The sequence below is a fragment of the Rahnella sp. BCC 1045 genome, from assembly GCF_019049615.1.
In the GTDB taxonomy this organism is placed as follows: domain Bacteria; phylum Pseudomonadota; class Gammaproteobacteria; order Enterobacterales; family Enterobacteriaceae; genus Rahnella; species Rahnella contaminans.
In genome coordinates, this window is record NZ_JAFMOZ010000112.1 from 1 (window position 1) to 55,766 (window position 55,766).

The 55,766-nt window shown below is 57.9% G+C and carries 59 protein-coding genes and 2 pseudogenes (1 of these 61 running past the window's edge); 7 read left to right on the forward strand and 54 right to left on the reverse strand.

Going from position 1 to position 55,766, the window contains the following annotated elements:
• The 3 genes and pseudogenes from J1782_RS06990 to J1782_RS07000 all read left to right on the forward strand — a co-directional run.
• Positions 1-478 (forward strand): annotated as a pseudogene (locus J1782_RS06990) (DUF2971 domain-containing protein); the annotation flags it as partial.
• Positions 479-518: 40 nt separating this feature from the next.
• Positions 519-1,859, forward strand: a complete 1,341-nt coding sequence (locus J1782_RS06995) for a hypothetical protein (protein WP_217152719.1) — start codon at positions 519-521, stop codon at positions 1,857-1,859.
• 520 nt (positions 1,860-2,379) lie between these two features.
• Positions 2,380-2,949 carry a type II toxin-antitoxin system RelB/DinJ family antitoxin gene (locus J1782_RS07000; protein ID WP_217152720.1) on the forward strand — a complete coding sequence of 190 codons (570 nt, stop codon included), beginning with the start codon at positions 2,380-2,382 and terminating at the stop codon, positions 2,947-2,949.
• Between the two features lie 203 nt (positions 2,950-3,152).
• Here the strand turns inward: J1782_RS07000 and J1782_RS07005 are convergent, their stop codons facing one another.
• The 6 genes from J1782_RS07005 to J1782_RS07030 all read right to left on the reverse strand — a co-directional run bounded on the left by J1782_RS07005 (position 3,153) and on the right by J1782_RS07030 (position 7,449).
• A complete protein-coding gene (locus J1782_RS07005; RefSeq protein ID WP_217152721.1) occupies positions 3,153-3,476 on the reverse strand; it encodes a hypothetical protein in 324 nt (107 codons plus the stop codon).
• A gap of 21 nt (positions 3,477-3,497) precedes the next feature.
• Positions 3,498-4,037, reverse strand: coding sequence for a hypothetical protein (locus J1782_RS07010; RefSeq protein ID WP_217152722.1), 540 nt, complete (start codon positions 4,035-4,037; stop codon positions 3,498-3,500).
• A gap of 196 nt (positions 4,038-4,233) precedes the next feature.
• Positions 4,234-4,635 (reverse strand): type II toxin-antitoxin system VapC family toxin, encoded by a 402-nt coding sequence (locus J1782_RS07015; protein ID WP_371819749.1) that lies wholly within the window; start codon positions 4,633-4,635, stop codon positions 4,234-4,236.
• A 23-nt stretch (positions 4,636-4,658) separates the two neighbouring features.
• Positions 4,659-4,889 (reverse strand): type II toxin-antitoxin system VapB family antitoxin, encoded by a 231-nt coding sequence (gene vapB, locus J1782_RS07020; protein ID WP_217152723.1) that lies wholly within the window; start codon positions 4,887-4,889, stop codon positions 4,659-4,661.
• A gap of 952 nt (positions 4,890-5,841) precedes the next feature.
• A complete protein-coding gene (locus J1782_RS07025) occupies positions 5,842-6,909 on the reverse strand; it encodes a Replication protein (protein ID WP_371819748.1) in 1,068 nt (355 codons plus the stop codon).
• Positions 6,910-7,191: 282 nt separating this feature from the next.
• Positions 7,192-7,449, reverse strand: a complete 258-nt coding sequence (locus J1782_RS07030; RefSeq protein ID WP_217152724.1) for a replication regulatory protein RepA — start codon at positions 7,447-7,449, stop codon at positions 7,192-7,194.
• A 216-nt stretch (positions 7,450-7,665) separates the two neighbouring features.
• Between J1782_RS07030 and J1782_RS07035 the strand changes: the two genes are divergently transcribed.
• Positions 7,666-7,980, forward strand: a complete 315-nt coding sequence (locus tag J1782_RS07035) for a type II toxin-antitoxin system RelE/ParE family toxin (protein ID WP_217152725.1) — start codon at positions 7,666-7,668, stop codon at positions 7,978-7,980.
• Positions 7,977-8,255 carry a helix-turn-helix transcriptional regulator gene (locus J1782_RS07040; RefSeq protein ID WP_217152726.1) on the forward strand — a complete coding sequence of 93 codons (279 nt, stop codon included), beginning with the start codon at positions 7,977-7,979 and terminating at the stop codon, positions 8,253-8,255. Before J1782_RS07035 ends, J1782_RS07040 begins: the two co-directional genes overlap by 4 nt.
• Positions 8,256-8,311: 56 nt before the next feature.
• On the opposite strand, the gene J1782_RS07045 is transcribed toward J1782_RS07040, so the two are convergent.
• The 11 genes from J1782_RS07045 to J1782_RS07095 all read right to left on the reverse strand — a co-directional run bounded on the left by J1782_RS07045 (position 8,312) and on the right by J1782_RS07095 (position 19,745).
• Positions 8,312-8,794: a phospholipase D family protein gene (locus J1782_RS07045; protein ID WP_254302966.1), complete on the reverse strand. Its 483-nt coding sequence runs from the start codon at positions 8,792-8,794 to the stop codon at positions 8,312-8,314.
• A gap of 103 nt (positions 8,795-8,897) precedes the next feature.
• Positions 8,898-9,596 carry a hypothetical protein gene (locus tag J1782_RS07050; protein WP_217152728.1) on the reverse strand — a complete coding sequence of 233 codons (699 nt, stop codon included), beginning with the start codon at positions 9,594-9,596 and terminating at the stop codon, positions 8,898-8,900.
• Positions 9,597-9,852: 256 nt separating this feature from the next.
• Positions 9,853-10,791, reverse strand: a complete 939-nt coding sequence (locus J1782_RS07055; protein WP_217152729.1) for a macro domain-containing protein — start codon at positions 10,789-10,791, stop codon at positions 9,853-9,855.
• A gap of 196 nt (positions 10,792-10,987) precedes the next feature.
• The gene (locus J1782_RS07060; protein ID WP_217152730.1) at positions 10,988-11,587 is read right to left on the reverse strand and encodes a DUF2913 family protein; all 600 of its coding nucleotides are present in this window, start codon (positions 11,585-11,587) and stop codon (positions 10,988-10,990) included.
• A 281-nt stretch (positions 11,588-11,868) separates the two neighbouring features.
• Positions 11,869-14,064 (reverse strand): F-type conjugative transfer protein TrbC, encoded by a 2,196-nt coding sequence (gene trbC / locus J1782_RS07065; protein ID WP_217152731.1) that lies wholly within the window; start codon positions 14,062-14,064, stop codon positions 11,869-11,871.
• A complete protein-coding gene (locus tag J1782_RS07070; RefSeq protein WP_217152732.1) occupies positions 14,051-15,070 on the reverse strand; it encodes a thioredoxin fold domain-containing protein in 1,020 nt (339 codons plus the stop codon). Before J1782_RS07070 ends, trbC begins: the two co-directional genes overlap by 14 nt.
• Positions 15,071-15,084: 14 nt before the next feature.
• Positions 15,085-16,296 (reverse strand): conjugal transfer protein, encoded by a 1,212-nt coding sequence (locus J1782_RS07075; protein WP_217152733.1) that lies wholly within the window; start codon positions 16,294-16,296, stop codon positions 15,085-15,087.
• Positions 16,297-16,406: 110 nt separating this feature from the next.
• Positions 16,407-17,069, reverse strand: a complete 663-nt coding sequence (gene excA, locus J1782_RS07080) for a plasmid IncI1-type surface exclusion protein ExcA (protein WP_217152734.1) — start codon at positions 17,067-17,069, stop codon at positions 16,407-16,409.
• 65 nt (positions 17,070-17,134) lie between these two features.
• Entirely contained in the window at positions 17,135-19,276 is a 2,142-nt protein-coding gene (locus J1782_RS07085) for a DotA/TraY family protein (protein ID WP_217152735.1), read from the reverse strand.
• A gap of 69 nt (positions 19,277-19,345) precedes the next feature.
• Positions 19,346-19,522, reverse strand: a complete 177-nt coding sequence (locus J1782_RS07090; RefSeq protein WP_217152736.1) for a hypothetical protein — start codon at positions 19,520-19,522, stop codon at positions 19,346-19,348.
• Positions 19,509-19,745, reverse strand: a complete 237-nt coding sequence (locus J1782_RS07095) for a hypothetical protein (RefSeq protein ID WP_217152737.1) — start codon at positions 19,743-19,745, stop codon at positions 19,509-19,511. The genes J1782_RS07090 and J1782_RS07095 overlap by 14 nt, the downstream gene beginning before the upstream one ends.
• 124 nt (positions 19,746-19,869) lie before the next feature.
• On the opposite strand from J1782_RS07095, the gene J1782_RS07100 reads away from it, so the two are divergent.
• Both J1782_RS07100 and J1782_RS07105 read left to right on the forward strand, forming a co-directional pair.
• Positions 19,870-20,109 (forward strand): type II toxin-antitoxin system CcdA family antitoxin, encoded by a 240-nt coding sequence (locus J1782_RS07100; RefSeq protein WP_217152738.1) that lies wholly within the window; start codon positions 19,870-19,872, stop codon positions 20,107-20,109.
• A gap of 2 nt (positions 20,110-20,111) precedes the next feature.
• Positions 20,112-20,420: a CcdB family protein gene (locus J1782_RS07105; RefSeq protein ID WP_217152739.1), complete on the forward strand. Its 309-nt coding sequence runs from the start codon at positions 20,112-20,114 to the stop codon at positions 20,418-20,420.
• Between the two features lie 22 nt (positions 20,421-20,442).
• Here J1782_RS07105 and J1782_RS07110 read toward each other — a convergent pair whose 3' ends face one another.
• The 37 genes and pseudogenes from J1782_RS07110 to traI form a co-directional block, all read right to left on the reverse strand.
• On the reverse strand, positions 20,443-20,646 hold the full coding sequence (locus tag J1782_RS07110) for an Hha/YmoA family nucleoid-associated regulatory protein (protein ID WP_217152740.1): 204 nt from the start codon (positions 20,644-20,646) through the stop codon (positions 20,443-20,445).
• 45 nt (positions 20,647-20,691) lie between these two features.
• Positions 20,692-21,276 carry a conjugal transfer protein TraX gene (gene traX / locus J1782_RS07115; RefSeq protein WP_217152741.1) on the reverse strand — a complete coding sequence of 195 codons (585 nt, stop codon included), beginning with the start codon at positions 21,274-21,276 and terminating at the stop codon, positions 20,692-20,694.
• Positions 21,273-22,019, reverse strand: a complete 747-nt coding sequence (locus tag J1782_RS07120; RefSeq protein WP_217152742.1) for a prepilin peptidase-dependent protein — start codon at positions 22,017-22,019, stop codon at positions 21,273-21,275. The genes traX and J1782_RS07120 overlap by 4 nt, the downstream gene beginning before the upstream one ends.
• 20 nt (positions 22,020-22,039) lie before the next feature.
• Positions 22,040-23,266 (reverse strand): conjugal transfer protein TraW, encoded by a 1,227-nt coding sequence (traW, locus tag J1782_RS07125; protein ID WP_217152743.1) that lies wholly within the window; start codon positions 23,264-23,266, stop codon positions 22,040-22,042.
• A gap of 26 nt (positions 23,267-23,292) precedes the next feature.
• Entirely contained in the window at positions 23,293-26,346 is a 3,054-nt protein-coding gene (locus tag J1782_RS07130; protein WP_217152744.1) for an ATP-binding protein, read from the reverse strand.
• Positions 26,318-26,944 (reverse strand): conjugal transfer protein, encoded by a 627-nt coding sequence (locus J1782_RS07135; RefSeq protein WP_217152745.1) that lies wholly within the window; start codon positions 26,942-26,944, stop codon positions 26,318-26,320. Before J1782_RS07135 ends, J1782_RS07130 begins: the two co-directional genes overlap by 29 nt.
• Before the next feature lie 98 nt (positions 26,945-27,042).
• A complete protein-coding gene (locus J1782_RS07140; protein ID WP_217152746.1) occupies positions 27,043-27,477 on the reverse strand; it encodes a hypothetical protein in 435 nt (144 codons plus the stop codon).
• Between the two features lie 52 nt (positions 27,478-27,529).
• A complete protein-coding gene (locus J1782_RS07145; RefSeq protein ID WP_217152747.1) occupies positions 27,530-28,090 on the reverse strand; it encodes a hypothetical protein in 561 nt (186 codons plus the stop codon).
• A gap of 92 nt (positions 28,091-28,182) precedes the next feature.
• A complete protein-coding gene (locus J1782_RS07150; protein WP_217152748.1) occupies positions 28,183-28,572 on the reverse strand; it encodes a DUF6750 family protein in 390 nt (129 codons plus the stop codon).
• 83 nt (positions 28,573-28,655) lie between these two features.
• On the reverse strand, positions 28,656-29,195 hold the full coding sequence (gene traQ / locus J1782_RS07155) for a conjugal transfer protein TraQ (protein WP_217152749.1): 540 nt from the start codon (positions 29,193-29,195) through the stop codon (positions 28,656-28,658).
• Positions 29,196-29,204: 9 nt separating this feature from the next.
• Positions 29,205-29,942, reverse strand: a complete 738-nt coding sequence (gene traP / locus J1782_RS07160; protein WP_254302960.1) for a conjugal transfer protein TraP — start codon at positions 29,940-29,942, stop codon at positions 29,205-29,207.
• Positions 29,935-31,251, reverse strand: coding sequence for a conjugal transfer protein TraO (gene traO, locus J1782_RS07165; protein WP_217152750.1), 1,317 nt, complete (start codon positions 31,249-31,251; stop codon positions 29,935-29,937). The genes traP and traO overlap by 8 nt, the downstream gene beginning before the upstream one ends.
• A gap of 4 nt (positions 31,252-31,255) precedes the next feature.
• Positions 31,256-32,191 (reverse strand): DotH/IcmK family type IV secretion protein, encoded by a 936-nt coding sequence (locus J1782_RS07170; RefSeq protein ID WP_217152751.1) that lies wholly within the window; start codon positions 32,189-32,191, stop codon positions 31,256-31,258.
• Positions 32,192-32,200: 9 nt separating this feature from the next.
• Positions 32,201-32,881, reverse strand: coding sequence for a DotI/IcmL/TraM family protein (locus tag J1782_RS07175; protein ID WP_217152752.1), 681 nt, complete (start codon positions 32,879-32,881; stop codon positions 32,201-32,203).
• A gap of 10 nt (positions 32,882-32,891) precedes the next feature.
• Positions 32,892-33,242 carry a conjugal transfer protein gene (locus J1782_RS07180; protein WP_217152753.1) on the reverse strand — a complete coding sequence of 117 codons (351 nt, stop codon included), beginning with the start codon at positions 33,240-33,242 and terminating at the stop codon, positions 32,892-32,894.
• 25 nt (positions 33,243-33,267) lie between these two features.
• Positions 33,268-36,876 (reverse strand): LPD7 domain-containing protein, encoded by a 3,609-nt coding sequence (locus J1782_RS07185; RefSeq protein ID WP_254302961.1) that lies wholly within the window; start codon positions 36,874-36,876, stop codon positions 33,268-33,270.
• Positions 36,877-36,981: 105 nt separating this feature from the next.
• Positions 36,982-37,152 (reverse strand): annotated as a pseudogene (locus J1782_RS26545) (hypothetical protein); the annotation flags it as partial.
• Positions 37,153-37,185: 33 nt separating this feature from the next.
• Positions 37,186-37,473, reverse strand: a complete 288-nt coding sequence (icmT, locus tag J1782_RS07190) for an IcmT/TraK family protein (protein WP_217152755.1) — start codon at positions 37,471-37,473, stop codon at positions 37,186-37,188.
• Positions 37,470-38,639, reverse strand: a complete 1,170-nt coding sequence (traJ, locus tag J1782_RS07195) for a plasmid transfer ATPase TraJ (protein ID WP_217152756.1) — start codon at positions 38,637-38,639, stop codon at positions 37,470-37,472. Before traJ ends, icmT begins: the two co-directional genes overlap by 4 nt.
• Positions 38,639-38,821, reverse strand: a complete 183-nt coding sequence (locus J1782_RS07200) for a type IV pilus twitching motility protein PilT (RefSeq protein ID WP_217152757.1) — start codon at positions 38,819-38,821, stop codon at positions 38,639-38,641. The genes traJ and J1782_RS07200 overlap by 1 nt, the downstream gene beginning before the upstream one ends.
• A complete protein-coding gene (locus J1782_RS07205; protein WP_217152758.1) occupies positions 38,821-39,645 on the reverse strand; it encodes a type IV secretory system conjugative DNA transfer family protein in 825 nt (274 codons plus the stop codon). Before J1782_RS07205 ends, J1782_RS07200 begins: the two co-directional genes overlap by 1 nt.
• Positions 39,642-40,115, reverse strand: coding sequence for a DotD/TraH family lipoprotein (locus tag J1782_RS07210; RefSeq protein WP_217152759.1), 474 nt, complete (start codon positions 40,113-40,115; stop codon positions 39,642-39,644). Before J1782_RS07210 ends, J1782_RS07205 begins: the two co-directional genes overlap by 4 nt.
• An 87-nt stretch (positions 40,116-40,202) precedes the next feature.
• Positions 40,203-41,567 carry a shufflon system plasmid conjugative transfer pilus tip adhesin PilV gene (gene pilV / locus J1782_RS07215; RefSeq protein WP_217152760.1) on the reverse strand — a complete coding sequence of 455 codons (1,365 nt, stop codon included), beginning with the start codon at positions 41,565-41,567 and terminating at the stop codon, positions 40,203-40,205.
• Positions 41,564-42,199, reverse strand: a complete 636-nt coding sequence (locus tag J1782_RS07220; RefSeq protein WP_217152761.1) for a prepilin peptidase — start codon at positions 42,197-42,199, stop codon at positions 41,564-41,566. The genes pilV and J1782_RS07220 overlap by 4 nt, the downstream gene beginning before the upstream one ends.
• Positions 42,200-42,216: 17 nt before the next feature.
• Positions 42,217-42,696, reverse strand: coding sequence for a lytic transglycosylase domain-containing protein (locus J1782_RS07225; RefSeq protein WP_217152762.1), 480 nt, complete (start codon positions 42,694-42,696; stop codon positions 42,217-42,219).
• A 72-nt stretch (positions 42,697-42,768) separates the two neighbouring features.
• Positions 42,769-43,359, reverse strand: a complete 591-nt coding sequence (locus J1782_RS07230) for a type 4 pilus major pilin (protein WP_217152763.1) — start codon at positions 43,357-43,359, stop codon at positions 42,769-42,771.
• Between the two features lie 33 nt (positions 43,360-43,392).
• The gene (locus J1782_RS07235) at positions 43,393-44,496 is read right to left on the reverse strand and encodes a type II secretion system F family protein (RefSeq protein ID WP_217152764.1); all 1,104 of its coding nucleotides are present in this window, start codon (positions 44,494-44,496) and stop codon (positions 43,393-43,395) included.
• Positions 44,489-46,024 carry a GspE/PulE family protein gene (locus J1782_RS07240; protein ID WP_217152765.1) on the reverse strand — a complete coding sequence of 512 codons (1,536 nt, stop codon included), beginning with the start codon at positions 46,022-46,024 and terminating at the stop codon, positions 44,489-44,491. The genes J1782_RS07235 and J1782_RS07240 overlap by 8 nt, the downstream gene beginning before the upstream one ends.
• 5 nt (positions 46,025-46,029) lie before the next feature.
• Positions 46,030-46,596, reverse strand: a complete 567-nt coding sequence (gene pilP / locus J1782_RS07245) for a type IV pilus biogenesis protein PilP (protein WP_217152766.1) — start codon at positions 46,594-46,596, stop codon at positions 46,030-46,032.
• Entirely contained in the window at positions 46,583-47,890 is a 1,308-nt protein-coding gene (pilO2, locus tag J1782_RS07250) for a type 4b pilus protein PilO2 (RefSeq protein WP_217152767.1), read from the reverse strand. The genes pilP and pilO2 overlap by 14 nt, the downstream gene beginning before the upstream one ends.
• 7 nt (positions 47,891-47,897) lie before the next feature.
• On the reverse strand, positions 47,898-49,532 hold the full coding sequence (locus J1782_RS07255; RefSeq protein ID WP_254302962.1) for a PilN family type IVB pilus formation outer membrane protein: 1,635 nt from the start codon (positions 49,530-49,532) through the stop codon (positions 47,898-47,900).
• Positions 49,533-49,602: 70 nt separating this feature from the next.
• Positions 49,603-50,040, reverse strand: coding sequence for a type IV pilus biogenesis protein PilM (pilM, locus tag J1782_RS07260; protein WP_217152768.1), 438 nt, complete (start codon positions 50,038-50,040; stop codon positions 49,603-49,605).
• Positions 50,040-51,074 carry a TcpQ domain-containing protein gene (locus tag J1782_RS07265; protein WP_217152769.1) on the reverse strand — a complete coding sequence of 345 codons (1,035 nt, stop codon included), beginning with the start codon at positions 51,072-51,074 and terminating at the stop codon, positions 50,040-50,042. The genes pilM and J1782_RS07265 overlap by 1 nt, the downstream gene beginning before the upstream one ends.
• A gap of 262 nt (positions 51,075-51,336) precedes the next feature.
• Positions 51,337-51,927 (reverse strand): hypothetical protein, encoded by a 591-nt coding sequence (locus tag J1782_RS07270; RefSeq protein WP_217152770.1) that lies wholly within the window; start codon positions 51,925-51,927, stop codon positions 51,337-51,339.
• A gap of 1,024 nt (positions 51,928-52,951) precedes the next feature.
• Complete coding sequence (locus tag J1782_RS07275) at positions 52,952-53,164, reverse strand: TraY domain-containing protein (protein WP_217152771.1); 213 nt, start codon at positions 53,162-53,164, stop codon at positions 52,952-52,954.
• 211 nt (positions 53,165-53,375) lie between these two features.
• The gene (locus tag J1782_RS07280; RefSeq protein ID WP_217152772.1) at positions 53,376-53,642 is read right to left on the reverse strand and encodes a TraJ protein; all 267 of its coding nucleotides are present in this window, start codon (positions 53,640-53,642) and stop codon (positions 53,376-53,378) included.
• 391 nt (positions 53,643-54,033) lie between these two features.
• Positions 54,034-55,766 carry the 3' portion of a TraI/MobA(P) family conjugative relaxase gene (traI, locus tag J1782_RS07285; protein ID WP_217152773.1) on the reverse strand. It continues 241 nt past the right edge of the window, so 1,733 of the gene's 1,974 nt are visible here — the last part of the coding sequence; its start codon lies off the right edge, out of view; it ends in the stop codon at positions 54,034-54,036.

Consider the following 55,766-nt stretch of genomic DNA (forward strand, 5'->3'; position numbering starts at 1 on the left):
AGTAAATATTGAATTTATTGAATGTCATTATATTATTGATAAAAACTCTGCTAAGGAGAAAGCTTTTGAACTAGTATTTTCAAAAGTAATTGAAGCAATGAGTGCTTGGTGGCAAAAAGATTCAACTCCAGAAAAAAACAAACATCTCTATTTTGATCTTAAAGAAATTATAAGTATGTTGGCCACGACATTTAAGCACTCCGCCTTTAGTGAGGAAGAGGAGATAAGATTAGTCATTAGCGATGAAATCGTCTCAAAGAAAATAAATTTCCGGGCTAAGAATAACGTCCTAATCCCATTTTATGAGTTAGAATTAGAACCCGATGTTTTTACGGGCGTAAAAATTGGTCCTGTAGATAATCAAAAGATCTCAGCACAGTCCCTGGACATTTATAACTCACATCGAACAGCTAAATTAGGTGATGATAAATTCCAGCTGGTGATAGAGACGTCAGAGGTCCCTTACAGGACGCTATAAAATTCGTTGTTAAAACGTTGTGCAGGAGCAGGAGAGAAACATGGCCATGAAACTCATCCAAAAAAAGGCTCCACGCGGGGCCTTAAAACGCTGGTTGTCTGAGGAAGAAGAAACCGCCGTCAGGAATGTCTTTGGCCGCAAGCAGGTGCGCAGTGCGCAGGAGCGCGCATTGGCCGAACACGTTATCCTCGAAATGCGCAAAAGTGAGCTCTGGCTGCAGTGCAGCTGCGTGGCCGGCGACACCCCCGCACTCAACAGTGCCAACCTGATGTCGGAAACCCAGACGCTGTTCCTGTCCGGGTTTGGCCACAGCCATGCTTCCGCCTGTCCGATGTTCCGGGTCTTTAAGGGCGACGAGGGGGCCACCCGCGCCGGAACCCGGAAGACCGCCGGTAGTAAGCGCCTCAATTACCGCGATTTTTTACCCGCCGACGAGTCGGATGCGACCATAAAGGCGCCGGGCAAGCCGGTCAGCGCAGGCGAGGACCGAACCCGCCGCAAACGCCGGCCGAGACTCGCGCGCCTGCTTATGACGCTCATTGAAGATGCGGGGCTGAACACCTTCAGCCCGATCACCCCGTTGCCGAGCCAGGCGGCCAGAACCTGGCTTGACACGCTTGCGGCCTCGGCGGGTGCGCAGGAGTTTATCCGCGGCCGCCGGCTTTCGGAAATCGTCCGCTTTCAGCCGGCGATGGGCGAAGCGGCCCAGGAAAGGCTGATGCAGGAGCTGGAACGTCCGGACGCCCACTGGCCCGCCGGAAAAGCCCGGGTTTTTTATCAAATATTCATGTCGGATCAGGTCACCCGTGAGCATGTGACCTTCGCCTGGAACGGGGGAGAACGCCGGTTTGTTCCGGAGCGGGGTGTTAGCATCAACGGGGAGTCGCAGGAAGGCCTGCGGCCGCCCTACTGGGTGATCCTGGCCTTTAAGCGCGGGACTGAAGGGGGGCTGATATGCAGCGAAGGGTATGCGCACGCCCTGTTCCGCCGGAACTGTCCGGTTCCGGTAGACAGCGGGCTGGAGCGGCAGACGCTGGAAGGGATCGCAGAGGTGGCCACCTGGCTTAAAGGCAAGGCGGGCGAGCTTACCCTGGTAAAACCCCTGTTTGATATTGAGGTGAATGTTGAGGGTGAGAAAGGTTTCGTGCTGCCGGATTTTATCATTCAGGCCAGAATGCCGGACGGTCGGGAACGTAGCGTGGTCATTGAGACCATGGGATACACCGACGACGAGTACTGCGAACGGAAAGCCGAGCAGCATAAGGGAATGCGGACGCTGGGACCGCTACAAACCGATCCGCCACGCTGGCCGCAGGAAGTAGACAAGCGCTTTACCAATCATTTGTACGGGGTCATGCTGAATGTGGGTCATGAATACTAATTACCAACACTGTAATACAGTCCTGATGGATATCAGAGACTCCGCTACCTGTAGTGTTTCTGTGCACCGCCTGAGCGGAGTCGGGGCAGGGTAGGTAGTCCTGGTGTAAAGCCCAATTCGTTGAAATCAGTATGATGTTGTCCCCTGGGCAATCCGACATAAACCTAATTGAGTAATGTTTCAGAAAGGCCAGCAGCCTGGAGAGATAGGCGAAGGTTGATCTGCGCCCACCGAACATCTAAAGCCGAAGTTTCAGCAGAGGCCGTATCATTATTCATTTTTGCCGTTCCGAACAATTTATTTGTATATAGTGAATAGTATTGCTATACATATGTATATCGTTATTCGGAGGGAAAGGTTTCATACGATGAAAAATCGAAGAGATAACTGTCCAGTTGGGCGAGAGGAATAATGCCAGCGGCAACTATTAACGCATGGTTTAATGATGTTATTAAAGCGCAGGCCTACGAATTACTTAAATTATCCTAACTCAATAAACTCATTACAAGGAAAATTAGCAATGGCAATGTCTCAAATTAACGTGCGTATTGATGAATTATTAAAAACAGAAACGGATAGTGTATTTCAAACGCTAGGTATTAGCCCTTCACAGGCAATTACCATGCTATATCATTACATCGCAACAAATAAAAAACTGCCTTTTTCTGAAATTAAGCAAGTAAAAACACCATCTGAAACAACAGCATACATAATAACGCGATTTAATACGGCATTAGAAACGCTTCTCTCTATAGGGCGAGACATGTTAGAGGAAAATGCACTGGACGGGAAAAAATTAATTATTCAGACCACGCAGTTGCGCGACATCCAGGGGGACGTGATATGCAACATTATTTCTGTAGATAAAAACGAACGTGATGCGCTCTATCAGGCCCTTACAGCGCTAAACGAGGCTACAAGCGCCTGTACGGGATTACTCAATTTCGGGTTCGGCATGGTGACGGTAAAGGTCAAGCCGGAAGAGGAAGAGCGTTTAGCGGCTACAATCGAGTCGTTTCACACTCAGCTTAGCGAGCTGGACATAGAGCCGGAGGTGTGTGCAGCGATAAGGAGAACGAGGTATGTCTGAATTGAGCTGCACCTTCATTCACTATCGCATTTGAGTCCCGTGACAATGAATTAAAGGGTCCGCTAGGAAAATGGAAAGAACTGGGCAAGCGTGGAGGTATATCCTGGCGTCGTTAATTGGGAAGCACCTTAAGATAGAAAAAAAGCCGACGTTCTAAGCACGTCGACTGGACAACCGCAGCTTCGGTCAGTATGGCTCTTTGATTATCCTAGGAATTCTGCCAGCGCTCTACCAAGCTTCTCAAGCTCGTTGAATAAGCTGAGTTCCTCTTCTTCAATCTCAAACGCAAATTCGTTGTAACGAAATTTATTACTATTACTGCACATTTGTTCGATCCGAGAGCGAGTCGCTTGGTTAGCCCCTGAATCTGCCATATATTGTCTGAACGCGTCGGGACCTCCCTGCATGGCCCTCGCCATGCTTTCTGGCGTCATGGTTTGTGGAAGCATGGTAATCCTAGCGTCATTTGCATAATTCATGACATAAGTATTGGCCGGAGGAATTCTTCTTAATAATATTGTTTGCATTATCGTCCCATTCAGTGTGCTTCAACACACTTTGTTAACATTTTGCGAATTGGTTATCAAGACCTCGATGCTCATATCTTGATGTCGTGCTGTTGGTGTCGCGGTGATCGAGATTCCGGCAAAGTTGGCCCATGTGTATTGTTCCGATGGATCCATTCCTGTTGTTTGCCACAACGGCTCACTATCCGGATTTGCTTCCGATGTCGTATCACTCATAACCAGATAATATGGTGCCGTTCCTACTGTGAAGACCTGAAGTGGCGCGTGTATCGAAATTCCGAATCTCTCTCCCGTTATTCTATTTCTCCAGACACATAATATGTCTTTATAACCGCCGTCCGCTATTAAGGACGTTAAATCGTTCGTTTCAACTGAGACGGATTGAGATCCAACTTCAGCCATCAGTACTTTATTTGGAGATTTGGTTGATGAAATTAGAAGATTTTTGCATTTAAAACTTTTTTCCGGGTTTTCTCGATCAACCCGATATAGACCATAGAGACTGCGATCAAAGCTTACGTCAGAATCGTTTGTAAAGTTTATGGTATAGGTTCCAGCCATGTTGACTCCCTATAAGGATTGTTTTGAAATCACTTCTCGTATGTTACCGGCAACTGCTCGCCCCAGACCCTCATACTACATTAGCTGTTAGTGGGGTTTGAGGTCCAATGGGGCGCAAACCCCTTAAAGACAAAATACACGGCGCGCTGAAATAGCCTGCCGGGAAATTTCAGAGATTATCTTTTAACTCATCGGCTTACTTCGCCCAGTCTTCCAGCTTCAGGCCCGGCACTCGCTCAAACTCCCGCGTATTATTCGTCACCAGTATCGCCCCCACCGATACTGCATGTCCGGCAATGGCGGTATCATTCGGTCCGATGGGTGTCCCTGCCTGACGCAGTGCCACCTTAATGTCGGTGGTCGCATCCACTGCAGCCCGGTCCCAGGGCAGAATGGCATCGAGGCGGGCGCAGAATGCGTCAACCAGCTGAATATGACGCGGTGAGGCTTTCGGCCCGCTGGCGCCAAAGCGCATTTCAGAGTAGGTGATGGCTGATACCACGATACGGTGATTGCGCAGCACCGCCTGTTCAAGGCGTCCCAGCACCGCTTCGGGCTGTTCGCGCATGATGAACGAGCAGATGCAGGTGTCGAGCATATAGATCATGTTTCTGGTTTTTCTCACAGGTTAAAGCGTCCTTCGTCGCTGACAACGTCCTCACGCTCCGCCATAAAGTCCGGATCGGCATTTTCAAGCCCGGCGAACGAGCCCCAGGTCGGCCGGACGGGGCGCAGAATGATGCTGTCCCCTTCACGGGCGATCTCGAGCTCGCTGACGCCGTCAAAATCCAGATCGCGGGGCAGACGGATGGCGCGGTTATTGCCGTTCTTGAATATCGATACGGTTCTCATGATGTTTCTCCTGGCCGATCGGCCTTTATGCTTTTACATATACCAAGTATAGGCCAACACTGTGAATGTGTATAGCTGTAGCATATGCAGATGCAACGCATATGTATACTGTTACTACAACGTAGCCATACTTCACCCCTACTTCAAGGTGGCTATATTTTTATGCGCATCGCGCATGAAGGCGACAACGTTAGCTGTTAATGTCGCAGGAGGTTAGCGTCGCCGTACGCCCGGCGTAGCCGGTCAGTGACCCGAATATCCCCCAGTCCGCCCCCCGCCCTGCCAGACCGTTTTTAAAAGAGGCTTGAGCGTGCGAAAGCCGATATTGCGGACTTTCCGCAACGAAGATGCTTAACGGTCGAATGACAAAAGAATCTCCCCGCAAAACTAGTTACAACATTCACTGTTCCTGATTCTTTTATCCGGCCGGGCCTGTTGCCCGACCGGGTAAAAGACGCACGGCCAGCGAAAACAGTCACTTTGTTTAGGCAGGACTTTGATACCTGCCCGAAACAAGGTGGAGGGTGCTACCTCTTCTTTTGCCTATTTCTGCGTTGCTTGCATGAGGATTGCCCTGAGCAAAGCGAAGGGAGCTACTCCAGATGCCAGGCCGAAGGCTGGCTCAGGAGTACTCTTTCTTTAGAAAGCATGTTTTGTTCAGAAGTAACGTTCGAAATTAATGAAGTAAAACAACCTTGTTCGAAGTTAATTGCATCTTGTATGTCCGTGCGTCGGCAATCTGCCTCATCCCTTCGAAGTTAATCTTCAATTTTTGAAACAGAACGACGGGATGCCGTCAAAAATGGGTGTTCTGGCGTCATAAAGGGTGTTGAAACCTGAATTGCGGGCACGGGAAATCCTGCCCGGCTCCCCGCAAGCGGAAAAGAGTCAGCATGTCGTGCGCGAAAATCGCGAAATGAGAAGTAGGGGGAAAGTAATAACGGGGCTCAGGCTATGACAGCGGGACGCCGGCGCGTTCGAGCAGCATCCGGTAGTATTTTTCGCTGTCCGTGGCCAGCAGCATCGGGAATTCGCTCTTAAGCGCGCCCTCGAGCTGCATCTGGGTAACCATCGTCAGCTGGCCACCCGCCGTATAACGACGCCAGGCATCTCTGTAACGGTTAGCGCGGACGTTATCCGGGCGTATACGCTTCACTTTTGGGGTATGCGCGGCCAGTGCGGTTTCGACATCCGACATCACGCGCTGCTTTTCAGAACGGAGTTCCGGACTGACGACCCAGCGTTTAATTTTCTTCAGGCGGTTTTTCAGAGAATGGTGGTTATCGAGACTAATGCCGAGGCGGGCCATCTTGAGCTGGTGACGCTCATAGCGTTCACGCATGGATTCAGCCACGCCCGCCGCAATCGCCCACTGGCGGTATTTGTGCAGCCCCTGGCGAACGTTTTCTAACGTGATACCGCGAGACGTAAAGTGTTTTTCCGTCAGGAAAATGCGCATCGGTTTGTACTGACCCGCATCCGCGTCTTTTTCACGGTGCACGACAACGTAATCCAGCTGTTCCATCACGCGCAGGGCTTTGAGCAGGACGTCATAAGATTTTCGACCGTTCTCATAGATATGCAATACGCCCATATGGCGCGCAATTTCTTCGACGGGAAGCAGGGTTTCAAACATATATTCACTGTCAGGGCTGTAATCGCTGTTCGCAGCCAGAACGAGTGAAAGGGCTGTCAATGCTTCACGGCTTTCAGAACGGGGGGTAGAACGCATCGGTTTGGGTTTAAAGGACGGATCGAACATGCGGGAGTAAGGCGTATAACCTATACGACGCAGCTCAAGCAAATCGTTATTGCGTTTCCAGTCATGCCCACGCAGGGCGCCAACCATTCTGGCCGCCATACCACGGGGTGTTTTTTCATTAAATGCAGGCTGGTGGTTACGATGTGTTTTGGATTGGCCTTTACGCAGACGATTAGCCTCGCCCCGACGTGAGGGACGATAAGCACCTGCGGGCGCATCAGAGACTAACGCTGAAAGCGGAATTGCATGTTCAGACACAGCTCCCAGCACTTATGTTGGGATGCAGGAGTTGACCTTTAAAAGGCATAAATCTATACTCCCTGCATAGAGCAACAAACTCTATACAGTTTTAGTGAGCCCCGTTAATCTTATCGACCCGCCAAAGTTGAACAAGATTATCGGGGTTTTTGCTTTTCTGGGTCTGGAAAACTTACCTCTCAGAACCCATTCCCTGCCACCTTGCGGCGTGGCTCACCAAAAATTATCTAACCGATCAGCAATCTAGCACTCAATAACGAAAGGATCAAGAAGGTAAGCCCACTAAGCTAAATTCCTGTCTCGCGCTTCACGCTCTATCAACTGTTCAAGTATTTCCGCCTGCGTTAAACCATCTTCTTCACACATGCTCATAAGCAGTTCTTTAAGCTGTGGTTCGATGAAAACTTTAACCTCTTTATGCGTTGCTCTTTTTCGGGCAGTTGCCATCCGCTGCTTTTCAGCATCGCTGAGAGCATTGCCTTTTCTATAGGGCCGCTTAGGTTTCGATGAGGAAGTAACTGCATTTTCGATATGTGACATTTCTGCCTCCCCAAGGATCAAAATAGGATCAATTGAGAAAGCCTACTACAGTTTCTGTAACTCAGCAGCATAAATAGCATTTTGGCATTCCCGTTGGCGCGGGATAGCTCGCAAAAATGCACAGAAGGATCAGTGACTGGGGTTCATAATCCTGTAGGGTTAGCCCTTGAGCTAATTTAGCTTTCAAGCTAATATTTCTGCTTAGGGGGAAACATCGTGTTCACTGTAATTTTTCATGACGAAGCCGAAACAGAGCTGTTGGCATTGCCTGTTCCAATTCGGGTTAAAATGACCCGACTGCTGCAGAAGTTAGAAGCAAACCCACGCCTGCTCAGAGAACCCGATACAAAACCGTTAGGAGACGGGTTATTTGAGGTCAGAACAATGGGAACTGACATAGCCCGTGGGCTATGGGTATATCAAAGCGGTGAACGCATTTTTCTACTGCGGATCTTCATTAAAAAGTCCGTGAAAACGCCCCGCAATGAGATAGAACTGGCCTTCCGCAGACTGGAGGAAATGAAGAAATGAAATATAAGACACTGGATCAAATCCATGCCGCATCGATGCAAGACCCGGAATACAGAGCGGTATATGACGCGGAAGTGGCATTAGAGCGCTTGCAGGAAACACTACAGTACTGGCGTGCTGAAGCGGGGCTAACTTCCGCTCAGGTAGCAGAACGGATGGGTGTAAAGCCGCCGACGGTCAGCAGGATGGAAAAAAACGCAACAAAAATGAGCTATGAGACGCTCTTAAGATACGCCCGCGCCTGCGGTGTTAGCTTCAGGCTGCAACAAATCTGAGCTTTCTTCCGAGGAGGTCGCTGATTTTATCGGTATGCCTCCCCGTTTTTTTTGAATTAATACGAGGATTTCCAGTCAGTGCCCGCATCCCAGCGGGACTGCCAGTGTGCGAGATAGGTTTGAGCCAGAGCCGGCAATCCGCTGACCACCAGGGCGTTCTCCGAATTCGCCTCCGCTGCACTTTTCGTATAGTTGAATGACCCCGTTTCCACCGTTTGTTCATCGACAACAATCACCTTGTCGTGGCTGATTTTGTACTTGCTGATGGTGCGTACAGGAATGTCAGCATTGACCAACAAATTCATTGCGGCAACACTGGCTTTTCCTTTGTTGCCCTTCTCATCCACCACCACCTTAACGTCCACGCCCCGTCGCTTCGCAGCGACCAGCTCTCGAGCTACCTCTGGTGAGGTGAAGGAATATCCCATCAACCTTAAGCTCTGCTGCGCATTATCTATTGTTCGCAAAACCAGCTGTAACGCGCTCCCCTCCGGAGAAAAACCGACATCTATGGAAGGGGTCGCCAGCGCTGTGCCCATAGGTAAAAAAAGTGCCGAGACTAAAGCACCTGCGAAGAGATATTTATTCAGCATTATTGCTCCAGAAAAAATGGCCGATATTGGCCCGAAGATAAGGTTCAGCTCACCCCGGCATGCAATTGCAGTTCGCCGGAAGCCTGTCGTAATTCCTACGTTCGTGGTGAGTGATAAGCACGGCGGCGAGGCAGATAATGATGAGGATCACGACTATCCATTTATCCTTTCTCGGTACGGGGGCATCCTCATCAGCTTTCTTAGCGTCGGCATGCCCGTGGTGTTCTGGCATATCTTTCGCATTCTTAGCGCAGGAACGTGACTCCGCTGAGCATTTCGACATTTCAAAGTCCGCAAGTGCGTAAACCTGGCAGAGCTGCCAGCGTTCGCGGCAGGTAGGACAGGTCACGGGTACGTATTCCAGTCTGCCCGTGACCGTGCTGCCCTGCTCGGCACCGCACAACGCATGCCACATCTCTGTCTCGATGTGCGTCATTATCTGGCCGTACTGCCTACCGTTATGTTGAATCCGTCCATCCACTTCCAGCACGTGGCGAATAGGGCGCTTCAGCCTGTATTCGCCCGGAGAAACTACGGAATCCAGTAATATAAAGCGCCCTTTCCCGATATCCGGCTCGAACTTAAACTCGACGAGCGTTGCGCAGCCAGGGATCTCACGTAACGACAGTTCCAGCCAGTCCGGATCGGTACCCGAGGGCGCGTCAAAAAGTACGGAGGAAAATTCCACCCCGTGGCGGGCATAATCGCCGTCATACGGCGGGTGCAGGGTGATGGTTACCTCAGACATAAACACGCCTCATGACTTTCCGACCATAAGATTATGCGTACCTCACCGCGATAAGAACTCATTCGAACCGCCGATGTCATGAGGGCGCTGCCCTCGGGTGAGAAACCGACGTCAATGGAAGGTGCCGCCTGTGCCTGAATAACGGGCAGGCAAAAGACCACGGCCGCAAAGGCCGCGCAGAGTACTTTTTTGTGCATGGTATGTTCCTGAATAATTGAGAGGGGCATAACACCGGAACGCGCCGGCATGAGGGTATTTAAAAAGAACGGACAAAAAACTCGTGCAAGGTAAAGGTGGCCATCACGCTCAGAATGAAAACCAGGGCCAGACACAGGGCCAGTCCCCCGAGGGCACCGGCATTTTCTTTGAAGGTTTGCCACCGGCTCCGGGTCGGTTCTGCTTCACGAACCGGGCCTGTAAACGCATCCGCGGGGACTGCGCCGGTCGAGCCTTCGTCGCACTCCCGCTGGACGATGATGACTTTCCCCTGAAACGCTGACGCCCGCGCCGCGCCGGTAATGGCCGCCAGGCTCAGCGCCGGGTCCAGCCCGCCGTTGCCACAGCCGATAAGAGGGAAGGCAACGGAGGAGAAGTTATGTTCCGCGGCCAGCCTGAGCGCCGCAAGAGTGCAACGGAACACGATGTCCGGCGAGCTACGCCATAAAAAATTCAGGCCGCCAACGTGAATAACCGGCCGGTTTAACGCCCCGCCCTCCGTCAGCGTGGCCGTTCCTGGCCACATCAGGCCCTTGCGGCTGACCTGCCGAAAAGGCACGGTGCCTGCAATACGCTTCAGTTGCCCGGAGACGCCGCCAGGCATCAGAAGCCAGTGAGGAATGAGGTTGAAATTCCACGGATTGACGACGCAGTCCGCGTCCTGCTCAAAGAGGTCGCCCTTCACAATCTTCAGCAGCGCGCCGTGGCGTTTAGGCACAGGCAACCCGTAAGGCAACGTATGCTGCCCGGTGCCGGCCTGCCCTTGCAGCAAACAAAATGCTCCTTCTCCGGTTTGTGCGTCCCAGGTCAGGTTGTCGGGTTCTTCTCCCACCAGTCGGGTAATCGCTACTTTCAGCGGGTCATAGTGCAGGCCGTGAAGCGTGCGAAATCGGACGCGCTGGTAGGGTTGGCCAGACGTCAGCAACGTACAGCTCCGCACGTCAATAAAGTTAATAAACAGAGAGTTCTGGCTGTCCATTTTTGTCCTCAGTTTAGTTCAAAAGGGTGTAGCGAGGCCGGTGAAGACGAAACCACCGGGTGGAATACAGGAAAATATGGTGTGGAAATGGAGGGAAGAGCTATTCAGACGCCGCCGCATTTAACAAAATTTAACGCATCACCATCAAACTATGGCCCACCACCGCGGCAACATTCAGCAACGAATAACCAACGGCTCAAGGCGATTTCGGCACATTTGCCCACAGGTAGTGCAGGAACTGTGTATTGTTCACAGACTCACGCCGCCAACCTGCTCGTTGCAAAACGATATCGAGCCCTTCTATGTTGCCCGCAACACGAACCGGAAACGCTTTTACCTGTCTTCCTTGTGAATCAAACCCGGTTTCGAGTTCATACTCATTAAGGTAGATGCTCGATACGGCGGGGTTTATATTCATCAATTTACGCTGACCCCACTCATCCTCGCTGAGTACGTTATGCACCCAGCCGGTAAGACGCGTGGCGTGTAGCACGTGCTGAAGACGGAACAAGTCATTTTGCATCAGTAACGCTCCACTACCGGCACGCCATAAGTAGGTCAACTTTCCAGGCAGGTCGGCCAACACACCTTTCTCTCGTCCTTCCCTGAGGAGCCAGCGAATATGATCAGCAGTTTCTTTCGGGAAACGCTTCTGTTTTTCAGCAGCCGCCAACCAACGGATTAGATAAAGGTTTTCCTGAGAGGATGAATGAGCAACCCCGTCCTTTCGTGCCAGATGAAGAGCAATCAGGCCACACCAAGCCAGATGACCGATATGCGCGTTATCTATTTCCATATGTCCTTCTATTTTGTGTCTGGTTGATAATGCTCAAAAAACAACCTTCCGGTTGCTGAAACTATTAAAAAATAATAGAGGCCGCAAAATAAAAAACGCTTTCCCGGTAGCCCTTTGATGGAGCGATGACTTCAATGCATACCTCTGCATGCGAGCGATTTCACATTAACTTCGGCATTTATTGGCATTTCTTTAAGGGCAACGAAACCGACATTTCTGCAAGATTGCACTTTGGGTTTATCCAGTGCGTATTGGGCGAGGAGGATGTCAGAGAGCAATGGTTAACTGTCGGCCTCCGGGGACCGCCCCTGAGGCAATGACACGTGGTATTGCCCTGCCTGTTCGATAGCCCGGATATTTGCCCCCAGCACGCGGGGGACGCGCAGGCGGGCACGGTAGCCTCTTCCCCGCGCGGGCAGACTCTGCAACACCATCTGCCACAGTACCGATGTCCGCACCGGCTCTGATGGCGGCCGCGCCCAGCTGTATTCGCACTCCAGCGCAAATTCACCCACGGCGGCCAGGGCCGGGTCTGTCAGAACCAGTGCCGACGTATCGTGCGTCCCCGGTTCCTCCCCGAGCATGCGCAAAATGCGCTGCACCTTGTCCGCCCGCACGTAGCTGCGCCGCTGCCTTAAAGGCGCCGTGGCCAGCAATTGGGCATCAGACGGTGGGGCCACCTCCACAAAGCGGTTAATGCGCACCGCTTCCTTCGTAAATTTGTCTGCATCTTTGATGTAAAGCGAGCTGCCGCGGAGGACCTCGCCCTTGAACAGGGTCACGTTCTCTCCCTCCTGCAGCGCCTGCACTTCCTTCACGTCCACCTTCTTCTGCTCACGCAGCTGCACCCGGGAATCGTCTCCCCAGCTGCCGCCGGCCAGCCCGTCCTGGCGAACCATCGCGCTCATCTCCGCCCGGTATTCGGTGCCGGCCATCAGCTGCAGAATTTCCAGCGTGTCCTTCGGATCCATGATTTTCCCGGTAATACGCGTGCCCATGTTGGCAATCAGCGTCCATACCGCGTCACCGGCCGCCGATTTCAGACGCTGCACCTCCTGCCCGGCCAGCAGTAAGCAATACCCCAGCGAGCGAATTTGCGTCGCCAGCTCCCCCAGTTTCTCACTGTAGCCAGCGCCGACCTCATCAATGATCCACAGGAACGGGAAGCGGTCTTTGTATTTGCGCACCTTCATGATGTCCTGCGGACGGCCTTCCAGCTTTTCGCCTAAGTCCTGGCTGAGTATCATCGCCAGCTGCGACTGATACAGCCGCCCGAGAGTGGAGCCTTCGTTGGCGGAGATTTCCAGCGCGGGCACCAACACGATCAAAATACGGTCGTTGTGCACCACGTCGCGCAGGTCGATATCGCCGGCGTCGCGGGCGAACACGTGGCCGTAGGTGTCGTTAAACAGGCTCAGCATGCGGGTGAACTGCTGCATCAGGTAGCCGTGCTGACGGTTGGCCTCCGGGTCCCACTCTGAGGGGCTGGCCACCTTGTCCATGTCGAAACCGGCCAGCGTGCTGAGGTAGTTTTCCAGCACGCGGCAGATGTCCTCATGCCACTGTTCGTCCGTTGCCTGAATGTACAGTTCCGCAATCTTGCGCAGCGGCAGGTACGACTGGATGGTGCGCTGCGACATCACCGTCCCTTCACGCCGGCACTTATAAACCAGCGCAAAAACCAGCGCCTGGTTCATCGAGCGCGCCTTCTCCTGCCAGCCGCCGTCGCCGCTGCCGGTTTTCGGCAGCATCGAGTCCATCAGGTTGATGATGTATGTTTCCTGCGCGATGCCGAAGACGCTAGTGGTGTTAGTCTGCGGCCGGCCCTTGACGTCCTCCACCATCTCCTGCGCCCGCGAGCGGCCGCCGGTAATAAAGTTCATGGTGCGCAGGTCGTCTTCACGGCCAAACCGGCGGGCGAGCGAGGCGGTGCCCAGCTGGACGTCGTTCTGGGCCTTATGGTCAGATAAAATCAGCCCCTTCCCCCAGCACAGGGCGTTGAACACCCAGCCCAGCAGCGTTTCGGTTTTCCCGGCACCCGTTGTGCCGAACATCAGCACGTGACGCGTCAGGTCATCCATCGACAGCCAGAGTTCGCGCCCGGCGTCTTTGCCCCGCAGGTAGCCCGCATACAGGATGCCTGCCGCGCGGTCGGTGTGGATACGGATGTTCGTCACCGGTAAAAATCCCAACAACTTTGCCGGGACCTGCCGGCCGGTGGAAGGGTCATTCCGGTTCATGTCCGTGGGCATCCGCATCGGCATCTTCCAGCGGCCGGCCGGTGCCGTGACCATCGACCAGAACGCCACCACCAGCACACTGAATAACAAAGAGCTCGGATAGAGGATGCCGGTCACCAGCGCCGCCCCTATCCCCCCCGCCAGCGTGCCCGGCAGTGAGAGGGTTTCGTTAAGCCAGGAAGCCCCGACCCGCCGGCTGACGCGTTCGCGTTCTACGCCATAGTTACTGTCCGTCATGCATGTCCCCTTCCGTCAAAAAACGCTGCAGCGCCTCAGGCGAGGCCAGTGCCGCCTGCGGCACGTAGCGGCCGTCATCCGAGATTGTCCAGGGCGTCCCCGGCAGGCGGTAAGCCCTGAAGGCCACCTCGTTAACACCCACCGCCGCCCGGGCCATTTCGAGCGCCGCCGCGTCAGGCGTCTTCACGCCGGCTACCGGCACGCTGCCCGGCACCCCCACGCCGGCGTCAGCTGAAAACAGCTGCTTCCACGCCGCCGGGCGCTGCGACAGCGGCAGGGCCATCACCGGGGCAAGCGCCGCCAGGGAAGCGGCACCGCCCTCTACGGTAACCGGAAAAATCTCCACGTTGACGCTGTCCGAGGCCGCCTCAAACAGGCGCTCCATGCGCTGGCAGTTCGGACACTGCGGGTCTGCGAATACGTACAGCGTCCGCGCGTGGCCGGCCGACATCGGCACGGTAAAGACGCCGCGCGCCGCGGCGTGCTCAAGCCTGGCGGGCAGCCCTGCCCGCACCGCAGCCGGTAAGGGCCAGAGGGTCGTCCGGGCGGCTACCGGCGCCGGAAGGGCGCCGCCAATATGGGTGTTACCCGCCACATTCAGAGGCCGTGAGCCCGCTGAACCGGGATTCAGCACGCTGTGCGGGTGAGTATTCATGAGAAGCTCTGACGCTGAGCCGGATGGCAGCGAAAGCGAACTGAGCCCGCTCACCCAGGCTACGGAGGCCAACGCCACGGCCGCAACGCCGCCGGTCAGCCACCGGCGGGCCGCCCGCCGCTTCTCCGTCCCGGCCAGCACGCCGGTCAGGCACGTCAGCAGGGTGTCGGCGTCTTCCCCGCGGTACAGCGGCGTCAGGGCATTGTGGACATACAATCCGTCGCTGCGGACGACGAACCAGGGAAACGGCCGCAGCCGGCAGGTAAATACGCTGCGGCGCGCATGACGAACGGTCAGCAGGCTGCCGGTGATTTCGGCCACAAACTGCCCTTCTTTGTGTGTGATATTCATGGTCAGGTCCTGTGTCAGACGGTCTCATCGTCTGCGGGGAAATCGGATCCGCCCTCGGCGGGCAAATATAAGGCGTCCGGGAACGGCACGTTGCGTTCGCGCTTCGCGCGGGCGGGCCGCACGTCGCGGGGGTGAACGAGCCCCAGCATTTCGAGCTCCATCTGCAGCCCGGCCACGGCCTCCTCCGTCATCAGCGGCGGACGCGGCAGTCCGAGCCGGGCTGCGTGCTGCTCGGCGCGGGTCTGGGCAATAATGCCCGCCCCTTCAACGAAAACCTTGGCGGCGTCGGCGGTCTGCAGGCCGTACCACAACGTCCGGTCAACGCCCTTCAGCCAGCGGAACCGGGCGGGCGGCAGGCGCAGGTCCCGTCCATACAAACCCGCCAGCGCGGCACGCACCGTGCCGTGGGTGGCCAGCCATTCGCTGACGCCCGGGCAGGCCAGCACGCGGGCCACCTGCGCTTCGGAAGCGGCCCAGTCGGGGACGCTGCGAAACTGCGGAGGCCGGAATAGCCTTTTCACCATGCACGAGCGGTTGAGGTCGTCGAGCAGCGCCTGGGCCGCCTTGCGGTCGCCGGCAAATACCTGCAGGCCGAAGGCAGCCAGCAGGGCACGCTCGTGCAGCTGCCACTGCACGGGTGGTGACATAGCGGGCCCCAACTGGGCATCAAACACCGCCCGGGCCGCGTCGCGGTCGAGCACGCGGCGGCGGATAAGGCCGTGTTTTTCGGCAAACTCTTCCGGCTTCTCCGCCCAGGCATTTCCGGGGGTAGTGTCGTTCATCAGCCCGTCTGCGTGATGATTGGCCAGCACCGGTATCACCGAGGGGGCGAAGGTGGCCATCACCCGCGGCAGGGTGTGAATGGTTATCCAGCGCTTGCTGCGAAAACTCAGGCCGGGATGCAGGGCCAGGGCCCAGCCGCTGACCACGCACAGCGGCACCATCAGCACCCACAGAATGCCGGCGGTGGTGTTCATCACGCCCCACCAGTCGCTGACGCTTACCGCATCGGCGCCGTTGCCGGTGGCTGCCAGCAGGTTAATGCGCACGGCGGCGTAACGGTGAATTTGCGGGAAGTCGGCCAGCCGCCAGAGCCAGTACAGCAGCCAGCAGCTCCCCTGCACGATATAGCTGAAAAACAGCCAGAAGAGCACGCCGACCAGGGCGAGGACGACAAAGGGTATGGCCGCCTCATTACTGGCGGCCTGAGGAGAATGTGTTTGCATGAGGGAGTTTCCGGAAAGGAAAGCGGGGCCGGACGGCCCCGCGAAATACGGATGTAAAAACACCGGCCGGAGCCAGTGTCAGAAGAAAAGCGTCAGGGGGAAATGCAACGTCAGACGGCCTGAGGCACTACCACATTGTGTTCGTATTCCACAAAGTTGCTTTGATGCGCGACGTACAGCGGCCACGGCTCCTGCGGAAACGGCTCTGTGTACCGGTTATGATTCATGGCACCCAGCGTGTTAAACAGCTCTTTCGCGACGATGGGATGGGCTGTAACGCTCAGCACCGGCACGTCAGGCATGCGGGTATTAAGGCGCAGAGCGCTGCCTTCCAGCTCTCGGTTAGTCCAGCTGCGCATATCAAGGCCCACCACGTCGATGACGCCCTTTTTAACCATATGGATGTAAAGGATGTTGCCATTTTTAGTGTCGATACCGAGGTACTTACCGCGTCCGGCATCCATCACCTGATGTTGTTTCTGCGGATTGAAACGGTCAGGCCGGGTCAGCATAGTCACTATCTGATTGAGCACACGGCGGCGGCAAACTTTGCCGTAATGACGGACGCCTAATGGAAACAGGATTGCTAGCCACACGAAAAGAGAGAATAAGTAAAACTGCCCGTCGGCGTGTAGCATTGTCTTCCCAAACATACCAACAAGAGTTGCAGCTGCGATAAAAAGTAAACTTGGCAAAGCAATAAAATAATAAAGAACCCGAATTAAAGCCCAAACAAAATCAAACCAAGTATCATGACGTTGCACAACTTTCATGGTATTCCCCTGCCGCATTTTATATGGTTAAATTATACCCTTAACTGTAAATAAAACCAGTTATTTCAACGTATACCATCCTCATTTCCGGGAGGCGCTTCACGGTTTGGCACGCTCTGTAAACCTGGCACTTTCCGGGCTCCTCCGCCTGCTGCTCCAAACATCCCTTTGACGTCATCCACCAGCCCTCCCATGATGCCCGCCATGCCGGCACCGCCGAGGAAGGTGATCACGTAATCGGCCAGCGTCGCCTGCAGCCCGAACACACGCGTCACCGTAAACGTCGCAATGCGCGCATAGACCAGCAGCCAGCCGAGCATTTTCACCAGGCCGATGATCGAGTCCGCGTTCGCATTGGCCAGCGCCGTCCCAAACAGCAAATTCAGCAGGGTTCCCGCGGCCATTACGGCCAATGACGCAAAGAAGAAGCCCAGCACCATCAGGGAGGGACGCAGCATCATGTCGATCAGGAAGATATAGCCGTAGGCGCTGCGGCTGCCTTTATCCTCCTCCGCCCCTAGGTGTGTGACCGACCACATCGGCCCGGCGGCGCAGCCCACCATCACGCTGACCAGCCAGTTAGTGGCCCCGACCATCCAGTAGAGGAAAGGCACAGCCGGAAGAAAGATGGCCAGTGAAAAGCCTGCGGCAAACAACAGCAACATTAAAAAGTAAAACGGCGGGGAAAGTTCGGTCAGCACGTCTTTAGCCACCCCACCCAGATTAACGAATGTTAATTTCCCCACCGTGCCCAATATCGAGTTATCCGCTGTCGACGCCGCCGCAATAGCAAGCGTGTAAGCCCCCAGCGCCGACTCAGTGGCGCCCAGCGTATAATCCCCAATTGTCTGCATTTTGATCAAAGGATTAACCTGATCTGAAAAATCCGCCGATGTCCCTATTTTCCAAGTTGCCACAGTGTCTGTAAGCTTTTGCATGGGATTCTTAAATAAACTAACGAACACGGCTCCAGGATCAGCAGCGTTCACTGCTTCCCCGTCATCCTTGGCCACCTGCGAACCCAGCGGCGCGGTATAGGGGCTGTTCTGTATCTGCGACCGGTAAGCGGTCAGCACTTCGTCATACAGATCGCCGGTGCCGGTCTCGCCTCGCAGGCTGGGCCCCGTGGTGACGGGCGTGGCGTTGGCCACCTCGTTGGTTTTGCTGTTGGCCGTGGCAAAGGTGTGATACCAGGCGCCCAGCGACAGCCAGCCGTAGGCCTTGAGCTGACTGGTCAGCTGCGTCTGCAGCGTGTCGTTATTATTGAGCTGGGTCAGCGCATAGTTCACCGACGTTTCATAGGCCGCCGCCGCGCCCTGGATAATGGTCTCAGCATCGACAAAGGTGCCGGTATCCTGGTCACGCCGGCTGAGGTACGTCGTCACGAACGCCTGAGCCGCCGCGTCCAGCGTGGTCTGCATGGTTTTGAGCGCCTGCCGCTGGGCGGCCGTCACGCTGTCCGTATTGACGGGAGACCCGAAAATGGCGCCGAGCGCGTAGGGAGAAGACACAGGGATGCGTGCACTGCCGCAAATCGCGCTGCCGTTGCCAATCGTGTAATCACCGTCGTCGCCGGTCACCGCCATCGGTGCGGTTTTGGCTACCCCGTCCTGATACAGCATGGCCAGCTGTGCGTTGTTGGCGTATTTGCACAGGTTCATTTCGAATACGGCCCGGGCCGCCGAACGCGTAGAGGGCGCCGTCGGCTGCACCACCAGCGACATGCCGCTGCTTATCATATCAGCCGCTTTATCAGTGAGGATATTCGCCCCACCCACCCCCATCGTGGAAGCGGCCCACAGCATCACCAGCTGGGAGAGCGACCACCCGGATGCTGTGGGGACAAGGGTGATAAAACCGGCAAAGCTCATCACGGGGTGGAGCATCGAACGCCCGGTGCTGAACACTTTGCCGTCCTGCCCGCTCTTAAACAACGTTTTGAGCGTCACAATCAGGAACCATGCCATCGCGACGGTGCACAGATAGCCGTTGAGCGTAGCGAACAGCGTTCCAATCAGGGTCGGCTCGCCGGGTTCAAACGGGGAGACCACCACGTTGCCGAATATCATCACCAGCGCCTGGCGGGAGAGGTCTTGTGTCTTGCCGGCGGCGTCGCTGATGGTCTGGTAATCGACGCCGTCGGCAAACGCCGGGCACGACAACACCAGCAGCACAAGCATTGCCTGTAACTTTCCGAAGAGTTTCATGGATTTTCCGCGAAAAAAAGCCGGACTGCGCCGGCGGAGTGTAACGGGATGAGGTCGCCTGTCGGCAGGCTATTTATGGCGATTGAACATCGGGGGGAAGCGCTTAAAAAGCCACGCACCGGCCCGGAAGACCACAACACAAGCCACGAGCTTTAACACTATTATCCCGGCTGCGATGCCCAGCCATCGGGCGATATCACTGGCCGGTGCCGACAGGAATGTTTTTAAAAAATCAGGCATCTGCATTGCTGTTTCCTGTTACCACGCGGGTTTGAGAATGATGCCCCGCTAACCACAGGAAGGCGTCAGAAATACCGGTGCACAAAACGAGCAAGAGCAGCACCCCGCCTCTTAACACCTCAATGAGCAGTAGAAACGCAATAATGGCAAGGCCAAACGCCAGAGTAATATCGCCGGCTGACGCAGACACGACAGCGTCGTAAACGAGGGAAATGTTGTTCATTTTCATAAATATCTTCCGATGTGCTATTTCCCAGACATGGATTTTGCATGGAAAAATAGGAGGTGATTTTTGTGGTATACTCAGAGCACGTGTCATTAACACGTGTTAATTCGTTAAAAATGGGGAAACAATGCCTACAGCCACTATTCAACCGAAAAAAACGGTCAGCGTGACGCTTGAACCCGCCTTACTGCAGCAGGCGCGCGAAGCGGGGATTAACTTATCCGCGACGCTCACCGCCGCGTTACGGCGTGAAATTCGCACCGGAGAGGCAAGCCGCTGGCAGCAAACCAACAGTCAGGCTCTGGATGAACTAAACCGCATTACCAGTGAACATGGCTTACTGTCTGACGATGAAAGGACCTTTTAAACATGCAGTACAGCGTTTATCGGAACACCGGAAACAGCAGGGTCTATCCATACTTACTTGATGTGCAAAGCGACATTATTGGTGCCCTCAATACGCGGCTAGTGATCCCTCTGTTTCCGATGACGCTGTTTCACGGGACCCCCGCCAAAACACTGAACCCAATACTCAGCATTGAAGGCGATAATTTCGTCCTCATGACGCATGAAATGGCAAGTGTGCGCCTCACACATCTTGGCGAAGAGGTACTCAGCGTTCATGAGTATCGTCAGGTTATTAAAAGCGCACTGGATTTCCTTCTCGACGGGTTTTGATATCTCTCCCCCACATGCTTTCTCATTTCACAAATTGCCAGACATGCGCAGGCACGCGGTCAAACAGCTTCCCCGCCGCGAACTCAGCCTTGCGGTGGTCGTAGGCACCCGTCATTTCCAGGCTTTCTTTCGGATCACCCGCGTACTTCAGGCGCTCGTATACCTTTTCCAGCGTGTCGGGCGTTTGGCAACGCCGGAATTTCAGTAACCAGTCATCTTTTGTCATCAGCGTTATCCCAAAATATGAAATTTCAGCACCCGGTTCGGGTGCTCATTGATACATTCCGGCGCTCAGCACCCGCCTGCACCATTTGGTCTCGTTCAGAAAGTCCCGAAAACTGCCCTTCTCTGACGCCGACACCCGCTTTTCTTCCAGCTGCCACAGGCGGTAGTTCATCGCCAGCGCCTGAACGAAACCGGTAGCACTGATGGCCCCGAGTGCCAGCAGGACGCTGACGATGCGCAGCCAGCCGGTGGCGTTCACGTCCCGACCTGCGGCCATCAGCATCAGCAAAAATCCCGCCGCCGGTAGGCCAGTCAGCCACATCAACCCCCACCAGATAAACAAGTTGAGGCGAAAATTACGCCGAAGCTGCGCGGGCGACAGCCCGCTGTCTGCCACCGCCTGTGCCCAGTCCGCCGGCCGGTAATCTCCTACTACCCTGCCCGACGTGACATCACGCAGGCGCGTCCACAGGCGTGTCGCATTCCTGCCCGTGTAACGCAGCACCCGCGCCGTGTCAGAGACGGGCACAAAAACATTCAAGGCCAGCCAGCCGGCGCCCTTGAGCGTCACGCCCGCTTTGGGGGCCTCCGTTGCCGTCTGCTGGCCGCGGTCTCCGCTCGCCCTGTTCATGACGCTTCTCCTGTCTGTACCGGCACCGGCTGGAATAACGTGAACGGCTGAGAGTGCAGCGCGCTCAGCTGCAGCAGACACTGCGTCATAAAGGTGTACAACGCTTTCAGCTCCGGGTCTTCCAGGCAGCGGATATCCGGCGTCAGAAACAGTATCTGTCCTGGCTGCCGGCGGAGGCGGCGTAGATTAAACCCCGGCCCCGCCTGAAAGGTACGCGTCACGTGCGGGTGCGCAAAGGTCATCATCCGCAGGCGGATGGCCAGCGCCGCTTCGCCGGCGCCTTCATGGGTAAGCAATTCACGGGCTGACTTCAGACTGGGGTTATACGGGAACTGGCGGCTCCAGCGCGCAATGAATGTCCACAGGTCTTCGGCCCACAGCGCTGTGGCAAGCCCTGGCAGCCCACAAAATTGCCCGCAGTCGTCCGCAAACGTCAGCACGCAGCGCATCAGAGACGGCGTCAGCGCAGCCTGTGGCATCAGGGGAAACAGCCCGGAGGCCACCACGGCAGCCCCTTCCGAAACGTTCACGTCCTGCAGCTCCCCCAGGATATCCCAGCTGTCGTGTATGCCATCCAGGCCGGGCATCAGCCGCCACGCCCGCCACTCTTCCCCGCGGTTACTCAGCCAGAACTGAGCCCAGAGTTCACCGCAGGGGTCGAGCACCGCCACGGGGCCCTGACCGGCCTCAAGCGTGGCGTAAAGGTCGCGCCCGTCCGGCGCAACCCAGTTTTTTGTCATCATTTATATTCTCCGTATTAGGGTTACTGTGCGCTGACGCTGACGCCGGCGCCCATCTGAGAAGACAATGCCTGCAGCTGCGGCGCATAGTCCGCCTTTGCCGCGAGGGCCAGCTGCTGGCCCGCAATGATGTTCCCCTCGCGCAGCTCATTTTTGATGCCCAGGGACAGCCAGTTGCCAAGGCTCTGCTGACGGGCCACCTCGCGCATCAGGTTGTCGCCGCTCATGGCCTGCAGATCGGTATTCCAGGCGATGTTGGCATAACGCCGCCCCACCTCGAACGCCTCAAACTCACGCTCACTCATCTCGCCGGTCTGCTTTGCCTGCGCGGAGGCCGTTTGCTGGTAATAGGTCGCGGCCGACGGCGCCTGCAGCGCATCAGCCAGTGCGTCACGGGTCGCCGCCTGCGGCTGACTGGCCGCGACCATATCGAGCTGCGGCTGCTGCGCTGCACTCTGTATGGCTTTGTACTGGGTCAGCAGCCCCTGATATTCCTGACCGGTGGCGGTCTGAATTTCTCCCTTGCCCGGGGAGCGGCCGGCGTCTGCGCGGGCCGCGTTGTTCAGGTACGCCATCGCCGCGTCGGTCTGCGCCTGGGTAAAGGTCAGCTCCGGGACCTTGCCGCGCGAGCCGGCGCCGTCAATCAGGGAACGCAGCTCGGTATCCCCCCCCGGAAGGACGGACGCGCCCTGACACAGCGCGGTGCCCCCGTACGCCTTTTCTTCCTCCGGCGTGCAGTAGGCCGCGTGTATCAGGGCGCTCCGATACCCCCCCTGACGCGGCGATACCGGCAGACTGGCCAGCGTTTCCTGCACCGGCGCACTGGAGACACCGCCGCCGGAGGCAAGCGTTGAGGCCGCCGCCCGCGTGCCCTGGCTCACCTGCATGGCCGTGCCCGAGGCCGACTCGCTGCAGATGCTGTCCGGCACGGTGTAAGCCGCCCGCGCCGCCTCCAGCCGGTCGGTCTGGCGGTTAAAGTTCTCCGCCTCACGCTGGGTACGGGCCGCTTCAGTAATGGCCGTAGTGGTTTTGTCACTCGACTGCACCACGGCGGTGCCGGTCTCCTGCTCGACGGAGAGGATTTCGCCAAGCGTCGCCTGCAGGGTGGTCAGCGCGGGCATCACCTGCGTCGTGATGGGGATACTGCTCATCTCTTCCGTTGGGTAGGAGAATGCGCAGGGCGAAAACGACGACAGAATGCAAGCCGCAAGCAGTCGGCGCCCGGCGCGGTCGCGTAACGTTTTTTTCATAAAGGCTCCTGAAGGGAGGGAATGATTCAGAGGTCGTAACCCTGCTTAGTGATGAGCTCATTGGCGAGCATACGGATGACGTTATCACCGCTGTCCTCACCCGCCGTGCGGCGTCGATATTCAATGATCTTTTCGGCTGTGCCGCCCGGGAAGAATCGTCCGAGAATGCGACGCGCCGTGGCGGCACCGACGTCTTTTTCAAGCGTTCGGCGCAGCGACATGTCGACGGGCGTAGTGCTGTGCCCCCACAACTCCTGCGGCCCCACCGTATTTTTCATGATGTGGGCAATCGTGCTGCCGCCTTTTATGCGGAAGATGCCGAGGAACGGCACGCCGCTGCCGTCTGCCGACGGGCCGCTGCCCATACGCGCGAAGCGGTCCAGAGTGGTGTCCGGGACGTTAAAACGTTCCTGAAGCAAGATGCGGTCTTCCGGATCGACGCCAACCATGTACACCGAGTTGGCAGACTGTCGCAATGCGTCGGGCATGTCGCGGAAGTACTGTGAGGAAAGCACCGTGCGTACGCCAAATTTGCGCTGTTCACGGTCTGCGGTTTCGAGCATCGGAAAGATAAACGGCACGCCCTTCGCATTATGCAGCTCATCGTACTGTTTCGTTTTCACCTCCTGGTCAAGCTGTTCGATACGCGCAGCGTGCAGTGCATGCCAGCGTTTATGAAGCATGGGAAAGAACTCGGTCTGATATTGCGGGAGCACGAAGTCACCACCGGAAATATGTCCGGCAAACAGGTACATAATGCCGGTCTGCAGGTACCCCGCTGGCGACTTGTCTCCAGCGACATACTGGATATCTACGGTGATCACGCGCGCTTTCGGGCTTATCATAAAGCGCGTGCGGCCCGCGAACATGCGGTACTGACCGCAGGCGTCGCGCAGACAGCGTGCCAGGTAGGTGATGAGTTGTTCCCGGCTGCCGTCACGCTCAATGGTGCCGTAGTTACTTTTAAAGTCCTCGCTTCCCAGCAGCGACGCCATGTCGGCAAGCTCCGGCACAGCCTGGAACTGCGCCCGCTGTGCCGCGTCTGTGCAGCCAGCATCCTGCAGAAGATCGCGAATCTCATACCATTTAGCACTGTCCCTGGCGTCAGGATTTTTTTCCCACACGCCGGACATCTCCAGCGCCGCGTCGACTTCGGGTACGAGCCCAGGCTCATAGCGCCGCGGATCCTCCTGGCAGGATTTGAACGCATCCGTAACCAAACGGCGCAGAATGCCAGGTGTATCACGGGCGTTTGGTGGCACGCCTGTGCCGGGGTCAATGCAGAGCGCCATCAGCGTGTTTTGGATAAACTCGGATTCATAACTCAATGGCATCGTGAGTCCGAGCTGTATGTCGAACAGGTTTCGGCAGAAGTTCGGATCGTTACGCAGGACAATACTCATCACCTCGTCCTGACGCTCCGGCGAAAGTGCGCCCCTCAGTATTGAGACCATCCCCTGCGAACTGAACCCTTTATCAATGCCGGCATAGAAGGACAGCTGCTGTTGGGCGGACATCGCCTGAATGATGGGTTGACGGTTGATTAACACCGACTTACCCCCGCCGGACTCGCCGGCCACGATGTTGGTTTTCTTTGTCTGGTTGGAGGGCGCGAGATCCACCGGCATCAGCTTGCCGTCGGGCGTCACGTACAAGGCGTTGCCGTCCTCGTTCCAGGCCGAGGCCGGACGCGTCAGCGGCATCAGGTTCAACGCTTCCGACAGCGGCGGATACATCAGGCACGGCCCGCTTGCCGCAGAGGACGCCGTCAGCGTGGCGACCCACGCCTTGACCGGGTCGCCAAAGGTCTGCGTCACCCCGCATACCCCCCAGGACGTCAGCGCCTGCTGCAGCAGCGTCAGGTTGCGCGTGACCGTTTCCGGCGAGTCCCCCCAGGTCGCGGCGGTAATCGTCATCACGCACACCGGTTCGTGCTGTTCGCGGGCGGCAAGCAGCGAAACCGACTGAAAAATGGGCCTGAGACCCGGCACCCATTCGGTTAAGCCCAGCACGCCCCGTTTCATACCCAGGCGTTTCATGCCGCCGGGCATCATGTCCATGCGCACCCGCCAGGGCACGCTGCGCGGCACCAGCTCGCGCAGGCGCGCAAAGCTCTGCGGTTTCTGCGGCCCGAGGTTCATCGCGAGCGTACCGTGCCAGACGCCCTTAATTTTAATCAGGTTGTTGCGTATCTCATCAACGCCGGCCCCCATCACCTGGAAGTTAAGCCAGGGTGCAAGCAGCGCCGTGGCGTCACCCCCCTGCCGCACGCCGCGGGGCATGACCGGGTCATCCGGCAGGAGCGGCTGCCAGTGTTCGCTGGTTCCCTGCGGGTCAGTTTGCGCGCACAGCACGCGTCCGGCTTCGTGAGCGTCAACGCGGCGCAGCAGGACGCCCTTTCCGCTGTCGCCGAGCGCGCTCTCCACCTGCGTGAGAAAGGCGTCGTGGCGAATTTTGAGCCCGGTGAGTTCAGCCAGCAGCGGGTTCTGACCAAAGGCCGCCGTCGGGCTGGCCTTGACCAGTTCGCTGAGGCGGGCGTTCTCGTCGCGCAGCTCGTGCCCGGCCAGCACGCCGCGGCCGGTGTAACACACCAGCCAGGTACGCTCTCGGTTCACCCAGGGGGCCAGCTTCTCCACCTGTTCATCGAGCAAGTATTTCAGGTTCAGTCCGGTCCGCCTGAGCGAGCGGTACTGGGGGGCAAGCAGGCGCTGCACCTCAGCGCGCCCCCCCTGCGGATCACACTCATGAACCAGACTGACTTTGTGCCCGTGATGCCCGAAATGGGTTGTCAGGTTCACCATCATGCGCTCAAGGCGGCCCGACCAGGCATCCGGTTTGTCCTTCGCCTGTGATTCGTCAGACTCACGAAAGCTGCCGGCCACCTCAAATACCGTCACGTAGTCGCCGTTCTTTGTCACCATAATGTAGGGGGCTGACAAGTCAGGATGACGGACGCGGTCGTCTTCGGTCAGGCGCACGATGGTTTGCAGGTCGCAGTAGTCTGGCAGGTCGCGGGAGACCGCAAAGCGGGTTGCGGCGGTGATGATGTCTTCAGTCCAGCGGATGAGGGGGTTTGGCATAGAGATTACTCCGGGTATAGGTGCCCCAGCAGGGCGTACGCACCGCTGCGGTCGGATTTTTGCCGGCGGGCAGCAGCACGGTCAGGTCGTCAAAAACGTCATGGGGCAAAATGAGCACGCAGCCTTCCAGACGCTGCTGCATCTGACTGCGGCGTCCGGGCGTGAGCCGGTGCATCGCGGCGGCGAACTCCGACGCCCGTGACGTGCCCCACATAGACTCCACCTCGCGGGCATGGCGGGCCATCCAGTTCCAGATGCGCTTGCCTTCCGCACGCGTCGTCCGCTGCTCTGAACGCAGGGCAATAAGGGCCCGTCGCTGCAGGTTTTGCAGGTCGGCGGGACGTGCATCAGGCAGCCAAACCAGATGACCGTGTGCGGCCGTCGCGCTGTCGAGGTTTTGCGTGAGCCAGCAGAGCGTGCAAACCCCGACGTCGCCGGGGCGGCCCAGCCAGAGTCGCTGCGGCTTCACGCCGCAGCATTCGCAGGCGATGCCGCCAGGGTGAGCCACGGGCCGCGGCGGCAAATCATCACCACTGATATCCGGAATAAGGGGCAGCAGTTCGCCCTCCCCCTGTTCCGGGGCGTGAGATTGTGTCATCGGGGTTTCCTGTACAGACACCGGGTGTCTGATAATGAGGTTAAGAAAAGAAGAACAGAGCGGGGCTCATGAGGCGCGGGTAACATTCCTCTTTGTTATTAGGCATGGGCAAGGTGGCGAAAAACCACAAGATATTCGCCAACGGAAAACAGCCCGCCCAGAAGAACAAGGAGAATCATGAACAGCTTACTGTCCGATACGTAGGGATGGTGGCTACTGACGGTTCCAACGCCCCAAAAAATAATTGCGCTGATGACCTGAAACATCATGGCAAAAAGGGAGTGCGACATGACAATCAGCGGCGTGAAGCAGAGTAAAATAAAAACACGGGGGTATATTTTTTCGAGAGCATCCTCACACGCCCGCCAGGGTGTCTCTTTTTCTGGTCCCTCTATTTCTGCCGCCTCCCGAAGCACCTTCAGGGCGGTGATGGTTTCCTGTATTGCAGCCGCGTCAGGCGTGCTGTCGCCGTGGATATCAGGGGTAAGAGGCAGCAGTTCGCCCCCCCGTTCCGGGGTGTGGGATTGTGTCATGAGATTTTCCTGTACAGGCAGAGGTACTAAATGGACTCATTCTCAATGAGAATTAGCGTGAAATTATATTAAGCACCGAAAACATTATTATCGACACGGAAACAATCACTCCCTTTTCACTTCTTGATAGCACCCCAAATATAAATACCACCGCGATAAAACTCAGCGACAAATAGATTATTGATGAGTAAGAAAGAGAAACATAGGTAATTGCCAGGCTAAAAACCAATGAGACACAGACCAATAATATTCCGGGTAAGGGACTGTAACGTTCCCACCAGGGGCTATGGATAATTATGGGCCGGGCCTTTTTTGCTGCTATGGCGATATTTTTTAATTCGGAAATCGCGAACTGAATATCGTCTACCGCAGACATCTCAGATCCCCCCTCACGAACCACTCTAAACTTCTCCGCACGGAACAGACGGATAACCCCTAAAAGCTTGTCAGGAGATGGACACCCGGAAGGATGTCCATCGCCAATCCCTTCAAGCTCCCTTAACAGCACGCGAGCGTTTTTCCAGTCACTAAACATGCGCTGCTCAAGCCTGTTCCTGATGTCCATCAATCTTGTACGGACAGATACCTGACTTTCACTTCCGATTTGCGCCATTATGACTTACACCTTTTTTCAAAAGCGATCCCGCACGTGACACATCTGTAAAATTCTGAGCCGGCACGGTGGCCGGCTCCGCCACAGCTGAATCAGCTGCCGATGCTGACCGGCGTCATGCCTAACTGCGTCTGGCCACGTTTGATTAGCTCCGGAATAACAATCAGCAGCAGGCTGACCACGAAGGTCAGCCCCACGTGCCACGGCTTAATCTGCGGGTTGCTCTTCATGGATTTCAGCGCAACCAGGCTGCCCACAATCCCAATAACGCCCATAAATTCTGCAATGGTCAGGGTGCTGGTGGTGCCCGATTTGGCGCCGTTTGCCACATTATTGAGGATGTCGGCAATATCACCGTCCGCCATGGCTACCGGTGAAATAAGGGCCGCATACGCGCACAGCCCGCGCAGGGTGTGACGGCGAAGCGTTTCAGACAACATCAGGGCGCGCGCGAACGCCGCGCGGTGAAGGCGAGTTAACATAGTGTTTTCCTTTAAGTGTAAAAATGGCCGGGATGGCCACGAATGAATGTCCGGTACGGACGGGACTATTTTTTCTGAAGGATTCAGGACATGCCGAGTGACTTCTCAATGGCGTCGAGCAGGTAGGGGCTGCAGACCATCATCACGCCAATAATAAATTTCACCGTGCCGCTGCTGACGTCGTTGCCGGCCGACAGGCCGGTGTGCCCGTCCTTTCTGGAACGCCGCCAGAGCATGACGCCCGTCAGGCAGAACCAGACGCCCACCATGCGCAGCAGCGTCAGCAGGGCATTGGCCGCCACCGCCCCCTGCCCGAACGTGCCGACAGAGACGTAGCTGATAGCGTCAAACGACACCTGCCAGCCCAGCTGTTTGCCGGCGGCGTCAATCAGCTGCTCAAGCCCCGCCAGGCCACCGCACAGCAGTATCATGGCCACGACGCTGCCCCCGCTGGCCGCCTGCCCCGGTGACTTGCGGGCCAGCCAGGACTGACGGGCCAGATAGCCCACCGCGCCCACGACCGCTAAAAAAATACCCAGCGTAAAGGCGAGGCCGGTGGCCGCACCCTGCAGCCCGGACGCCAGGTTTACCAGCAGGGTGATGCCATCAAGAGAACTGCCCATGACGCCTCCTTAGCGCAGCACGCCGCCGCTGGTCACCACTTCCCGGTTATCTGCATTGACCTCAATGACAGTGAGACTCCCGAGCTGCTGCCCGGGCTGTACCGCCCAGGTTTGTCCCTGCCATTTCACCCACGCCATGCCGTCCTGCACCCCCTCGAGCTGCATGCCCGCCAGCGCCGGGCGCCGCACGCTGCGGTGCTTAGTATTCACGGAGGAAGTGGGGGCGGCAGGCGCACGGGCCTCCAGCACGGTCAGCCGGTTAGCCAATGTCGCGTTTTCAGCAACCTGGTTTTCCGACTGCTTTTGCAACGCGGCCAGCGCCGCGCTTTGTGCCCGCACCGTATCCGACAGGCGCGAAATCGCCTCGCGGTTGGCGGCCTCAAAATCCCGACCGTCACGGATCATCTTCACCACTTCCTCCGGCACGGTCCCCCCGGCGATACCCTCAGAAGGGGCCGCACCGGGAACGTGCAGTCCGCCCGTTTGCAGCGGTATCGAGGACGCAGGTGCCACCGCACGCATTCCGGCCGGTTGCCCGAAGGCCAGCTGGCCGGTGTCCGGCACGGATGACGACGGCCAAAAAAAATACCAGGCCGCCACCGCCAGCACGATAACGATGCCGGCGAGCCACGGCAGCGACTGCCCGAAAATAAGGGGGCGGGTCAGAATGCTGCCTGCCGGCTTCGGTGCGGGCGGGGACGAGACGGGAACCGGCGCGTCCTCCGGCGGGGCGTTAAGCTCAATCAAGGGTATCTCCTTTTTGCTGGGCGGCGCGGATACGCGCCTGAGTTTGTGCCCGCAGCTCGGCGGCGGACGGGGAAGGATTGGAGGTCAGCGGACCGGCGGATGCCGCGGCGCTCGCCGCAGTGGATACGGTGCCCGGCGTCGCCTCGGCGTCGGTGCTGTAAACGCCGCGCATAAACTGAATGGCCACCACCTGGCCACTGTTAACGGTCACCGTGCGATCCGGCAGGCGCGCCGCGTCGCTGCTCAGCACCTGAGCCGCCTGGCCTGCCGTGTCACCGACGATAACGCCGGCCACCGCCGACGCGTCAGGGGTCGCCGGGCGGGTTGTGACGGTGTTAAAGCCGTTGCTCAGCAGCTGCGTGTTGGACTGGGCGTATAAATCGCCCGTTCCGCCAATCCCCTTCAGGATGGACGGCAGGATAATACGCCGGACATAGTGATGCTCGACGTCGGTGGACACGTTGGCCACCAGCGTATCGTCCTGCAGTGCGTAGGCATCGATTTTGTAGTTCTGCCCGCCCAGCGCCATCGTCGTGAAGTGGATGATGACGCCGTCTCCGGAGAGTTTTGCGCCATCGCTGGCCTTCAGGATCGCGCCGGCATAGGGCCCGGACACAAAGCGCCCCAGCACCGGCGTATCGCCGTTGTCCGAATTCACGCCGGTGTAAATTTCTCCCGGTCCCCGCCAGTACGGTGCCACCACCTCCACCGGGGGCTGGCCACTGAGAACATTCCCGCGGCCCTGCTGCGCCGCCAGCTGTACGGCGTTGCCGGGCAGGGAATCACGCCATGCGGACCAGCCGCCTTCCTTACCGCCCAGCACCTGAGCCTCCGGCAGCTCTGCCGCCGCCGGGGGGTGCTGCAGACGGGCCAGCAGCCCGGCAAGGGCCTTCTGCCGCGCCTCATTCAGCGCCTTTTCCTGCTCCTGCGTTCGGCCCCCCGCCGGTTGCCCCGCGGCCGGACGCGGAGCAGCCGGTGCCCCGGCCGTCGTCTGCGGGGGCGCACCGGCCACAATCACGTCCTGCTGCAAAGGGATGCTGGCAATAAAGCTGCCGTTCTGCGCGGCGGCGGCCTGTGCCCCGCGGGCGTTATTTTCCCGCAGCAGCTCGCGGTAGGCCGGCGACTCCTGCGCGCCGGACTGCGCCGTGCCGCCCACGCGGTTCAGGTCAACCCGGGACTCCGCCTCCGGCGGCGCGGCCACGTGCGTCCACAGGGCGTATCCCCCGCCCGCCAACACCACCACGCCTGACACAATCAGGCTCAGCATCACCTTGATGTTGTGCCCGCCGGTATTTTGCTGATCGCTCATTTAATTACTCCAGGGCAATGGTCAGGGCTTCGGTGTGCCCGTCAACCGAAAACGCCACGCGGGGCGTGACCGGCAGCTTCCACAGGTGCGTGCCGTCCGCGGACGACAGCGTGGTGTCAAACTCATCGCGAATGTCCGCGCGCGAGCGGATATACAGGTCATCGCCCTGCTGCCACACCACCGTATCCGGCACGTCACCGGCGGTTTTCACCCGCTTCGCCCCTGCCGGGGGCACGCCGTCCAGGTAGGCCTGCAGCACGTCGTCATGCAGGCCGATGCGCGCCGGCGGCGGGGCATCGGCCGCCGCGCCCGGGCCTCGTCGCGGAATGCGCAGGTCCAGGCGGGCATCAACGACCCAGGTTTTTTTCGTGGTGTCCGCCTCCCCGCTCATCACGCTTATCGTCACGGGCACCGCCAGCCCGTCAAGGCCCAGCGTGACGCTGGTGTTAACAAAGTCGCGGTTGGCAATCAGCGTCATGACAGACGCGCCCGGCGTCCACTTCACGGTGATGTCCGGCGACCCGCTGACCGGCTCAGCCAGTATTTTCCAGGGCGCGCCGGTGCTGTCGATAAAGCTGACCGTGGCCGGCCAGTTCACCGCGTTGCGCACCAGCGGCAGGCTGGCCCCCGGCGACAGGCTGACCGTCTGGGCGCTGATACGCGGCACGGCGGTAATGCCCGGCGTCGCCATGGCCCGCTCCTGCGCCGACTGCAGCGCACGCAGGCGGCGGATTTCATCCGCGGACAGCGGCGCCACGGACGCCTCCGCCTGGTCATACTGCGGTGAGACCGGCGGCGGCAGGGCATCGCCCGGCTGCGGCCCCGCAGCAGGATTTGATGCGGCTCCCGCAGTTGCCGAAGGCTGGCCCGGGGCCACGGCAGCCGCCGCGGCGGCTGAACAGAGGGCCAGCCACAGCGGCAGATAACGTAATGATTTCATGGCCTGTCCTTAACCTGCGTTATTGGTGATGGTCTGCGTGACCTCAAGCCCCTGCGGCTTGAGTCGCACGTCGGCCTGCTGAATGCGCAGCGTGAAAATGTAGTGCAGCGGCGGGCTGTTGGAGTTTTGCCCTTCAAGGCGCAGCGTCACGGGATACTGAAACTCCCAGGCGTAGCGCCCGCCGATAACGCCGCGGCTGCTGATGACGCCCGGGTCAACGCCCACGGTCAGGTTCATGCGCTTTTCGCGCACCGCCGACAGGACGTTTGAGCCGGTCAGCGCCTGGTTGTAGCCCACAAAACCCTGCTCATCAAAGCGCGGCGAAACCGCCGTCATCTGGTTCTTGTAATGCACAAAATCCAGCGTGAAGCCGCCGCGGATGGTGTCGGCACCGAACTGCGACACGTCGCTTTCACTCCACGCGGGGGCGTCCAGCGGGTAGGCCTGCGTAAGCCGGCCCTGTTCGGTGGCAAAGTATTTGGTGGGCGGGTGGTACACCATCCAGATGAGCACCGCGGCGACCACGGCCAGCACAACGTTCGCGCCGCCGCTCCAGAGCAGCGCCGACAGGCAGCGGTGCGCAAAGGCCGCACCGAGCGCCCGCTCATACTGCGCGGTCAGGGCAGGCGCATAGGCCTGTGCGTCGGCGGCCTGCGCCGCCTCGTGGGGGTGTGTTTCAGGGGAAGACATGTCCGGCTCCTTACTGACCGAATGACTGCCAGGGGTCGATATTGTCCGGCAGGTTGCTGTTGATTTTGTCCGTCATGGCACTGCACACCTTCTCCGACGCCTGACTGAGAATGCTTTGCAGGCTGGGGAAGCTGGGCAGCGTGATGGAAATATCGCGAATGCCCGAAAGGCAGCTTTGCAGCTGGTCTGAAGTCTGGCTTTCGCGTACCGACCAGGCGTCGCTGGCCTTTTTCGCCGTGTTATAGCCCGCCACGCTGCCCGTCTGGGCCGCGCTGCCGGCGCGGCAGGTGTCGGCGAAACTGGTAAACGGGGCGGAGCACATCACCACCGCTACCACGGCGGTGATCGCGTTCTTTTTCATGAGAATCTCCCGGAAGGGTCGAGTATTAAACCGGTCTCTGCGGTGCAACCGGCGCTGCCTGGGGTGCCGCCGCCGGCCGGTCCTTTGGGAAGACGGACTCGGCTTTATAACGTTCGTCAAACCCCATCCGCGCATGCAGCGAGGGCGGCAGCGCAGCCGGATTGTCCAGACGGGCAATGCGCTGCTCTTCACCCTGCAGGCGCACCACCACGTTCTCGCGCGGCACCGGCGTGCCGTTGGAGCGGTTGATGCCGTTGCCGCTGCCAACCGGCACGGCCCCCTCGGCCGTCAGCCGGTTAAACACCATCGCCGGCGCCTCTTTGCTGTCCGGCAGGCTGACCAGAACGTGCTGATAGTGCCCCTCCTGACGCACGATACCCTGCAGATAATGCCCGTCCCCCTGTACCAGATAGAGGTCTGGCGTCCCGTCGGCGGCCCATGAGGACATCACCGGCTCCCCCGCCCTGGCGTTGGCGGCCGGACGGGCGACTGACAACGCATCCCCCTGACTTTGCGTCCCCTGTCCGTCCGGACGCAGCCAGTACAGGCCGTCGGCGGGCACCGGCGGCGCCGGCAGTTCCAGCTTCAGCCGGGTGACCACGGCCTGCTGTATCTGCGCAAAACGCCCGGCGTCAAAGGCCGACAGTGTCACCATCTGGTCATTGCCGGTCTGGACACGATCTTTGCCTACCGGCATCACTGACCACTGATTGCGCCGGGTGCTGATGGCTTCGTAGTGCGTCACCACGCCCTGGGCATCCCTTTTGGGCACATTGACGGTCACAGGTTTTTCACCCATCCACTGCAGCGAGACGATGCGTCCGGGCTGAAGGCGGCTTTCGCGCAGCACCCCGGCGAGCTCCTTGCCCCAGTACGTCTGCGGCCCCTCTTTGGTGCGCAGGGTGATAAAGGTGCTTTCGTCAGCCCCCGCCTCAAAGCGGAACGGCGCCTGCCCGCAGGCGGTCACCTTGCCCGTGACCGGCTCACGTGCCTTCTCGGCCGGGGTGTGGATCTCCGGTTTAATCGCGGATTTTGGTGCTGCTGGTGGCGTTTGGGGTACAGCGGATTGCGCCGCGCGTGACGCCGTCACGTGCGCAGGATGCGCCGGCACATCCGCCGTGAAGGACGGTGACCTTTCCGGCTCCGCCTGGCCACGTGCGCTGTGCACCGGCGGCTTCGACGGGTCACCGGCGACGGCATCGGTCGGGACAACGGGTTGCCCGGCGGCGCGCCGCGCCGCGTCCAGTTCCGCCTGCTGGACGGCCGACTTCATACTGACGTCCAGCTTGTGGGTGACAATGAGGCTGATGGCGTAGGACTTAAAGGCGTCGCTGCCGGTTAACTCAATGTTTCCGTGATAGTGCTGCGCCGCGGTCAGCAAGGCGGACAGCACCTTTTCTTCGTGGCCGCTCGCCCCGTCGGCCATCACCAACCGGTTGCCGTGGTCGGTAAACGCCGGCTCGCCGTCGAGCTTGTACAGCACGCTTTTACCGTCAGGCTGCGTCTCATACGTGATACGGCTCAGCAGTTTGTCTGCATCGATGCGGGACAATGCGGGCCCGGAAGAGGCGGGCGCATCTTCGTCCTGCGGCGCCATGCGGCGCGCACCGACCAGAATGGCATCTTCTTCTCCGGGCACTGATGCCGCCGGGGCCCCCTGTTCGGTGGCGAACTTCTGCTCCATTTTCGCTTCGAGCTGCTTTTCAAGCGCGACGCAATCCTTATCTGGCTCAACGTCTCTTACAGCCTCATCCGAACTCATCCATAGCCCCATGAGACCTTTACGCTCGGACATAAGTTGGATTAATTGTTGAGCGAATTGCTCTGTGTTTAACGTGTTTGCATTATTAAGTAACGTCCGCTGACGCGTCTCAAGATCTGAAAATGCTTCGGTGAACTCACTTTCGCTCGCGTCTTCACGTGGCGGATGCTTCATCTCGATGTCGCGAGCCCATTCATTGAGGAATACTTCGGCCTGATTTACCGCCTCGCCTGCTGTTTGGGCAAGTTCACTTTCAGCACTTTCTGCCTGCGCCGTGTTAAGAGGAGAGATTGACTCTTCTGCTCCTGTATTCATCGTCGCCGGCTCAGGTACAACAGGGGATTCAGCGCCCGGTGAGACGGCTAAGCCTTCTGCTGAAATCGGTAAATCGGACGTCGCCGTATCGGGTACCGCCGGTGACTCCAGCGTCTGCAGCAGGCGATGTGTCTGACTCACGCCCATATTCAGTTCTGCGGCGACCTGAGCCAGAGAAAGCCCCTGTTCACGCAGTGACTGGGCCTGAGTCGCAATATCAGGCACGATGGATCCCGTGGTGCTACCCGTTGACGAGCTTTCACTTGTGACCTCATTTGAGACCGTGCTGACGACAGGCTTATCCTCCGGCACGTTAACCTGAAGAGCCGGTTGTTCAGCTGCCGCAGCATTGATTTCCGTGTTTACGACAGGCGCCGTTTCTATCGCGGGGGTAGAGACGGTAGACGCAGCGGGCTTATCCGCTGCGTCTACCGGGGCTTTAAGAATGCGGTACACGCTGCTCATACCGATGCCCAACTGTGCGGCAATCTCCGCATTACTGACGCCCTGCTGGGCCAGCGCATGCACCTGAGGGGCTTTTTCTTTCGCGCTGCCGCTGCGCGCCCGGGCCGGTTTGTCTGCCGTCAGGTTTTCCGGTGCGGGCTGTTGTTCCGGTGCGGCCGGCCCAACGGGTAAGGCGGCGTCAGAGGGAGCTGTCATGGGGTATTTCTCCGGGTTAAGGGTGTGAAGTGCGTTTGTCAGGTGTGTTTCCAGATAACCGCGCAGGCCATCAAGCCCGCGGGACTGATGCATATCGTTAAAGTCCGTCAGCCCGCGGGAGACCTCACCCTCAGTAAACAGCGGAATAAGGGCCGCGCCCGCCGTCAGCCCTGCCGCGGCGGTGGCCGAAAGCAGCCCTTTATTGACGTCTTTGCGCTGGTCCATATCCGCCATGAAGATATGCGGGCTGTCCGGAAACCGGGTTTTGAGTATCACGGCAACGTTTTGCATATTGCCGGCGTCGATGGTCATCACCACCGGCATGTTTGTGGCCATGCTGAGGCTGCGCGCGGTGGCATAGCCTTCGGCGTACAGCACCGGTTCGCCGTCGCGCAATTCCCCGCCGACCACCAGGAAGTTCCCGACCTTCGGGGCGTCCGCAAACAGGTATTTATCCCCTTCAGGGGGAATGTACTGCAGGGTACGGAACGCGCCGTCAACGTCGTGAAAAGGCACGACCAGCGCACCATTACGGGTTTGGCGCAGATCGTCCGTGGGGGTGATGCCCTTTCGCTGTAAATAAGGATGCTGTGGGTCGGCCGGGGGTAAACGTGCGTACAGTGCCTGCGCTTTTGCCGTCTGCGTGGCGTAGGTCACCGTCCGTGCCCGCGCAGCATCCTCCTGCGCCTGACGCAAGCCTGCGCGGATGTGCAGGCGGACATGAGGATCCGCTTCGCCACCGCTGGCCTTCCAGTTAGTGACGCTCTTTTCGGTTTCCGCGCGGTGATAGTTGATGAACCAGCCGGCGGGCCGTCCGTCAAGAAACCCCCGGTAAACGCCGCTTTTTTTGTCACCTTTATCCTCGACCGTCGCCACCCGATGACGGTTGCCGTCCATGAGAGGCAGGCCATTGAGGATCAGCCCTTCCGACGTCAGCGCGTCATAAAACTCAGACTCGGGGTCCCCGCCGCCGCTTCGCAGCGTGCGGTCAGGCAGCCAGGGCCTGAGGCGTTCAGGAGCGGCGCCGGGGCGCGCATACCACAGCTGGTCGTCCGGGCTCCAGACAAGGGCATTGCGCCCGTCGGCCAGCTTTCCTCCTGCCGCAACGGCGGTATGCCGGTCAGCATGCGGTATGGCCAGCCAGAGGCGCACTTCAGGTTCAGGGTGTTCCATAAGACCTCCTGAAAAACTTGGGTTATGAGAGGGTTACTCACCGTCAGTAAAGCGGCGATACCACCAGGGGCGGCCGCTCAGGCTTTTTCCGCGCATCAGGCGCACCAGACGCCCTATGAGCACGCTCACCGACCAGCCGAACATCTGCAGAATGCGAAATGCCCCAATGACGAGGCTCACGGCATACAGGGTGTGCATCGAGGGGAAACGAAACCAAAAGAGATAGAGAAGAAAGAGCCCGCCGGGGACGCCATACACGTTCATACTGCGGCCGGCATCCCGCCAATAGCCTGGCGGCCAGTGCTGTTTGTTGTCATTCATACGACGCTCCCCGCTTCTAACTCGCGGCGCTGTCGGGGTGACATCACCTCCGCCAGCTCGGCGGCATCAATGCGTCCCTGCTGGTAGAGCATCCAGGCCTGATCGACAATGCGGCGTTTTTCATGGCGTATGAGGGCGTTGACGTGCTTCCCCCACTGCGGCCAGGGCAGTTCACCCAGCTTTTCGCGCAGATGACCGTCAATGATGATGTACTCACGCACGGCCGTGCGCCTGCCATCGGTTGTGCGCAAAAGCGTCTGCACCACCACGTACTGCAGCACGCCCAGCAAGGCCCAGGCCATCGCCTCGCGGCTCTCGTAGGCAAATTCATTGATAAGGCGCGCAAACACCTCGCCCGGGGAGTCAATGTGGGTCGTCGATAAACACAGGTGGCCGAGCTGTGCGGCGCGGATACCAGCGTCGATGGTTTCACGGTCGCGCATCTCCCCCACGCCGATGACCGACGGCGCGCGGCGCAAATCCGCACGGATACCGGTCGCAAAGTCCGGAATGTCCTTGCCAATCTGCGACTGCAGCGGCGGTAAAACATCCCCCGGACGACCGAGAATGAACTCAATGGGATCTTCTTTCGTGCCGACCTTCCTGTCCGGGTAGTAGTCCAGACAGTAACGATAGGTGGAGGCCAGCGCGGTGCTTTTACCTGAACCGGTAATGCCGCCCCACAGGCCCATTCCCTTAGACGGCAGGATGTGTTCCATCAGGTCATCGGGGAGCCCCATATCCTCAAGCGGCGGGATATCTGAAGGGATAACGCGCAGCGTCCAGCCAATGGTGCTGTCCTGACGTCCGGCCGTGCCCTGCAGCAGGTTGACGCGAAAGCGGATGCGTTCACCGCGGGTAAGCCCGTAGCGACCGTCCGCGTTGCCGTCGAGCTGCAGCGCCCTGTCTACCGATACACCCCCGCGGACCATCGGGCGCAATTCTGGGGTAAACACATCGTCCAGCAGTTTGCCCAGCGTATCGTCAGCCACTGCAAACGAACTCGCGCGAAGAAGGCGCCCGTGACGGCCAATAACGAAATGGTTGTCCCCCTGCAGATGAATGTCGCTGACCTGCTGGCGGGCACACCAGACCATGAAACTGCGCAGGGTATCCGCCGTCAGGCCCTCTTTAAAGGCGTAGGGTTCAAAGACACTGTCAGACATCAGCGCTTCTCCGGCATCATCATGGGAGTGGACAGGCACAGATGCCCGATGCCTGTGCCGGAGGGGTCCCGGTCACGCATTTCGCCCACGACGATTAACTCAGGGACCTGAGTGTGATTGCCGCAGGTACGGTTCAGGGGATCGGCATTCAGGCCGTCCTGAAAGGTGTAGGGTTCAGACATCAGCGCTTCTCCGTATTAATGATGGGTTTCCACCGGGCTTTGTCGGTGACAAAGCCCGCATGGGCTTCAAGGCGGCGGTCGCGGTCGCCCGTGGTGAGTTTGTGGCTGTCGCCGGTGACGGTCTGCTGCTGCTCGGTCACCACCGGTGCCGTGATGATATTTTCACGGCGTAACAGCATGTACTGCAGCATGCCGTTGTAGTCGCGGGTCAGGCGGTTCACGTTAGCCTCAAGCGTGTCGTCCGCGCTTTGGCGTCCCTCCGCCCAGCCGGCGTTAAGCGCCGCCTGCCAGATGTCACGCTGGACGCCGTTGTCCGGCACCAGTGAACCTTCCGGCCCGTCGGGGCTGGCGGTGCTTAAACCGGCCATCAGCCAGTTACGCCAGGAAGGCGGGTTGCTCACGAACCGCTCCGGTTCAACGATTTCGTACACCCGGCTCGCGGTGCGGATCTGGTCGGGCGTCACGTGCGCCACGTCCACGGCCTCGGTGATCACCGGGGGCAGCCAGCCGCGTGCGCTGATGAGCGGACGAAAATCATAGGTGGCGTCCAGCTGCACCGCCCTCGCCTCCAGGTTGCGTTTAAGCTCCCACGCCCGCTGGGCCTTCCCGCCGCGAAACCCCAGCGTGCGGGCGGCGTCGGTCAGCATCTCGCGGCGGTTGTCGGACACCTCGGAGGTACTGCGTTTTACCGGTGAGAGGTAGGCATCAGGCCCCGGCGGCGGCGCACCGTCAGGGCCGGTGGGTACGGAGGGGCGGGTCAGAGACAATCCCGCACAGCCCGTAAGCAGTACGGGCAGAAGGAGTACGCTAAGGCGACATCTCATCGTCTGACTCCCCGCCGCTCAGGAACAGAGGGCATAAATGCCACCACCATTTGTCCCGGATACTGCGTCAGCGTGGCTCGCCACGCAGTCTGCATCTCAAGGATGCGCAACAGGTTGGCGTAGGTTACGCCCTGCACATCGATATCCACCGGCAGCGGCAGGCGCACGCCGGCGTAGCTGAAGACCAGCCCCCGCGCCCGGGCCAGCGCGCTGAGTAACTCCAGTGCGTCACCGTGCCAGGACAGCGTGACCCGGTCACTGTCGGCGCGAATGACTGCCAGCGGCAGCGGCGCCGCCGCGCTCATGTCACCGTCAAGCCACAGCTGTTGTCGCGAAAGTGCAACGCCGGGCGTGGCCGGTAACGGTGCCACCTTCACGGGCAACAAGGGGGCCCGGTTGCAGGTTATCCCTGTCTGACAGCCAGACAGCAGCGATACCGCCAGACAGGCAGCGGGAAGAAAAAGTCTCATGATGTCTCCGGGGAGGTTGTCTGAAGTATTACGAAAGCGAGAGGCGACGCTAAGTTGGGAGGCTTTTAACCTGCAGGGCAAGCTCCGTTACTGCTGCTGGGCACAGGTGACATACAGCTGCTGAATGGAGTTAGTGAAGGTGGCCTGCCAGTAATTGTCCTGGATATAAAGGTTATAAGAAGAGTTAACGACCGCTTCACCCTCATCGCTGTGCCCCGAAACAAAGCAGACATTATTTTGCGCCGTCACGATATTTTTTCTCTGGCCGCTCGAAGCGTTGAGCGTGTAAGTCGTGTAGGTATATTGACCACCGCCGTTAACCACCCAGACGTAATTTTGGCAGGACATCGTTGCACCCAGGGCGTTATGGCTGACGTCCCCTATTGATGTGCACGCCTGGCCGGCTGAATTCACCTGATCCAGATGCAAAACACCCGCGGCAGAGAGGTCACTGTCAGACCGAACGCTGCCGCCCCGGACCTGGCCGCCGGTATAAATATTTTTATTGTTCAGCGCGCGGATGTAGTCGTCATCCGACATGTAAAAACCGCCACCGTGCGTGTCGTTGTACCAGCCCTTATCCCCGGACGTAACCACCCAGCCGTTAGTAGAGCGGATATCATTACCCACCGTCAGACTGTTACTGACGGTCGCGCTGTTACCGGCTGACAGGTTGCCGGTGGCCGCAATATTTGCCCCTGCACTGAGGCTGCCAGTGATACTTCCCGTGGCGGCGGTCACCGTGCCGCTGAAGGTGCCCGAGGCAGCATCGTTCAGGCTATTCCCCCCCATATCAATGTTGGTGTGCATGCGGTTCAGGTCAGGCCGCCCGTTAACCTGATAACGGTACAAACGGTCGCTTTCATCGGCATCCGTCCCCAACACATCAGCGGATAAGAACGCCGCCAGATGCCCGGTCTGTGCGCTCAGCCCGTAGTCCGATAAATTCAGTGTCCACCCCCCGTCAGCACCGGTCGCCACATTGGCAGGCGACACGTATCCCCCCATACCGGGTACGTCAGAAGCAATCTCGCGCAACCCCTTAAAAGGGATCTCACTGCCGTTGCTGGTGAGCACAAAGGCCACCAGCTGGCCTGCCTGGGAGGGGTCTTTGGTGATGGCCAGCTGATAGCTTTGTCCACTGTCATTGGTCAGCGAAAATCCGGCAGGTAAATATCCCTGAGCGCGCAACGTTGCGCCGGTAACAATGACGGCGCCACCGGTGACCTGGGTAAGGAGCGTGTCACGGTTATCCAGAACATAGTGCTTTGCGGCCTGTGCAACAAAATCCAGGTGAGCGGCCGTGGTTTCCCAGACTTTCCCCTGCTGCTGGTCAGCTAGCCGGTCAAAGGCTGTCGGAGCCAGCAGCAAGACCACCCCCATGACAATGCCCATCTGCAATAACATGTTGCCGCGGTGTACCGGGCGCGGCTGCCGTGAAAATCGTTTCATAGGACACCTTGTGTAAACCGGGGAAAGAAGAGAACCGCCGCCGTTAACACCGTCAGCAGCGCCGGCGCGAGAGGCTGGCTGCGTCGCCCAATCAGGAGTGAGGCCAGTGCGCAGAGTAGCAGCGCTCCGGCACCGGCATAGCTCGCCGCACGCCAGGGTAGCCAGGCAAACATCCCCGCCATCAGGTAAACGTCCCCGAGGCCCAGAACTTCACCGCGGTAACGCAAAGCGACGGTGCGAAGGCTATAAAGGACGGTGAAGACTGCGGCACTGAATAGCAGGGAAGACAGTAGCGTCATCGGTGCGCCGGGCAGGCAGGCAGAAACCCCTCCCAACAACCAGAACGTCACCGTGAAGCGCTGCGGAAGCCAGTAGCAACGCAAGTCCAGCAATGCCATCGGCAGAAAAAGCGCAAACAGCGTCACGCCTCTGAGCAAGGCCGGCACGCCGGGCCCAGCCAAAAATAACGTGACACATGCCATGCTGAAGGCTGCAATAACGGGAAAAATCTGTCTGCGCGAGAGTGGCGGGCCGCCGTGACAATCCAGAAAGCGAGCCGCTTGCCACACCATGAACGCGATGATTGCGCCCAGCCAAAATAGGAAAAGCAAAAAATCAACAGTGAGTTGCATTGGAGGATCCACGGGGGTCAGGACTGGCGTAAAACCAGATACTTGGCATACACCTTGCGGGCATAAAGCATGCGCTTCTCTTTGTTATCATCCGCAAATCCGGCGTTGTAACTGCCCAGACACTCCCAGGTCACGCCGCACACCTGCAGATGGCGGGCCAGAACCCAGGCACCTACCTGCACGTTCAGGCAGGGATTGGTCAGCAGCTCCTGCTCACTGTGAAGCACGCCCATAGACAGAAGTTCCGGAAGATGCGTGGAGTTAATCTGCATGAGGCCATCGTCATGGCTGGTAATTTTCCCCTTTTTGTTACGGTTGTAGTTAATGGCGTGCGGGTTATCGCTGCTTTCAACTTGGGTGATCGCACGCAATAACAGCGGGTCAACGTGATACCTTGCGCCGGCTTCGTTAAAGCAGAACGCCTGTGCGGGAAATGACAATGCCAGTGAGCAGGTAAATGCACCCGCTACAATGGCAAGGAATCCGTTTTTTTGCATGGGAGTGCCTCCGGAAGGAGATGCTGGGAAACGCAATAAAGAGAAGCGGGGCACCCCTGCCCCGCACCTTTTTCACGTGTTGCTGTTAAATACCAGGACATTCACGCCAATAGAGCCGTTGTCCGCCTGACACTCGACACCCACGTCGTCAGAACTGACAGCCCCCGTTGTTGTTGTCCCGTTGACCGACGTAGAGGCAACGTTGGAAGCCGAACTCATTTTCTGCACCATCTGAATGCACGCCTCCTGCGGCACGAGATTAAACGTTAAGCCAAATGACGTGTTTTGGCCGCCGCTGTTGCTGACCGGCCCGACCGTTGTTGCACCGCCCCAGACGTTCTGTAGCGTCGCCGTCCCTGACGACGGCGTGCCCACCACCTTCATGCCGCTGGGCGCCCCTCCGCGCTGAATAAGTGCGCCGGTCATTGCCTCCGCCGAGGAAAAATCATACGCCCCGGCGGTCTTGAGCATGCTTCGGGCGTTGGTCATCATTTCTGCAGCGTTGGTGAACTCCTGCGAATAGTCGGCGCGGTTAAACAAACCGCCCCCTATCGCAAAACCGGCCACGGTGACAATCAGGGCCAGCGCAAACCAGATGGCCGCCTCCTGTAGCGTCAGGGCGCCAAGGTGGATGCGGGATGAAAAAATGCGAGTATGGGACATGGGATTGACCTCAGAGTGGAATGAAAAAGAGAATTACCGGATGCCGATAAGATTGCTTAAATCCTGGGTAGCCAGGACAGTGAGCCCCATATAGCCGGCCGTCAGGAGCATGCCCGCCAGCTGAAGCCATTTGGTGGTACGCTGAATGCGCCGGATAGACTGCGTCAGCCAGACGCGGGCAAAGTTTTCGATATGCCCTTCAAAGCCTTTGCCCGTGGTCAGAAGTTTGAGCTTGTCAATGGCATCGGCCGACGGGAAGACGTAACCACTGTCCGCCAGCGCTAACCCGAGCTGCTTTCCGCGCCCCACCTGACGGCTGGTGGCACTGAGGCGTTCATAGAGCCAGGGAGAGGCATGACGGCACAGCATGTCGAGCGCCGGCTGGGTTTGCACCTGTGAGCGCAGCAGCGCGCTGAAGTTGAGAAGAAATGACACCCCCTGCATTTCGCGGTACAGACTCCAGGGCAGCATCCGGTCGAGTACGCGTGAACGCACCGTCCCGGTCAGATGAGGTAACGACCAGATGATCCAGCTGGTGATCCCCACCATCCCGCCGCCCAGAAGCAGGGCGTTATCGACAAAAAAGTGGGTGATCGCCCCCAGCCACCACACCCAGCCCGTCCATTTATCTTCGGGAATGAGCTGGGCGAGGCGCGGCAAAAAATGTGCGCTGACCATCTGCATCAGTGCTCCCGTGGTGGTCAGCAGCATCAGGGGATATGCCAGCGCCGTCCAGGCTGACACCTTCATTTCTGCCAGTCCTTTGACCACCTCGGACGCCCGCTTAAGCGCGCCGGATAAGTCTTTGACGCCGGCGCTCAGGATGGTGGCCTCCTGACGGGGTATCCATCCCCCGAGCCCCGATGCCAGAGACCGGCCGCTGCCCATGGCGGCCAGCGCATCTTCGACGCACAGCACCACCGGCGGCCGCTTTCCTTTGTGCGTGCGAACAATTCCGGCCAGGGCATCCTGAACTTGCTGACGGTTATCAAGCAGAAAGGCCAGATCTTCGTAAAGAGACAGGCGGTCGGAGGTATTGAAGGTTTTTTGTGCCAGCCAGCGGGCCAGACGGTCGCGCCCGTGGTTGGAAACAGAAGGAAACAGGCGGTTTCGCAGAGAGGCAAAGAAATCAGCCATAGCGTTTCGCCTCCAGCACGTCCGGAGCCAGCAGCGCGTCCGGGGGGAAATAGTTCAGATCATCCTCGTCCAGCGGGCTGATTTTATCAGCGTCAACCGGGTCAACCAGGCCATCATGGATATACCCCATCAGATGCTGTCCGCGTGTAATACCCTGCAGGGTGTGGATCCAGTAGCTGCGGGCAGCCAGCCCGTGCTGATAACGGTAAAGCTGGATAAACCGGACATCGGGTCGGATGACCTCGGCGATCACCCTACGGCCAGTGATGCCTTTCCAGCAGTCCTCATGGCCACAGCCCTCGTGGTGGCGAAACGCGATGCGCGAGGTATTACAATATTTTGTCACCAGTGCCGTGTCATCTTCGTTCAGCGCGTGACGATGTTCTTCCCAACTTTTTTTACAATGCGGGCACAGTATCTGGACCAGCCGTTGTGATATCAGCCCCACCATCACCCGCGGATCGGCCACCTGACCTACCGGGATATCAAAGGTGTCGATAAGGCGGTCAAGGATGCCTATCGGGTCATTGGCATGGGTGCTGCTCATCACCATGTTGCCGCTTTTCCCCTCGCTGAGGCACGACTTGGCGGAATAAGTATCCCGCATTTCGCCCACCACCACGCAGTCGGGGTCGAGCCGCTTCAGGGCAGACAGTGCGCGCTGCCACGCCTGCGTGACTGCGGCCGGGTCATTTTTATCGGCGCGGATCGCCGTCTGTACCGCGCCCTTAATTTTGCCTTCCGGCGGATCTTCCACGGTTATCATTCGCCTGCGGTAGCCGGAAGACTCCTGATACATCTTACAAAAGGTGCGCATGGTGGTACTTTTCCCGCAGCCCGTCGGGCCGGAGAGGGTGATGTTCCCCTCAGGACGCCCGAGCATGCGGCGGATAAGCTGCTGCTGCGCGGGCAAAAAACCCAGCATATCAAGCGAAGGGGTGTCTTCGCTCTCGTCCTTAATGACCCGCAGCACCACGTAAAGCCCGAACTCCGTGGGTGTTGCCGAATAACGGGCGGCGTAGAGGCCCAGCCCGCGCACAAACTCATTGCGCAGGCGGCCATCCTGCTCTGACCCTGCGTCAAATGACGTGGCGGCCACGTCACACATCGACTGGATGATAGTGGATGCCAGTAATTCACCCTCGTTGGTTTCCATCGTACTGTGTAGCTCCAGATCGCCATGAATGCGAAACACAATGGAGGTGATGTCTTCCATCCCGACCAAAAAGTGAAGATCTGAAGCCCGGTGATCCCGCCCTTCTCGCATAAACTGCACCACTTTTTTCTGTTCTTCTGACCAGGGTTTTCCGGGGCCGGCCTTTTCCCCTCCTGTCGCCTGCTGCCGTTGGCGTAATTCGCCCAGCTGCACCGGGTGCAGAATGACCTGCGGGCTTTCACGCAAAATGCGGTTAATTTCAGACTGTATGGCCGTGTCGGCACGGTGCTCCTGAGAGACATACAAGCGCCCAGCACCCGCCTCTGATTCATCGAGATGCAGCCAGCTGGCCGCCTTTTCACTGATATGCATGATGGCTACCCCGAAAAAGCAAGTGAAGTCAGGGCACCGTCATTGCCCCTGACCGTCACGTTATTAAATGTAATGCTGGCTACCACCCACGGCGTCCCGGGGATAGGGTTGCCGGTCTGGACGCGGATCTGATTGCCGTTTTCCAGTACCAGCGTGGCGGCCAGTGCTTTGCCGGTGCCCGAGACTTCCACTACCTGCGGCAACACGGTGCTCGCTGTGGCCGGGCGGACGTCTTTGGTGGTCTTGTCCTGCGCCGGTGAGGCCGGGTTAAAGGGCCCTGACAGGGCGGTGTCATACCCGTTGCTTTGGAGCTCTTTCCAGGCTTTAGCCCGTGCCAGCTGGGCTTCAAACAGCACCGTTTCTGACTGGATCCCCTCAAGCCGGCCCTCGCTCATTTCTCGTGCGTTATCTTCGTGACGCAAATCAGTCACTGCCAGGGCCCCCTTTTGGGAACCCATCGGCGGAGGAGCCGGCTGTGGCGTCACGAGGGTAGTGGCGGGCGTTGCACCCAGTGCCGGGCCTGCCAGGAGTGTTACACCCAGCATCAGCACACGGCAGTTAGTTGTCTGCATAGAGCGTTCCTTCCAGTATGTAGGTCAGCCGGCTGCGGTGCAGGGCGACCGTGATGGTCTGTATCCTGATGCCGTTACCCGAAAAACGGGTGGAGGCAAAAAGGCGGTCGGGCGGAATGTCGGTAATAAACGTGAAGCTGTAGGTTTTCCAGGGCAGCGGCATCTCCGTCTGGTTGATTTTCTGGTTCAGTACGCGGGGCGCGCTGAACCGCAGCCGGGCATTGAGACGCTGGGCATAGCTGGTCATTCGCTGGATTTGCTCTTCCCCCGGCAGCAGGGGCTCCGGTACGGTCACGGGGGTTATAGTGACCGGGAGCGTAAAGGACGCATCATCGGCCGCGCCGGGAATATTAAACACGGCCCTGACGTTCTCACCGTAAAGGGCCGGCAGCCGCGCGGCAAAATCCCCGACGGTGCCGCCTTTAGGCAGGGTGTAGTGCAACGTCATTGAACCTTTATTGCTGCATACGGCGGTATTGAACAGCCACCCTGCAATCGACAGCGGAGCCTGCTGCCAGAGCCCGCTGCATGACTTCAGCACGCTGGCAAAATCCGGTTGCCCGCCCCAGGGTTTGAGCAGTTGCTCAGGATGCTGAACCAGTGCGGCCTGCTGGGCCCGAATCAGCGCCTGTGCATGGGCGCGCCGCACCTCATCCTGGTGGCTTTGCAGAACGTGATACCCCCACCACGCGCCGCCGATAAGTAAGCCGCTCAGCAACCACAGGGAAAGAGCCGTTTTACTTTCGGTTTTATGCAACCGTGCACGTTCGATGGCTTCCCGCCCCTGCAACAGAGAGGATAAGCCTTCAAGCCGGCTGACGGCGCCGTCAAAAAAACCGGAAGGAGCGTACAAGGTCCAGCCGTCAGCCGGCACGGGTAGAGCCATCAGGAACGTAGCGACGGCGGCGCGTACGGCCTGTTCGCTCCCGACCACATCGCCGTAAGGGGAAAGCAGGCCGTTAACAACGGCCACGAACCACCACCTTCCCTCCGCCAGCGGAAACACCCCGTAGGCGTTAGGGGCAAGGGACGGCTGCACAGCCAGAGCGAGTGAGGCCAGCTGCCGGTGGCGTACCGGCGTCTCGCCGCGGTCAACCAGGGTGCCAAGCAGGGAGCCCGGTTCACCAGCATCGCCGACGGGCAACGATACCCAGCGGCTCGCCAGCTGCTCGCGGGCTTCAGCGCGCATCTTCGCCCGCCCGCGAACCGGCAGCCACCGCCACTGCAGTCCGGCGATAAAGGCTATTTTGCCTACCGGATACACGGCATACGTTGAGTGACTTTCTGCTGTCATGTGTCGTTTACCCCATGAGTACCGGTGTAATAAGGATGACCAGCTCGTTGCGGTCATCATCGCTACGCGCCCCGCCGCCCAGACCAAAGAAGCGGTAGCTGCCAACACCCTGATGATTGGCGGTGTTATTCATCTGCTGATAACCGCTCAATACCAGGGTTTGCCCGGACTGCATAATCACGCGCTGGGTAAACGTCTTGAGTCGCGTTTTCATCAGCTGTGATTTGGACGTGCCGCTGAGGTAGTCCGTGAAGGTGGGGTCATCCGACATACTGATGGAGAAGTTCAGCTGCATCTTCGATGAATTGGGTATCAGGAACGGCAGAGCCGTCATGTTAAAACCGGTCGTCACCGTTGAGCTGGATATGGACGTGCTCGACCCCACGTTGGCGGTCTGACTGGTACTGACGTTAGGCACATAATCCTGCTGCAGGGCCACCTGAATCGGGGCTGCCGACATATTGGTGGTCAGCGCCGTGGCTTCGGTCACCGCGCTGACGTTGGCCTGCTCATCCAGTGCGCGCAGGAATGCCGCCGTCCCTTTGCCCTGCCCGTCAAGAATGGTGGCCCCGCCGCTCAGCGCGTCTGAAGCGACACCGGTGAACGGACTGACCAGCGTACTGGCCACGCTGCCCGTCGTGAGCACCGCGTTATAATCGATGCCCAGTTGATGCTGGTTACGTCTTTCAACGCTGAAGACCTGCACGAAAATCTTCACCTGGCGGTTCAGTTCGCGGTTGCGGTCATCAAGATAGCGCCCAATCTGGTCAAGCACCCGCGGCGTGTCAGTCACAGTCAGCACGCCGGAAGAAAGGTTAGAACGCCCGCTCCCCGGCGTCAGCATTGACTTCACCGTCTCGCTGATGTCTTTATACAGGTTAGTTTTTATGCCTGACGTTGTACTTTGCGAGGTGTTAGCATCGCCGCTGATACCACTGCTGTTGCCTCCGGCGCTGCCGGAGGATGAGGTCGTGCCGCTGACGGTTTTGGAGTCAAAACCGGTAAGGCTGTCCATGAACATGACCGGGTAATTACGGGTATCAAGATAAAATATCGCGACATGCCCGTACTCAAATCGCCATGACAGCCCAAGACGGGTGGTTTCGTTATCCAGCAGCCCGCCCGCTTCTCCGTTCCATGACACACCGAGTAACATCGCACCGCCCGGCGCAGCAGCAGGAGGTCGCGATCCCCCCGTCAGCCCCAGGGTTCCCAGCGGCATCATGCCGTTGGCATCCGGTGCCGGCAGCGGGCCACTCATTTTCTCCGTGGCCCCGCCCGTCGCCCCACCGTTCAGCATCGCCAGCGCATCCGGGGTTACCACGACCGGAATATGGCAGGTGTCACTGATAAACGAACTTATATACGCCAGTGACACCGCGCCCGGGCGGTTGATCGAGACCGCACACGGCGGCAGTGACGACGTTTGTCCCGGAGCGTCATTAAGGGGCACCGGGTTTATCCACTGGGAAGGCAGGTCGCGCACCACCTGTCCGCTTTTGAGTGCCTGCAGATGGGCGTCCGCCAGCGCGCCGTCCTGCTCGGCGCGTTTGGCGGTGGCGTCCACCCCATCAAGGGTACTGCAACTGGTCAGCGACAGGCATAGCAATGCCAGCGCCGACAGGCGTGTCATGATTTTCATAAGGAAATATTCCTGGGAAGAAAGAGGACACGCAGTCACCGGCATGAGGTACGGGTGACTGCGCGTGAGATCAGTTGAGATACACCAGGCTGTTATCCGGGATAATTTCCGGCACCGTCACCTGCATGTCGTTACCCAGACTGTCGGTCAGATGCCGTTGCGACACCCTGCCCACCAGCGCTGACGCGCGCGTCTGTGTCAGCAATGCCGCCATCAGACCGGGCTGATCGGCCTGCCAGACAAAGGTTCGCCCGGCAGAAATGACATTATTCAGCCCGGCGGGTGGCGTCCATGACAGGTCAGCGGCGCTCACCCCCGTGTTATCCACGTCGGGGTGGACATACCGCCAGTCGTTAATACGGTTCATATAGCGCACGCTCTGGGCGGCCAGAAGAGTTAAAGACTGTTGCTGGTTTTGTACGATATTTTGCACATCCTCGCTATCCTGCGAACGGCCGGTCAGAAAAAGCCCAGACAACATCGCCAGGATCCAGTAAATGACGATCATCAGTGCACCTCCTTATCGTCCACAGAAATCACACACTGTTCGTGCCGCACCCCCGCATACAGTGGCACTTTAGCAGTGCCATACAGCGTGAAGAGTTTATTCAGCATGTCGCGGAAAGAGCCGTCAAAATTCAGCGGTGCATCGACGCGGTAATTCACCGGCGTGACCCAGGCAACTGTCCAATGGGGGATCCCCGGTGTGGTGCAGGCTTCGGCGGAAGACCAGGCAAACAAGGTATCTTTGAGGGTATTACCCGCGTCGATATGCCAGTGACGCACAGGCAAGACAGGAACCAACGCGGCCGGTTTCTGCACGTGCGGCACCGGCGGGCGTGCAGGAACAACCGTTGTAATCGGGGTTTTCCTGACATTGCCGGACAAAAGAAGCGGTTGTTTCGGAACTGTTAATGGTGTTATTGACGAGCCAGGCACAGAATGCACGGGTTTCTCGGACATGGATGTCGCCGGGTGCCCGGCGGGAACCGCCACGTTTGCTTCAAAGACTTCCGCGGTCCGGGTTTTTATCCCAACGGAGGCAATCAGTGCGCTACCGCTGAGCACCTTTTTCATGACGTATGGCCACTGGTCATTTCCCTCCCAGTGATAGAACTGAGGCGCGTCCGGTTTTACCGACGGTGCATAGTTCACCTGCCAGCCTTCAGGCACAATTTTACGCAGCGCACTGCGCAACGTTGGTGCGACGCCGGCTTTGGCCAGCGACGTGACTGACGACGATGAGCCGCCGCTGAAGAAAGACCGCGCTGGCGGAGAAACGCCCGCTGTTTTGAGCGCATAGTTTTCTGCAGGCCGCGTCACAGGCAGTGACGGGGAACGCTGCGCCGCCGGGGACACCGGCCGCTGGGCGCTCTGCCCGCTCTGATGCAGCCGGTATTGCATTGCGCTGATATCCTGCGTGCTGCGGGTGATGAGATTGTCCACCACGCCGTCGGCGGCAGGTTCTTTCGGCGCTGAAGGGACGGCACAGCCGGCCAGAAGCAGGACAGGAAACAGGCCTGCCCTTTCGATAAATGACATAGAGGTGACTCCGGAACGGCTGAGAAATAGCGTGTGAACGGAAGGGAAGCCAGAAGTCTTGCTGTACCACACTCTCGCAGTGGCCCTCGCTCATGCCCTTGAGTTTACGCCGCGACATGCCGCTGATAACCGGTGCCCGTTTGGCCTTCGGGCTGCTTGACCGGAACTGTTTTTGATATAAGAACCTTGACCCGCCGTTACCCAGGCTCGCCTCTTCCGCGACTCAGGGCATCATCATGACTGCTGCATCTTGGGTTGCTGGTCACTTCACCTGAATAATCCACACAATCGCGTCCCCTTCAAAGGGCTGTACATTTAACAGAGTCGCGCCCCGCGGAAATAACCATCTGCCGCTGTTGCTGACCATTGACGACCCATCAACAACTTTGAGCGAGAAGTTCAACAGAGGAGCCCACGTCGGGGTGACCGGGGAGAAGGCGGACCAGTTAAACAGCCCTTCAAACCCCTTCTCTTTCCCCTCCCTCTCGCTGCTGATTTGCAACGGCAGAGGTTGTCCGGGAAGGGTGGTCCCTGACCACTGCAGTACCGGCGTCAGTTGTCCGTGCAAGGACAAGGCATCAGCCAGCGCTTCTGGTTTCGCATGAAGAAACACAGGCGTTCCGGCTTGTTCAGGTGTTATCCCTCTCTGTCCCAGCATGTTGAAAATGCTGGCCACGCTTGCATTTATCGGCGTCTTAAAGCGGTAGGCACTGACGCGGAAATCAATACAATCATCGCAGCTTTTGGCGCGGGATATAGGTTGCGAGGCGGGAGCAGGTTGAAGCATTGACGCGCAGGCGTTAGCCCCCGCCAGCAGCATAACGCTGGCAGCGAGCAGTTTTGGGATTTGCATAGGAAACCTCAAGAATTGATATAACAGGGGAAGAAAATATTATGAAGCCGGCCCGCAATGATAGCGGTCGGGAGGCGTACAGGCAGAACTGAACGTTCGCTTTGTTGCCTGTTTTTCGAACCAGAACTTCACCGGCACGCCGGTTTTGCTGACGAGTCCAAACCGCAGAGCGGTGCGAAAATTGCTGCTGTTGCGATGCGCCCTGTCAACTTGTTGTGATAACAGGGCCCGGAACTCATCGAGAGAGACCTCCCCTTTTGATGTACTGCATTCCGTACAAACCGGAACCAGACCTCCGGGAACGCACTCCGTATCAATACATTCTGCATGCCACCCCTGAGCCGGCAGAACGTCGCCGCAAAAGGCGCAACACCCGTCAAATTTCATGCGTAATTCGTTTCGTTTTCTTTTTGTAAGTTTCACGTCACACCCCAAACGCTTTCAAAAAAACCCATAAACATGAAAGAGGCCCTGCATCAGCAGACCCGGGCTGACCCACTCCCGAAGAAGTGGGCCCGCACAGATTACTCATTGTCATCTTTGCGTTATGTGGTGTATTGAGACAGGGAAACCCGTTCGCGCCTTCAGCATTTGAAGGGCTAACCATCACCAGATACTGGTTGCCCGACGGATCGCCCCGGGGCCTGTAGTGGTTACGTCAAACTAATAAGTAGGGATATAAGACAATACCCACAATTCCGACTTTGCACTGTCCCGGTCAGCGGTGTGGGCGAAGTTAAGAAAACATGGATAGTCTCGCTCCTCACGCTGCCCCGTCTTTGTTGACCTTGTGGATCTGACGGGTTCCCCTGATGTATGACAGGCCATGACATAGCCTCCGGACGTCTTCCGCACATCAGCACTGCATGCCGGCAAGAGAGGACCTTGAGATCAGGGTTAAACGGGCACGTTGTTAAAGAGCCGGCACCCGAAAAAAGACAAGGGGATGCCCTGCGCACCCGCGAGAGTGTGCAAAATTAAAATAACCAGAATCCGGCATAATCAATGCCAGCAAGAGTAAATATTAGCTTTTTTGCGTATCACTGCCTTCAGCAGGGAATCGGCGTCCGAAGGCCGCAAAGTCTGTATATAACTTTAAATGGTCTTCCAGACGTACATATGCCTCACGGGTTTTACTTCGACCGGAACGACCGGACGCAGCAGTTAATAATGCAATCAACTCAGGGGTAAGCTGAAGAAGGACGACCTTTGGTTTGTCCTTGTTATTGGCAGGCATGCGTATTCCCGTAATGTTTGGTAAATTTAAATTTTACAATGTAAACATTAGATAGGAATATTCTTACCCTTGTAAACCCTGTTAACCTAACAGGGTTTCATTAACCATCTGATTAGCCTGAAATTATAAGAAAAAAAACCTGCTTTTATTTTTGCAGGTTTTTCAGGTGAATTTATTTAAGCAAAATTAATGTTAATTATTAAAATTAATTTCATTTAAAAATGTATAAAGCGATATGCATCAGCACTCTATTCGTCACTGTTATTCTGAGATGTTTCATTGAGCCTACACCTAATTTCTTTTGGGCTGAACTCATGGACTCCATAACAGTGTTAGGGGCTATATCTCGTAGCTCAGCTAGTTCTGCTACTGAAAGGTGCCCAAAAACCAACATACATGTATGAACTGCTTGTAATTCAGTCAGTTCAGGAAAAAACTTGTGTAACGGTGAAAATTGACTAGGATCCACGGCAGCCATGGCAGCCTCTCGGTTAGGTTGTTGTGGTTAGCTGATTGTGCAGGCCTTCACCCCTGTGCAATCAGCGACTTAGATATCTTCCCCTTATTTTTATCGTCTAAATACCCCTTATATTAGTGATATATATTTCAAAACTGTTTCTTGCAGAAGTTACTTCGAGAAAAGTGAAATTTAAGATTGTTAATGCCAATGAAAAGAAACAACTATTGATAGTCTGTTTCACCGTTAGTGCAGGAAAAAGCTTGCACATTTTAGTGTATGCAATAGGATCCACGGCAGCCATGGCAGCCTCCCTGTTAGGTTGTTGTGGTTAGCTGATTGTGCAGGCCTTCAACCCTGTGCAATCAGCGACTTAGGTGTATCTCTTCGAACTACTCGTTATCTTCCCCCCTTATGGCCTCGGTAAGTCTTTAAACGCGGGTTTTGGCGCATCTTCCTGACGCTGATTGTCATAACGCTGCTCCTCCACCCTGTCGCGTTGAGCGGGGGCATTATTTTGCCGGTAATGGTTTTCTGTTGCGATAACGCTTGCCTGCTGTTGACTGTCGGTCACTTTGAACCGGTGTCCGTCGTCACTGTTAAGATTCCGGACAACGCCTGAATAGAGAATACGGTTAACCGCAGTCGGTTCTCCCCGAACAACGGCATGCTCACCACTTCTCCAGGCCGTGAGGGCAGCAGCCAGGTCGTTGTTAAAGCGATCTGACTTATCATCCGGCGCAGCATATACCTCGACACGGTCGCCAAAGTCGGTAACTGCCGGCTTCCCGTCGCGCAGGTAGTTCACCGTGCCGTCGCGTAACAGCCGGCTCTCATGTTGGTTTGAGCGGAACAAAGGCGCATCGTCAGCCACACCATAAATAACCACCGCGTTTGGCTGATGACCTGCATTGACGTGTTGACGTGATTTACGTTTTTCTCGATACGCCCAGCCGCGCATCTGGCTGAGAGCGGCCACGTCACCCTGCAGGGCTTCGCGCTCAACCCAGCCTTTCCAGCTCAGCGGCCGATTGGCCCCTGACGCTGACAAAGCCTGCCGTTCGTCGCGCAGCTGCAGCCGCAGCTCTGCCCTCGCTTTCATTTTGTCAAACTCCGCCACCCGGTACATCAGCTTGCGTAAAATCGGGTCGCGCACCGTCTCGCGCAGGCGCGCTTTTACGACCTTACAGTGCAAGGTTATTTCTTCAAACCGGGCACGGCTGCGCAGGTCTGGCTTCTCCCATCCCGCCCGGTATGCTTCAAATCTTGCACGTAAAACCTCCCGCGCAACTGCCCTTTCCTCGCGACGTTCGCGCCGTGCTTCCTGGTCGCGCACGTGCAGCTGCGGCATATAATGGTTGTACATCCCGAGCATGCCGTCTTCCGGGCGGTCAGGATTAAACACCGGCGGCGCTTCCTGAAAACCACCGCAGCGGCGCGTCATTTCCGGAAAACTTATCGCCGGATGAACGTCTGACGCCTTCACGCTGACGCCTTCAGGGTGCAGCAAATCAAATACCGCCAGCCCGCCGTTTTGTTCACGTAAACCCAGACCTTGGGTGTAGAGCAAATTGTGGAGTTGTGGCCAGTCGAGACGCCCTTCTGTTTGCGCTTTTTCTATCGCCAAATGGGATTCTCGAACGGCATAACCGTGAAGGCTTTCCCGGTCAGAAAAAATTTCGCGCGCGCGGGCACCTCTCGGGGCAGCTACAGAATCCCGTGGGGTACGCACAAGCTCTTCGCTGTCATTCAGATGCCAGCTGCCATTGTCCACCGCATAGCTGAATTTGCGCTCCATTTCCCGACAAGATTGCTGCAGATGGTCATAGTCTTTCCACAAACTGACTGATTTAAATGTCACTGGGTTGACTCGGTTGACAGCCACGTGAACGTGGACGTTATCCGTATCACGGTGAACAGCGGCAACGTACTGGTGACCTTCCATGTTCAGCTTTTTCAAACTTTCCTGAACACAGGTGAATATATCGTTATCTAAAGGCTTATCCTCTTCCCGCCAGGAAAGAATGTAATGATAAACCGGGTCAGGGCAACGCCGGCTTTGTATCGCAACAGCCTTCATTTCCATAGCGGCAGTATCAAGAGAAAAGCAGTTGGTTTCACACACCACTTCGCCGCAAATAACGC

What these genes read in the sequence shown, in the direction of transcription:
- J1782_RS07180 (WP_217152753.1), bottom strand. Translation starts at nt 33,242, where the DNA reads ATGAAAAAGAACGCGATCACCGCCGTGGTAGCGGTGGTGATGTGCTCC.
- J1782_RS07085 (WP_217152735.1), bottom strand. Translation starts at nt 19,276, where the DNA reads ATGAAACTCTTCGGAAAGTTACAGGCAATGCTTGTGCTGCTGGTGTTG.
- J1782_RS07130 (WP_217152744.1), bottom strand. Translation starts at nt 26,346, where the DNA reads ATGCCAAACCCCCTCATCCGCTGGACTGAAGACATCATCACCGCCGCA.
- J1782_RS07225 (WP_217152762.1), bottom strand. Translation starts at nt 42,696, where the DNA reads ATGCAAAAAAACGGATTCCTTGCCATTGTAGCGGGTGCATTTACCTGC.
- J1782_RS07110 (WP_217152740.1), bottom strand. Translation starts at nt 20,646, where the DNA reads ATGACAAAAGATGACTGGTTACTGAAATTCCGGCGTTGCCAAACGCCC.
- J1782_RS07050 (WP_217152728.1), bottom strand. Translation starts at nt 9,596, where the DNA reads ATGTCTGAGGTAACCATCACCCTGCACCCGCCGTATGACGGCGATTAT.
- J1782_RS07045 (WP_254302966.1), bottom strand. Translation starts at nt 8,794, where the DNA reads ATGGGCACAGCGCTGGCGACCCCTTCCATAGATGTCGGTTTTTCTCCG.
- J1782_RS07005 (WP_217152721.1), bottom strand. Translation starts at nt 3,476, where the DNA reads ATGCAAACAATATTATTAAGAAGAATTCCTCCGGCCAATACTTATGTC.
- J1782_RS07185 (WP_254302961.1), bottom strand. Translation starts at nt 36,876, where the DNA reads ATGGACGGCAACCGTCATCGGGTGGCGACGGTCGAGGATAAAGGTGAC.
- J1782_RS07030 (WP_217152724.1), bottom strand. Translation starts at nt 7,449, where the DNA reads ATGTCACATATCGAAAATGCAGTTACTTCCTCATCGAAACCTAAGCGG.
- J1782_RS07210 (WP_217152759.1), bottom strand. Translation starts at nt 40,115, where the DNA reads ATGAGACTTTTTCTTCCCGCTGCCTGTCTGGCGGTATCGCTGCTGTCT.
- J1782_RS07135 (WP_217152745.1), bottom strand. Translation starts at nt 26,944, where the DNA reads ATGACACAATCTCACGCCCCGGAACAGGGGGAGGGCGAACTGCTGCCC.
- J1782_RS07235 (WP_217152764.1), bottom strand. Translation starts at nt 44,496, where the DNA reads ATGGCTGATTTCTTTGCCTCTCTGCGAAACCGCCTGTTTCCTTCTGTT.
- J1782_RS07200 (WP_217152757.1), bottom strand. Translation starts at nt 38,821, where the DNA reads ATGTCTGAACCCTACACCTTTCAGGACGGCCTGAATGCCGATCCCCTG.
- J1782_RS07150 (WP_217152748.1), bottom strand. Translation starts at nt 28,572, where the DNA reads ATGTTAACTCGCCTTCACCGCGCGGCGTTCGCGCGCGCCCTGATGTTG.
- traX (WP_217152741.1), bottom strand. Translation starts at nt 21,276, where the DNA reads ATGAACAGGGCGAGCGGAGACCGCGGCCAGCAGACGGCAACGGAGGCC.
- J1782_RS07175 (WP_217152752.1), bottom strand. Translation starts at nt 32,881, where the DNA reads ATGTCTTCCCCTGAAACACACCCCCACGAGGCGGCGCAGGCCGCCGAC.
- icmT (WP_217152755.1), bottom strand. Translation starts at nt 37,473, where the DNA reads ATGAATGACAACAAACAGCACTGGCCGCCAGGCTATTGGCGGGATGCC.
- J1782_RS07060 (WP_217152730.1), bottom strand. Translation starts at nt 11,587, where the DNA reads ATGGAAATAGATAACGCGCATATCGGTCATCTGGCTTGGTGTGGCCTG.
- vapB (WP_217152723.1), bottom strand. Translation starts at nt 4,889, where the DNA reads ATGAGAACCGTATCGATATTCAAGAACGGCAATAACCGCGCCATCCGT.
- J1782_RS07140 (WP_217152746.1), bottom strand. Translation starts at nt 27,477, where the DNA reads ATGACACAATCCCACACCCCGGAACGGGGGGGCGAACTGCTGCCTCTT.
- J1782_RS07265 (WP_217152769.1), bottom strand. Translation starts at nt 51,074, where the DNA reads ATGTCATTTATCGAAAGGGCAGGCCTGTTTCCTGTCCTGCTTCTGGCC.
- J1782_RS07055 (WP_217152729.1), bottom strand. Translation starts at nt 10,791, where the DNA reads ATGGACAGCCAGAACTCTCTGTTTATTAACTTTATTGACGTGCGGAGC.
- J1782_RS07240 (WP_217152765.1), bottom strand. Translation starts at nt 46,024, where the DNA reads ATGCATATCAGTGAAAAGGCGGCCAGCTGGCTGCATCTCGATGAATCA.
- J1782_RS07090 (WP_217152736.1), bottom strand. Translation starts at nt 19,522, where the DNA reads ATGCAGATGCCTGATTTTTTAAAAACATTCCTGTCGGCACCGGCCAGT.
- J1782_RS07145 (WP_217152747.1), bottom strand. Translation starts at nt 28,090, where the DNA reads ATGGCGCAAATCGGAAGTGAAAGTCAGGTATCTGTCCGTACAAGATTG.
- J1782_RS07040 (WP_217152726.1), top strand. Translation starts at nt 7,977, where the DNA reads ATGAAATATAAGACACTGGATCAAATCCATGCCGCATCGATGCAAGAC.
- trbC (WP_217152731.1), bottom strand. Translation starts at nt 14,064, where the DNA reads ATGACGGACAGTAACTATGGCGTAGAACGCGAACGCGTCAGCCGGCGG.
- J1782_RS06995 (WP_217152719.1), top strand. Translation starts at nt 519, where the DNA reads ATGGCCATGAAACTCATCCAAAAAAAGGCTCCACGCGGGGCCTTAAAA.
- pilV (WP_217152760.1), bottom strand. Translation starts at nt 41,567, where the DNA reads ATGAAACGATTTTCACGGCAGCCGCGCCCGGTACACCGCGGCAACATG.
- pilO2 (WP_217152767.1), bottom strand. Translation starts at nt 47,890, where the DNA reads ATGACAGCAGAAAGTCACTCAACGTATGCCGTGTATCCGGTAGGCAAA.
- J1782_RS07220 (WP_217152761.1), bottom strand. Translation starts at nt 42,199, where the DNA reads ATGCAACTCACTGTTGATTTTTTGCTTTTCCTATTTTGGCTGGGCGCA.
- J1782_RS07275 (WP_217152771.1), bottom strand. Translation starts at nt 53,164, where the DNA reads ATGCCTGCCAATAACAAGGACAAACCAAAGGTCGTCCTTCTTCAGCTT.
- J1782_RS07230 (WP_217152763.1), bottom strand. Translation starts at nt 43,359, where the DNA reads ATGTCCCATACTCGCATTTTTTCATCCCGCATCCACCTTGGCGCCCTG.
- J1782_RS07095 (WP_217152737.1), bottom strand. Translation starts at nt 19,745, where the DNA reads ATGAAAATGAACAACATTTCCCTCGTTTACGACGCTGTCGTGTCTGCG.
- J1782_RS07105 (WP_217152739.1), top strand. Translation starts at nt 20,112, where the DNA reads ATGCAGTACAGCGTTTATCGGAACACCGGAAACAGCAGGGTCTATCCA.
- traO (WP_217152750.1), bottom strand. Translation starts at nt 31,251, where the DNA reads ATGAGCGATCAGCAAAATACCGGCGGGCACAACATCAAGGTGATGCTG.
- J1782_RS07270 (WP_217152770.1), bottom strand. Translation starts at nt 51,927, where the DNA reads ATGCAAATCCCAAAACTGCTCGCTGCCAGCGTTATGCTGCTGGCGGGG.
- J1782_RS07070 (WP_217152732.1), bottom strand. Translation starts at nt 15,070, where the DNA reads ATGAATATCACACACAAAGAAGGGCAGTTTGTGGCCGAAATCACCGGC.
- pilM (WP_217152768.1), bottom strand. Translation starts at nt 50,040, where the DNA reads ATGATCGTCATTTACTGGATCCTGGCGATGTTGTCTGGGCTTTTTCTG.
- J1782_RS07075 (WP_217152733.1), bottom strand. Translation starts at nt 16,296, where the DNA reads ATGCAAACACATTCTCCTCAGGCCGCCAGTAATGAGGCGGCCATACCC.
- J1782_RS07120 (WP_217152742.1), bottom strand. Translation starts at nt 22,019, where the DNA reads ATGATGACAAAAAACTGGGTTGCGCCGGACGGGCGCGACCTTTACGCC.
- J1782_RS07170 (WP_217152751.1), bottom strand. Translation starts at nt 32,191, where the DNA reads ATGAAATCATTACGTTATCTGCCGCTGTGGCTGGCCCTCTGTTCAGCC.
- J1782_RS07000 (WP_217152720.1), top strand. Translation starts at nt 2,380, where the DNA reads ATGGCAATGTCTCAAATTAACGTGCGTATTGATGAATTATTAAAAACA.
- J1782_RS07280 (WP_217152772.1), bottom strand. Translation starts at nt 53,642, where the DNA reads ATGGCTGCCGTGGATCCTAGTCAATTTTCACCGTTACACAAGTTTTTT.
- J1782_RS07015 (WP_371819749.1), bottom strand. Translation starts at nt 4,635, where the DNA reads ATGCTCGACACCTGCATCTGCTCGTTCATCATGCGCGAACAGCCCGAA.
- pilP (WP_217152766.1), bottom strand. Translation starts at nt 46,596, where the DNA reads ATGCAGACAACTAACTGCCGTGTGCTGATGCTGGGTGTAACACTCCTG.
- excA (WP_217152734.1), bottom strand. Translation starts at nt 17,069, where the DNA reads ATGAAAGTTGTGCAACGTCATGATACTTGGTTTGATTTTGTTTGGGCT.
- traQ (WP_217152749.1), bottom strand. Translation starts at nt 29,195, where the DNA reads ATGGGCAGTTCTCTTGATGGCATCACCCTGCTGGTAAACCTGGCGTCC.
- J1782_RS07100 (WP_217152738.1), top strand. Translation starts at nt 19,870, where the DNA reads ATGCCTACAGCCACTATTCAACCGAAAAAAACGGTCAGCGTGACGCTT.
- J1782_RS07010 (WP_217152722.1), bottom strand. Translation starts at nt 4,037, where the DNA reads ATGGCTGGAACCTATACCATAAACTTTACAAACGATTCTGACGTAAGC.
- traJ (WP_217152756.1), bottom strand. Translation starts at nt 38,639, where the DNA reads ATGTCTGACAGTGTCTTTGAACCCTACGCCTTTAAAGAGGGCCTGACG.
- J1782_RS07255 (WP_254302962.1), bottom strand. Translation starts at nt 49,532, where the DNA reads ATGAAAATCATGACACGCCTGTCGGCGCTGGCATTGCTATGCCTGTCG.
- traW (WP_217152743.1), bottom strand. Translation starts at nt 23,266, where the DNA reads ATGAAAAAAACGTTACGCGACCGCGCCGGGCGCCGACTGCTTGCGGCT.
- J1782_RS07205 (WP_217152758.1), bottom strand. Translation starts at nt 39,645, where the DNA reads ATGAGATGTCGCCTTAGCGTACTCCTTCTGCCCGTACTGCTTACGGGC.